Here is a 56209-nt window from a genome sequence, read left to right on the forward strand (position 1 = left end):
TGCACGTCGTGCTCGCGAGCGCGGGCTTCGGCTTGCTCGCGGTCGCGGGCGCTGCGGGTGCGCTCTATCTCGCGCATCACAAGAGCATCAAGGAGCACCGCGCAGCGCCGAACTCGGCGCTGCCGTCGCTCGAGTCGCTCGACCGCGCGAACGGCGCCGCGCTCGCGCTCGGCTTCACGCTGCTCTCGCTCGGCGTGCTCTCGGGCATGCTGTGGGTGCTCGAGAGCGAAGGGCGGCTCTGGCCCGGCGGCTTGCACGCGAACGCGACGCTCGTGGCGTGGGTGATCTATGCGGTGATCACGCAGCTGCGGTTCTTCCGCCGGGAGAGCGCGCGCCGCGCCGCACTGCAGAGCGCGCTCGGCTTCGCGCTGCTCCTCGTCGTAGTGGTCGGCCTGCGGGTGCTGCCGTGAACTTGTTACTGCTCGGCCTCAGTCACCGCACCGCGCCGCTCGAGCTGCGCGAGCGCTACGCGGTCGACGACGCGCAGCCCGCGCTCGCGAAGCTCGTGCGCGCGGCCGAGATCGAGGAAGCGGTCGTGCTGTCGACCTGCAATCGCGTCGAGGTCCTCGTCGCGACGCGCGACCTCGACGCCGCGCGCGTGCGCCTGCGCGCGTTCTTCGAGCGCGAGCTCGCGCCCGACGAGGCGCCGCGCGCGCGTGAGCTCGAAGGCGCGCTCTACGAGCTGCACGACACGGCGGCGGTGAGGCATGCGTTCCGCGTCGCGTGCGCGGTCGACTCGCAGGTGGTCGGCGAGCCGCAGATCCTCGGGCAGGTGAAGGACGCCTACCGCGCGGCGGTCGCGAGCGGCGCGTGCGGGCCGATCCTCTCGCGCCTCTACCAGCGCGCGTTCGCGACCGCGAAGCGCGTGCGCAACGAGACGAAGATCTCGGAGCGCCCGATCTCGGTGGCGCGCGTCGCGGTGCAGCTCGCCGAGCAGATCTTCGAGTCGCTGCAGGACAAGTCCGCGCTGCTGGTCGGCGCCGGCGAGATGATCGAGCTCGCGCTCGAGACGCTCGTGAAGAGCGGCCTCGCGCAGGTGCGCGTCGCGAACCGCACGCCCGCGCGCGCAGCTGCGCTCGCGACGCGCTTCGGCGCGAGCGCGCACGGCCTCGGCGAGCTGCCGCAGCTCCTCGCGGCGAGCGATGTCGTGCTCACCTGCATCGGCGGTCACGAGCCGATTCTCACCGCGTCGCACTTCTCGCTCGCACTGCACGAGCGCCGCGAGCGTCCGATCTTCGCCATCGACATCGGCGTACCGCGCAACATCGCGCCCGCGGCGAACGAGCTCGAAGGCGTTTACCTCTACGACCTCGACGACCTGCAGGGCGTCGCGCGCGCGAACGCCGAAGAGCGCCGCCGTGAAGTCGAGCACGCCGAGGCGATCGTTCTGGAGGAGCAGCAGCGCTTCGACGGCTGGCTCGGCGCGCTCGCGGCGGTGCCGACGATCCGCGCGCTCGTCGACCGCGGCGAGGCCGTGCGCGCGGCCGAGCTGGAGCGCGCGCTCGCGGGCCTGACGCTCGGCGAGCGCGAGCGCGAAGCGGTCGAAGCCGCGACGCGCGCGATCGTGAGCAAGCTGCTGCACGCGCCGCTCGCGAAGCTGCGCGCGGAGCAAGACCGCGAGGCGGGCCTCGCGCAGCTCGAAGCAGCGCGCGGGCTGTTCGGGCTCGATGACGCGAGCGAGGCGGAAGAGGAATGAGCGCGCCGATTCGCATCGCCACGCGCGGCAGCGCGCTCGCGCTCGCGCAGGCGCGCATGGTCGGCGCCGCCGCGGAATCCGTAACAGGTCGCCCATTCGAGCTGCTCGTGCTCACGACCACCGGCGATCGCATCCAAGATCGCGCGCTCGCGGCGATCGGCGGCAAGGGGCTGTTCGTGAAGGAGATCCAGGAGGCGCTGCTCGACGGGCGCGCCGATCTCGCGGTGCACTCGGCGAAGGATCTGCCCTCGAAGACGCCCGACTCGCTCACCTTCGCAGCGTTCCCGCGCCGCGCCGATCCGCGCGACGCGCTCGTGGCGCGTGACTCCGCGCTGCGCGTCGCGACGCTGCCGCGCGGCGCGCGCATCGGAACGGGCAGCGTGCGCCGCACGAGCCAGCTGCGCGCGCGGCGCCCCGATCTCGAGATCGTGCCCATCCGCGGCAACGTCGACACGCGCCTGCGCAAGCTCGACGAGCTGGCGCTGCACGGCGTGATCCTCGCGTGCGCGGGGCTCGAGCGATTGGGGCTCGGCGAGCGAATCCACGAGCGCATCGAGCCGGCCGACGTGTTGCCCGCGGTCGGACAGGGCACGCTCGCCCTCGAAGTGCGCGCGGACGATGCGCTCGTGGGCGATCTCGCCGACCTCGACCACCCGCAGACGCGAGCGTGCCTTCACGCCGAGCGCGCCTTCCAAGCGGGGCTCGAAGGCGACTGCGCGGTGCCGATCGCCGCGTTCGCGGAGCTCGACAGCGTAGGGCGGCTGCGGCTGCGTGGGCTGGTCGCGAAGCCCGACGGCTCGCGCGTCGTGCGCGGCGAGATCGAGGCGAGCGCGAGCGATGCGATCCGCGCCGGCGATCAGCTCGCGCGCGAGCTGCGCGCGCGCGGCGGCGAGGAGATCCTCGCGGCGCTGCGCGGCTCGTCGCAATGAGCGGCAAGGTGACGCTCGTGGGGGCGGGCCCCGGCGCGCCTGACCTCATCACGGTGCGCGGCGAACGCGCGCTGCGCGAAGCCGATGCCGTCGTCTACGACGCGCTCGCCGCGGAGTCGCTGCTCGATCTCGCGCCCGAGCGCGCAGCTCGCATCGACGTCGGCCGCCGCGGCCACAGTGAGCCCGCGCGCACGCAGGAGGAGATCAGCGCGCTGCTCGTGAAGCTCGCGCGCGAGGGAAAGCGCGTCGTGCGCCTCAAGGGCGGCGACCCGTACGTGTTCGGGCGGGGTGGCGAGGAAGCTGCGGCCTGCCGCGCCGCCGGCGTGCCGTTCGAAGTCGTCCCGGGCATCACGTCCGCGATCGGCGCGCTCTCGCACGCGGGCATCCCCGTCACGGACCGCCGTCACTCCGCTTCGTTCGCCGTGGTCACGGGCCACAAGGATCCGGGCGCCGCCCGCGAGCACGTGCGCTTCGGCGAGCTCGCCCGCGCCGTCGACACGCTCGTGATCCTGATGGCGATGAAGAACCTCGAGGCGATCCTCGGCGAGGTGCTCGCGGGCGGGCGGGTGCCGGAGACGCCCGCGGCGTGCGTGATGCAGGGCGCGACCGGCGCGCAGCGCAGCGTGGTCGCGACACTCGCGACGCTCGCGACGCGCGTGCGCGAAGCGGGCCTCGCCGCGCCAGCGGCGGTCGTGATCGGCGACGTCGTACGCCTCGCGCCCGAGCTCGCGTGGTTCGAGCGGCTGCCGCTGTTCGGGAAGCGCGTGCTGATCACACGGCAAGCGAGCCAGTCGGGTGAATGGCGCCGCGCGCTCGAAGCCGCGGGCGCCGTGCCCGTGCTCACTCCGATGATCCGCACCGCGCCGGTACGAGACGACGCGGCGCTAGCGCGTGTGTTCGGTGCGCTCGGGACCTACGACTGGCTCGTCGCCGCGAGCGCGAACGCGCTGCGCGAGCTCGGCGCCGCAGCGCGCGAGCGCGGCGCGGATCTCGCGAAGCTGCGCGCGCGCGTCGCGTGCGTGGGTGAGGCGAGCGCCGCGTCGGCCCGCGAGATCGGCCTGACACCTCTGCCCGCGAGCGGCGGCGACGCGGAGCGCCTACTCGCGTGGCTGCGCGCGAACCACGAATGGCGCGGGCGGCGCGTGCTCTTGCCTCGCGCCGCGCTCGCGAGCGAGGCGCTGCCCGCGGGCTTGCGAGCCGAAGGCGCGCTCGTCGACGAGCTCCCGCTCTACCGCACCGAGGCCGCGCCCTTCGACCGCGACGCGCTCGTCGCGCGGCTCGCAGCGCGCGAGCTCGACGCGCTCGCGTTCGCGAGCCCGTCGGCGGTAAGGCACTTCGCTGCTGGCGTCGGCGCCGATGGAGTCGCAGCCGCCCGCGCCTCCGCGATCGTCGCGATCGGAACGATCACCGCCGACGCGTTGCGCAGTGCGGGCTTCGCGCCGAACGTCGTGGCCGAGACGCCGAGCGCCGCGGGCCTCGTGAGCGCACTCGAAGCGCACTTCACCGTGGAGGGATCGCGATGACGTTTCCGCGAACGCGCATGCGCCGCCTGCGCAGCAGCGAGGTGCTGCGACGCATGGTCCGCGAGACGAAGCTCTCGCGAGACGATCTCGTGCAGCCGCTGTTCGTCGTCGAAGGCAGCGGTGTGCGCGAGCCGATCTCTTCCATGCCCGGCCAGCACCGCTTCTCCGTGGACCAGCTCGTGCTCGAATGCAAGGAGCTCGCGGACCTGGGCGTGCCCGCGGTGATCCTGTTCGGCGTGCCCGACGAGAAGGACGCGCGCGGCTCGCAGGCCGATGCCGCGAGCGGCATCACGCAGCGCGCCGTCGCCGCGATCAAGGCGCAGGTGAGCGGGCTCGCGGTGATGACCGACGTGTGCCTGTGCGAGTACACCGACCACGGCCACTGCGGAATCGTCGATGGCGAACGCGTGCTGAACGATCCCTCGGTCGCCCGCCTCGCCGAGACCGCGCTCTCACACGCGCGCGCCGGCGCCGACATCGTCGCGCCCTCGGACATGATGGACGGCCGCGTCGCCGCGATCCGCACGCGCCTCGACGAGTGCGGCTTCGAGGACGTCGCGATCCTCGCCTACGCCGCGAAGTTCGCGAGCGCTTATTACGGGCCGTTCCGCGAGGCCGCCGAGAGCACGCCCGCGTTCGGCGACCGCCGCGCGTACCAGATGGATCCGCCGAACCGCCGCGAGGCGCTGCGCGAGATGCGCCTCGATCTCGAAGAAGGCGCCGACGCGCTGATGGTGAAACCCGCGACGCCGTACCTCGACGTGCTCGCCGACGCGCGCCGCGCGTTCGACGTGCCGCTCGCCGCGTATCACGTGAGCGGCGAGTACGCGATGGTGAAGGCCGCAGCCGAACGCGGCTGGCTCGACGGCGAGCGCGCGATGCACGAAGCGCTCGTCGGCATCAAACGCGCGGGCGCGGACATGATCCTCACCTACGCCGCGAAGGAGTTCGCGCGCAAGCTGGGGGCGTGACGCGCCGACAAGCCCGCCCATGCCGAGCACGTACAAAGTGGTCGAAACGAGCGACGTCACGGACGCCTCGCTCGAGCAGATCCTGAACGACTGGACCGCGCAGGGCTGGCGCTTCGAGTCGCTCCACTTCGCGATGCGCGAGTCCTCGCGCCGGCCGTCGATGGCGTTCGTGATGTTCGTGCGGGAAGCGCGCGAGTAGGCGCGGACCTCTCCGCTCGTCACGCGATCCCCGGCATCACCTCTTCTGCGAGCCGCTCCAGCGCCGCGTCCCTCTCGGACTCCGTCGCGCCCGGCACTTCGGTGCGCGCGACGACGAGGTCCATGCCGATGCGCTCGCGGTAGCGCACGAGCTCATCGCGCACGAACGCGACGCTGCCCACGATCGCGCGCGCGGAGATCGGCTCACTCGCAGCGCGCGCGAGTGCCGCGGGCGCGCGGCGCGCGGCGGCGAGCGCGTCGCCCGCGAGCGCATCCATCACGCGGCGCGCCTCGGCGTCACTGCCGGCGGCGTACGCGATGCGCATCACGGGCACGCGCGGCGTGCCGGGCGGCGGCTCGCCGCTGCGTTCCTCCTCCCACAGCGCGTAGTTCTCCGCGAGCGACTCGAGGCTCTCGAGCGGCGAAGCGAGATACGGGAGCGCGCGGCGCGCCGCTTGCTGTAGGCCCTTCTTCCCGAACGCAGCGACCACGAGCGGCGGATGCGGGCGCTGCACGGGCGCGAGCGCGAGCCGTAATGACTCACCGGGCTTTGCGGCGAAGTGCGGGCCCGTGAGCGGCACCGCTTCGCCCGCCCACGCCGCGAGCATCGCGTCGAGTGACTCGTCGAAGCGGTCGCGCTTCACGCTCGTGTCGACGCCGAATGCGGCGAACACGTTGGCGCGGAAGCCGCGGCCGAGGCCGATCAGCGCGCGGCCGGCGGAGATCGCGTCGAGGCTCGCGATCTCGGCGGCGAGGCGCAGCGGGTGATGCAGCGGCAACAACAGCGAGGTCGTCGCGAGGCGAATCTGGCGCGTGCGCGCGGCGATCGCGGCGAGCGTCGCGAGCGGGGCCGAGGTGGCGCCGGGATCGAAGTGGTGCTCGGGCACCCACAGCGAGTGGAGGCCGAGCGCGTCGGCGCGCTCCGCGAGCGCGAACGCGCGCGCCCAGCCCTGCGAAGTGTTGGGCGCCCACAGCGAGAGACCGAGGCGAAGGGGCGCCGCGCGGGTCACTCGCTCTCGGCCTTCTTCTTTTTCCTCTCGTCCTCGACGAAGCGGATCGTCGCGCTGACCTCGATCGTGCGGCCCTCGAGCAGGCGCTTCGCCACTTCGACGGGGTCCATCGCCGACAGCGCTTTGCCGAACTCACGCGAGACGCGGTCGAGGAACTCGGCGCGCGTCTTCTCGCTCTGCGCGACGACGAACTCGATCATCTCGCGCGGCGCGGTCTCGCCGAGTGCGCGGCGTAATGCCTCTTCGGTCATGAAGAAGCCGGTGAGGCCGAGTGTCATGCCGCGCTTCAGCAGGTCCGGCAGAAGGCCTCCGCCCTCGGCAGCGGCTTCCTTGCGGTTGGGGTTCGGGCGCTTGCGGGGCTCGTCGATGGCCATGGGGGCGAACCTACCACGCGTTCGTTCGCACTCGTTGCCTGCCGCCCGCGCAGCGGCTGCGACAACGTGCTCACGTCTGCGAGAAAACGCGAGGGAGTCGAGCGCAGCGCGCGTAGAATCGGCCCATGGCCGACCGGGTCCGCGACATCATGGAGACGAAGCTCGTCACGATCTCGGCGAGCGAGCGGCTCTCCACCGTCGACGACCTCATGACCCTCGGCCGCGTGCGCCACATCCCGGTCGTGCAAGCCGGGCGCCTCGTGGGCGTCGTCTCGCAGCGCGATCTGCTCAAGGCCTCGCTCTCCGCGCTGTCGCAGCGCAGCGAAGACGAGCGACGCGCGTTTCTGTCGGTCGTCGAGATCGCTCGTGTGATGTCGACTCCGCCGATCATCGTGACGCCCGACGCAACGATCGAGCAGGCCGCGGCGATCATGGCGCACAAGAAGATCGGCTGTCTGCCCGTGCTCGACGACGACGAGCTGGTCGGCATGCTCACCGAGACGGACATCCTGCGCTGGGTCGCGCGCGACGCACGCTTACGGAAGTTGTTACGGGCGATCGGCGCGTGGCGCGCGGCCTGCCTCAGCGCGGAGCCTCGTGTCAAGCGCGAAGTTCATGCCGCGCAGGCGCTCGCCACAGCGCGCCACCCGCGTTTTCGTTGACTTGACCCGCGGGGCGTGCGTACCCTCGATCGCTGCTCGGTCGCTGCGCGATGCAGCGTCGGGAGAGTGAATGCTCCAGTCGATCCTGATCGCGACCGACGGCTCCGACGCCGCACTGGCGGCGGAGCGTTATGGCGTCGCGCTCGCGACTCGACTGAAGGCGCGCGTCGCCGCGCTCTCGGTGATCGAGGAGCGCGTGTCATTGGGGCTGCGCGCGGATGGGCTCGGCGTCGCGCCCGGGCCAGTCGCGGCGGTGGAGGCGTTCCTCAAGTCGCGCGCTGAAGCCGCGGTGAAGCGCGTCGCCGACGCGGCGCGCGCGAAGGACTGCGAATGCTCGGTCGATGCCTCGCGCGGCATCGCCGACGACCGCATCGTCGAGCGCGCTCAGAGCGTGCAGCTAATCGTGCTCGGGCGCGACGGCGATCACGCGCAGGGGCGCACCCAGCTGATCGGCTCGGTCGTGGACGGGGTGATTCGCAAGACCGGGAAGAGCACGCTGATCGTGCCGGCAGTCTCGGAGCTCGGTGGGCCGGTCGTGCTGGCGTTCGACGGCTCCCCCGGCTCGCGCGTCGCGGCGCGCCTCGCGGTCGAGCTCGCGCAGCGCCTTGGTCAAGCGATTCACGTGTTCGTCGACTCGAAGGACAAGGGCCGCGCGACCGCGCGCTTCGACGAGGTGCGCCGCTTGTTAGGGGGCGCGCAGGTGCCGGTGCGCGAGGCGAGCTCGACGCTCGGGCGCCCCGACGTGAAGGTGGTCGACACCGCGCGCTCGGCGCGAGCGGGCTTGATCGTGATGGGCGCCTACGGGCGCAATCGCATGAGCGACTACTTCATCGGCAGCAACGCGGCGGCCGTGGTGCGCACGTCGCCGGTCGCGGTGCTGCTCGCGCGCTGACGCGAGCGAGGCGCGTCGCCCGCGCCTCGGCGCTCGGGCGTCTTGGGGAGATCGGCCAGTGGAACTCACGCTCGCGGAGCTGGCGGCTCGGCTCGGCGGGCGCGCGATCGACGGCGACGCGACCACGCGAGTCAGCGGCGTCGCCGCGCTCGAAGCGGCTGGCGCGCGCGACCTCGGCTTCGTGCGCAGCGCTTCATTCGCCGCACAGCTCGTGGAGTCGCGCGTCGCGGCGGTGATCGCTCCACCTGGCGTAGCCACGCACGGCAAGCCCACGCTGCGTTCGCCCGCGCCGAGCCTCGACTTCGCGCGCGCTGCTGCGCTGCTCGTACCGCGTGCACGGCCCGCGGCGGGCGTTCATGCCCGCGCGTTCGTCGACTCGAGCGCGAGTGTCGACGCGAGCGCAGCGATCGGCCCGCTCGCGAGCGTGGGCGCCGGCGCGCGCATCGGCGCTCGCACGATCGTGCACGCAAACGTCGCGATCGGAGACGGCGCCGTGATCGGCGCCGACTGCGAGCTGCACGCGGGCGCGAGCGTGGGCGCGGGCTGCCAGTTGGGGGATCGCGTGATCCTCCAGCCCGGCTGCGCGATCGGCGGCGACGGCTTCGGCTACGAGCAGGGCGAGAGCGGCGCGCTCGAGAAAGTCCCGCAGCTCGGGAACGTCGTGCTCGAGGACGACGTCGAGGTCGGCGCGAACTCGACGATCGACCGCGCGCGCCTCGGAACGACGCGTGTCGGGCGCGGCTCGAAGATCGACAACCTCGTGCAGATCGCGCACAACGTGGAGATCGGCGCGCACTCCGTCGTCGTCGCGCAGAGCGGCATCGCCGGCAGCACGAAGACGGGCGAGCGTGTGTTCTTCATGGCGCAGTCGGGAGCCTTGGGTCACCTGGAGATCGGCGCGGGCAGCTTCATCGCGGCGCGCGGTGTTGCCGACTCCAACTTGCCGCCGGGCAGCCGCATCTTCGGCTTCCCGCCGCTCGCGGGCCGCGCGTGGCATCGTGCCAACGCGTGGTTCGCGCGCTTGCCGGAGCTCGCGCGCCGCCTGCGCGCGCTCGAGCGCAGGCTCGGCGTGAGCGCGGGCGAGGAGCGCGAGAAGTGACGCGCGTGGAGGACGAGCCGCTCGCGGCGCTCCGCTTGCGCGCCGCGGCGCTCGACTCTGTCGCGGACCTGCGGCGCTTCGCGGCGCGTCTCGCTCGCGACGAGCGCGCCGGCGCGCAGCAGCTGCGCGCTCTCGCCGCCGCGCGAGCGGACGCACTCGCAGCGGAGCGGCGCCGCATCGCGGGCCTGTTCTCGCGCCGCGCGCGGCTCGAGCGCGCGGGGGCACGGGCGATCGCGGGCGTCGACGAAGTGGGCGTCGGTCCGCTCGCGGGCCCCGTCGTCGCCTGCGCGGTGGTCTTCGCCGAGCGGCCGTGGCTGCCGGGTCTCGGCGACTCGAAGCAGCTCACGCGCGCGCAGCGCGAGCGCCTCGACGGCGAGATCCGCAAGCAAGCGCACGCGATCGGCGTCGCGGAGGTGTGGCCCGCGGAGATCGATCGCCTGAACGTGTATCGCGCCGCGCTCGAGGCGATGCGCCGCGCCGTGCTCGCGCTCGGCGTCGCGCCGGATCACTTGTTAGTGGACGCGCGCGTGGTGCCCGGCCTCGCGATTCCTCAGACGCCGCTCATCGGCGGCGACGCGCGCGACGGCTCGATCGCTGCGGCGTCGATCGTGGCGAAGGTGCACCGCGACGCGCTGATGCAGCGCCTCGACGCCGGGCATCCGGGCTACGGCTTCGCGCAGAACAAGGGCTACGGCACCGCAGATCATCTCGCCGCGTTGCGCCGCCTCGGTCCGACGCCGCTGCATCGCCGCAGCTTCGCGCCGGTATCGCAGCTGAGCTTGTTCAAGTGAAGCTCGGCGCCTCTCCCGAAGACTTCGTCGTCGACGAGATTCCGCTCTACGCGCCGAGCGGCGAGGGCGCGCACACGTTCGTGCGTATCGAGAAACGGCTGCGCACGACGGAGGAGGTGGCGCGCCTGCTCGCGCGACACGCAAACGTCTCGCCCGCGGACGTTGGCTACGCGGGGCGCAAGGACAAGGTCGCGGTCACGCGGCAGTGGTTCTCGGCGCCCGATCTCGATCCGGCTGCCGCGCTCGCGCTCGAAGCCGACGGCGTGCGGGTGCTCGAGGTGGCGCGGCATGCACACCGCCTGCGCGTGGGGCAGCTGCGCGGCAATCGCTTCGAGCTCGTCGTGCGCGAGCTCGCGCCCGAACAGGTCGCCGGCGCGGCGAGCGCTGCGGAGCGCATCCGCACGCGCGGGCTCCCCAACAAGTTCGGTGCGCAGCGCTTCGGGCGCGACGGCGACAACGCGGAGCGCGCCCGCGCGCTGCTGGCGGGCGCGAACCCGGGGCGCGATCGGCGCGCGGCGCGTTTTCTTCTGTCCGCGCTGCAGTCCGAGGTTTTTAACGCGTTCCTCACCGCGCGACCGCTCGCCCTCGACGCGATCGAGGAGGGGGAGGTCGCCTACCTGCATGCCTCGGGCGGCGCGTTCGTGGTGGAGGACCTCGCGCGCGAGGCGCCTCGCGTCGCGAGCTTCGAGATCAGCGCGAGCGGCCCCATCTTCGGGACGAAGTTGCTCGCGCCGCGCGGCGCCGCGGCCGAGCGAGAGGCCGCCGCGTTGCGCGCGGCGGGCGTGCCGGAACGGATCGTGCCGCCGCGGGGCATCAAGCTGCGAGGGGCCCGGCGGCCCATCCGGGTGCCGGTGCCGGACCTCAGGGCCGAGGCGCTCGCTACCGACGCGGTGCGCCTCGCTTTCACGTTGCCTGCGGGTAGCTATGCCACGGTGCTCGCAGATGCCCTCTTTACTGAGTCCGCGGCGCGGGCGTAACGTTCCGCCTTCCGCGGCGCTGCCCGTCGCGCTGCGCGCCCGTCATCAGGAGTCCAGTCGATGCGCATTGCCGCCAACGTCACCGAGTTGATCGGCCGCACGCCGCTCGTACGCCTCAACAAGGTCACCGCGGGCGCGCCCGCGCAGATCGTCGCGAAGCTCGAGAGCCAGAATCCCGCCGACAGCGTGAAAGACCGCATCGGCCTCGCGATGATCGAGGCCGCTGAGCGCGATGGTCTGATCACGCCGGGGAAGACCACGATCGTCGAGCCCACCAGCGGCAACACCGGCATCGCGCTCGCGTTCGTCGCGGCGGTGAAGGGTTATCAATGCGTGCTCACGATGCCGGAGAGCATGAGCCTCGAGCGCCGCATCACGCTGCGCGCGTTCGGCGCGAAGCTGGTGCTGACGGATCCCGCCAAGGGCATGCGCGGCGCGATCGAGAAGGCGAACGAGATCGCCGCACGAATCCCTAACAGCTTCATCCCGCAGCAGTTCATGAATCCCGCCAACCCCGAGGTTCACCGCAAGACGACCGCGGAAGAGATCTGGGCAGACACGGATGGCCAGGTCGACGCACTCATCGCAGGCGTCGGCACGGGCGGCACGATCACGGGCGTGACGCAAGTCGTGAAGGCGCGGCGCCCGAGCTTCCAGGCCATTGCGGTCGAGCCCACCGACAGCCCCGTGCTCTCGGGCGGCGCGCCCGGCAAGCACAAGATTCAGGGCATCGGCGCTGGCTTCAAACCCGACGTGCTCGACATGAAGCTCGTCGACCAAGTGATCCAGGTGACGAACGACGAGGCCTTCGAGATGGCGCGCCGGCTCGCGCGCGAGGAAGGCATCTTCTGCGGCATCTCGTCGGGCGCGAACGTCGCCGCCGCGATCAAGTACGCGAAGCAGCCCGGTAACCAGAACAAGCTCGTGGTCGTGATCATCCCGAGCTTCGGCGAGCGATATCTCAACACCGACTTGATGGCGCCGTACCGGTATGAAGGCAGCGACGAAGTCTGACGCCGCGATGCGGTCGACGTGACCGCGACCGAGAGGAAGGCGCAGCAGCGCGCCAAGATCCTCGACGCGGCGCGGCAGGTGTTCTTCCGCGACGGCTTCGTCGCCGCGAACCTCGACGAAGTCGCGGCGATCGCGGGCGTCGCGAAGGGCACCCTCTACCGCTACTTCGCGAACAAGGCGGACCTCTACGTCGCGCTGCTCTCCGACAACGGCGACAAGTTCGTGGCGAAGATGCGCGGCGCCGCCGCGACCAAGGGCAGCGCCAGCGACAAGATCCGCGCGCTCGGCAAGTTCTACTACGGCCACTGGGCCGACAACCGGGACTACTTCCAGATCTTCTGGGCGCTCGATAATCAGGGCCTGATCGGCGTGCTGCCGCCGTCGCTCGTCGGCCAGGTGAAGGATCTCTGGGAGACCTGCCTGCACGTCCTCTCGGACGTGATCGAGGGTGGCGTGAAGTCCGGCGAGTTCGGCCCCTGCGATCCGTGGGAAGTCGCGAACTTGTTATGGACCGTCTCGAACGGCTTGATCCAGACCGAGCACGTGATGACGCGCAAGGAGCTTCGCCACAAGCCGCTCGACGTGATGTTCGACGACGGCTTGGAGTTGTTTCTTAGGGGGTTGGCGCGCGCGAGCTGAGGGGCTTCGGCGTGGGGCCGAGGTCCACCGTCGTCGAATCTTCCTTGTTGACTTCGCAAAGCGCGTCGAAGACTCCGCGCTTTGCTGCGCGCTTCGCTTGCGGTCTCGGCCGACGTGCTTGGGAGAAGCGTTCGACTTCGAGGATGGGAGGGCGCGCGGGAGAGCGCGTGGCGGTTGAAGCGCGGCGTTTGAAGCGTGGCGGTTGAAGATGGGGCGGCGCCACTGCGTTGCGTGCGCGCGCGATCTAGTGTGCGCCGATGCCTCGGCTGGTCGTCATCGATGCGGCGAACGCGCTGTACCGCGCGTTCTTTGCGCTGCCGCCGCTGCGGAGTCCGAGTGGGGTGGCGACGGGGGCGGTGTTCGGGTTCGCGAACATGCTGCGCAAGCTCGTGCGCGAGGAGAAGCCGGACGCGATTGCGGTGGCGATGGATCCGCGCGGCGGGAGCTTTCGGCGCGAGCTGTATCCCGAGTACAAGGCGACGCGCGATGCGCAGCCGGAGGATCTGAGCGCGCAGCTGCCGCTCGCGCGCGAGCTGATCGACGCGTGGAAGCTGCCCGTGCTCGAGGTGAAGGGCTTCGAGGCGGACGACGTGATCGCGACGCTCGCGACGACGGCGCCCGCGGGCTGGGAAGTCGTGATCGTGTCGAGCGACAAGGACTTGATGCAGCTCGTGGGCGGTCGCGTCGTGCTCTACGACGGCATGAAGGACAAGCGCATCGGCCCGGCCGAGGTGACGGAGCGCTTCGGCGTTGGCCCCGAGAAGCTGCTCGACGTGCGCGCGCTGGTGGGCGACTCGTCGGACAACATCCCCGGCGTGAAGGGCATCGGCGAGAAGGGCGCCGCAGCCCTCATCACCGAGTACGGAACGCTCGAGAACCTGCTCGCGCACGCGAGCGACGTGAAGGCGAAGAAGGCGCGCGAAGCGCTGCTCGCGCAGGCCGACGCTGCGCGGCTCTCGAAGCAGCTCGCGACGCTGCGCACCGACGTGCCGCTGCCGCTCGGCGTCGACGCGCTCGCGCCGCACGCGCCCGACCGCGCTGCGCTGCGCGAGCTCTACAAGCGGCTCGGCTTCGCGCGGCTGGTGGAGGAGATCGACGCGGAGCTGGCGGGAGCTGCGCAGAACGGCGCGCGCGCGGACGCGAGCAAGGCTGTGCCTGCGGTCGCGGCGGGCCACGCGCCCGTGTCGTGCGACGTGCTTCGCGACTTCGCGGCGCTGCGTGCTGCGATCACGTCGCTCGCGAGCGCGGAGCGCGTCGCCATCGTGCTCGTGGGCGACACGGAGCCCGGCGGGATGCCGGCCGTGCCCGCAGGCATCGCACTGTGCGGTGATCCCTCACGCACGTTCTATCTCCCGCTCGCGCACGATCTCCTCGGCGGCGCGCAGCTCGCGTGGAGCGAGGCGAGCGCGGAGCTGTTCGCGCTCTTCGCAGGGCCCGCGCCGCGGCCGTGGGTCGCGAGCGACACGAAGCGCGTGCAGTCGCTGCTCGCCGAAGCGGGCGGCGAGGCGAAGCTGCCCGCGCTCGACGTGCAGCTCGCCGCGTTCCTGCTCGACCCGGCCGGTGCGAGCACGACGCAGGCGCTCGCGCAGCAGCTGTCGGGGCGCGAGCTGCGAACGTTCGAGGATCTCGCGGGCCGCGGCGCGAAGGCGCGCCCCGCGAGCACGCTCAGCGCCGAGGAAGCCGGCGGTTGGGCAGCGGAGGAGGCGAGCGCGCTGCTCGCGCTCGCGCCCGTGATCGAGCAGCGCATCCGCGCGGACGAGCTCGAGCCGCTGCTGCGCGACATCGAGCTGCCCCTGACGGCCGTGCTGTCCGCGATGGAGCGCGCCGGCGTGCGCATCGACGAGGCGAAGCTCGCGGCGCTCTCGAAGCAGTACGAGGCCGACCTCGCGCGCATCGAGGGCGAGATCTACGCGCTCGCCGGCGAGCGCTTCCAGATCAACTCGCCGAAGCAGCTCGCGACGGTGCTGTTCGAGAAGCTGAAGCTGCCCGCGGTGAAGAAGACGAAGACGGGCTTCTCGACCGACGAGAGCGTCCTGGAGCAGCTCGCACCCCAGCACGCATTGCCCGCCGCGATCCTCGCGTGGCGCAAGCTCGCGAAGCTGAGGAGCACCTACGTCGATGCGCTCCCACCGCTCGTGAACGCGCGCACCGGCCGCATCCATCCCACGTTCAATCAGATCGGCGCCGCGACGGGCCGGCTCTCCTCGACGCACCCGAACGTGCAGAACATCCCGATCCGCAGCGAAGAGGGCATCCGCATCCGCGAGGCGTTCATTCCCGCGGAGGGGATGAAGCTGCTCTCGGCGGACTACTCACAGGTGGAGCTGCGCATCGTCGCGCACTACTCGGGCGACGAGAGCCTGATCGACGCATTCGCGAAGGGCGAAGACATCCATCGCCGCACGGCGGCCGAAGTCGCGGGCATCGACCCGAGCGAAGTCAGCGCGGACCAGCGCGCGCACGCGAAGGCGATCAACTTCGGGATCATCTACGGCAGCTCGGCGTTCGGCATCGCAAACCAGTTAGGGATCGCGCAGGCCGAGGCGCAGGACACGATCAACCGTTACTTCGCTCGCTACCGCGGCGTGCGGCGCTTCCTCGACGAGACGATCGCCGCCGCGAGCGAGGCAGGCTACGTGCGCACCTTGTTAGGGCGCCGCCGCTACCTGCCGGATCTGCGCTCGCGCAATCGCGCGCTGCGCCAGGCCGCCGAGCGCATGGCGGTGAACACGGTGATCCAGGGCACTGCCGCCGATCTGATCAAGAAGGCGATGGTCGAGGTGCAGCAGGCGCTGCACGACGCCGGCCTGCGTGCGCGCATGCTGCTGCAGGTGCACGACGAGCTCGTGTTCGAGGCGCCGGAGCGGGAGCTCGGCGAGCTGACCGCGCTCGTGAAGAAGCACATGGGGGGCGTCTACGCGCTGAGCGTGCCCCTCGTCGCCGACGTAGGGGTGGGTAAGAACTGGCGCGAGGCCCACTGACCCATGCATCGCTCCGGCAGCGCGGGCGCAGGTCGCCCCCGTGAATGCGGGAGCGCCGCCGGGCGTCGCAGCGAGAGGAACCCGGGGAGCGAGGCGTGCCGATTCCAATGCGTAGGGGGCGCGCGGTGACGACCGCCGCGAGCCCCAGCGACGACGAGGTGATCGGCGCGATTCGCGCCGGCGACCGCAACGCGTTCCGGATCCTGGTCGAGCGCTACCAGGCGCGCGCCTACCGGCTCGCGCTGCGCATCCTGCGCGACGAGGATGCCGCGCGCGGCGCGGTCCAAGACGCATTCGTGAAGGCCTATAACAACTTGGCGAAGTTCGAGCAGCGCTCGGCGTTCTTCACCTGGCTCTACCGCCTCGTGAAGAACCAGTGCCTCGACATGCTGCGCCGCGACCGCTCGGGCCGCGCCGTGGACTGGGAAGAGGGCGGCATCGCCGAGGCGGAGGCCTCCGACGCCGCGACCCCGGAGGTGGACGGCGTCGACTTCGAGCCGGCAACCGAGATGCAGCGCAAGCAGCTGCGCGAACACATCGACGCCGCGATCGCCAAGCTGCCCGAGGGCGCCCGCGAGACGCTGATCCTGCGCGAGGTGGAGGGCCTCTCGTACCAGGAGATCGCGGACGCGCAGGGCATTCCGAAGGGCACGGTGATGAGCCGGCTTTTTTACGCCCGAAAGCAAATGCGGAAGCTGCTGATTGAATCCGGCGCGGTGGACGCTGCGTCAATGACGGGGACGGAAACGGAACTGGCAGGAGAGAGCGAATGATGAGCGAGCGACTCGTCAAACAGCTCCACGCCTATCACGACGGGGAGCTCGGCGGCCTGCGCCGCTGGTGGATCGAACGGCAGATCGCGCGCAACCCCGCGGCGCAGCGCGAGCTGGCGCGGCTGCGCGGCGTCGCGGAAGCGCTGCGCGCGCAGGCGGAGCAGGTGCCCGCGCCCGATCTGTGGTCGTCGATCGTGCTGCAGCTCCCCGCAGCAGTGCCGTCCGCAGAGCCCGCGCGCGCACACGACGGGTTCGGTTTCGCCTTGCCGAAATGGGCCGGTGCGGTCGTGGCCGCCGGCGCGGTGGCGCTCGCGATCTACCTCGTGCCCGGCAGCACCACGCAGCCGCTGCCGCCGGCCGTGCGCGACTCCGCCGTGCAGCTGCTCGACACCGGTCGCCGCCCGGCGGTGATTCTTCAGGACGACGCGGAGGCGACGATCATTCTGCTGCTCCCGAAGCAGAAGCTCGCCGCGGAGGACACGACGAATGTGGTCGGCTGATTCGAGGCGAAAGACTGCGGCCGCACTGATCGCGCTCGCCGCGCTGCTCGGCGCGCCGAGCGCGCTCGCGGCGCAAGACCTCATGCCCGCCGCGGCGCAGGGCACGGCGCAGAAGCGGCCCGCGCGCTTCGAGGCGACGGTGCTCAGCGCGCGCACCGAGCGCGGCGTGATCGACCCCGCCGCCGAGCGCCTGCACAAGCTGCTCGCGCGCCGCGGCATCTCCTACGGCTCGCTGCGCGTCGTCGCCCAGCAAGAGAGCACACTGATGCTCGGCGACATCGACAGCGTGATGACGCCGAACGGCAAGGCGTTCCGCTTCCGCCCGCTCGACCGCGGCGACACGGGCTTCCTGGTCGCGGTCGACTGGGGCTCGACGCGCGGCGACTTCCGCATGGAGCCGGGCGTGCCGCTCATCCTCGGCGGTCAGCCGAAGGACGGGGCGCTGCTGTGGGTGGTGCTGGAGCTGCGCTGAGCGGCAGCGCGCGCGAGTCGTGCGGCATCGCTCGCATTCGCCTCAGAGCGCGCAATCGCGCTGCCACCGACGGGCGCTCGCGACCACTTCAAGGCAAAACAAATACCCCTTCCCAGGGCGGCCTGGGGCCGAGAGGCTCCGGGCCTTCGTGTTTCAGGTGGCACTGAGCAGCGACGCTCACGGCTGCAGCCGCTGCGCTCTCCATCCGCCAGCCGGCTCGCGCACCCACAGCGCGCGGTCGTGCAGCCGCCCCGGCCGCGAGCGCCACAGCTCGACGCGCTCGGCGCGGATGCGGTAACCGCCCCAGTGCGGCGGGCGCGGCAGCGCGGCGTCCGTGTCGCCCTCGCGCACGCCGAAGTGGCCCGCGACGCGCGCGTACAAGGTCTCGAGCTCGGCGCGCGAAGCGATCGGCTCGCTCTGCGCGCTCGCCCACGCGCCCACGCGCGAGTCGAGGGGACGCGTCGCGAAGTAGGCGTCGCTCTCGGCGTCGCTCACCTCCGCCACGGGGCCCGAGATGCGCACTTGGCGATCCTGCGGGTCGAAGTGGAACACCGCCGCGGCGTGAGCGTGCGTGCGCAGCGCGGCGCCCTTCGGGCTGCGCTTGTTCGTGTAGAAGACGAGCGAGCCCGTCTCCGGCTCGAGCGCCTTGCACAGCACCATGCGCACTTCGGGGCGGCCTGCTTCGTCGACGGTCGCGAGCGCGATCGCGTGCGGGTTCTTCTGCGCGCGCGCGGCGAATCCTTCGTCGAGCCAGCGCTGTGCGATGGGGAAGGGGTCGCTCGGGAGCGGATCTTCAGACAGCCACGCGTCGGGCCAATCGCGCATGCCGCCAACTTATCGCGAGCGGGCTTCGCATTGTCGCCGACTCTGCGGTTTCATCCCGCGCGAGCGCGCCCACGGCCCGCGTGATGTCAAGCGAATCAGCCGCGACGCGCAGCGTCGCCGGCTGCATTTGCAGAGCACGGCGACGCGTGACCACGTGGTTCCTGCTCGTACCACCTGACAAGCCCCGAACTCTTGCTGCGAAGGAGCACCCCGTGCGTTTCGGAATCTTCTACGAGCATCAGCTGCCGCGGCCGTGGACCGAGGGGCTCGAGCACAAGCTGTTCCAGGACGCGCTCGCGCAGGTAGAGCTCGCCGACCAGCTTGGCTTCGACTACGCGTGGGAGGTCGAGCACCACTTCCTCGAGGAGTACTCGCACTCGTCGGCGCCCGAGGTGTTTCTCGCGGCGTGCTCGCAGCGCACGAAGAACATCCGGCTCGGCCACGGCATCGTGCTGATGCCGCCCGGCTACTCGCACCCGGGAAAGATCGCCTCGCGCATCGCGACGCTCGATCTCGTCTCGAACGGGCGCGTCGACTTCGGCACCGGCGAGAGCGCGTCGCGGCTCGAGCTCGAGGGCTTCGGCGTCGACGTCACGCAGAAGAAGGCGATGTGGCGCGAGGCGACCGAGCAGGTGTGCAACCTGCTCGCGATGGATCCGTACCCCGGTTATCAGGGCACGTACTTCTCGATGCCGCCGCGCAACTTGGTGCCCAAGCCGCTGCAGAAGCCGCATCCGCCGCTGTGGGTCGCCTGCTCGAATCGCCAGACGATTCTCGAAGCCGCGCGGCTCGGCATCGGCGCGCTCACCTTCGCGTTCATCAGCGAGGACGAGGCGCGGCAGTGGGTGCACGACTACTACGAGACGTTCAAGCGCGAGTGCGTGCCGATCGGGCACGTGGTGAATCCCAACGTCGCGATGGTCTCCGGCTTCTCGGTGCACGCGGATCACGCCGAGGCGGAGCGGCGAGGGCTCGAGGGATTCCGCTTCTTCGGCTTCGCTCTCGGCCACCACTACGCGTTCGGCGAGCAGCGCGTCGGGCGCACGAACATCTGGGACGCGTTCCAAAAGATGGGCTCGATGTTCCCCGGCCCCGAGGGCCGCTCGATCGGCACGCCCGACGAAGTGCGCGCGCATCTGGGGCGGATGGAGGAGGCGGGCGTCGATCAGACCGTGTTCATCCAGCAAGCCGGCCGTAACGAGCACGAGCACATCTGCGAGAGCATGTCGCTGTTCGCGCGCGAGGTGATGCCGGAGTTCGCGGCACGCCGGGTCATGCGCGAAGAGAAGAAGGCTGCGGAGCTCGCGCCCTACGTCGAAGCCGCGCTGAAGCGCAAGGCGTGGATGAAGCCGCTCGCCGAGAGCGAGATCCCCGTCGTGGTCTCCTACGGGCGCACCGACGTGCACAACGCGCCGTGATCGGCTGGCCGCGCCTGACTCGGAGCCGCGCGACTCGGCTTGATCGCGCGGGCAGGACTGGTAGCACTACCTGAACTCAAAGGAGGCCCCATGCCCATCGCCACACGTCTCGCCGCCAGCGCGCTCGCCGCGCTCGCACTGCTCGGTTCGCCGAGCGCCTCGCTCGCGCAGGAGGAAGCCGAGAGCCGCTTCTCCGGCGTCGCGCAGCTCGATCTCACCAACGCCTACTACTTCCGCGGAATCCTGAACGAGAAGCGCGGCCTGATCGCGCAGCCGTGGGGCGAGGTCTACGCGAACCTCTACTCGTCCGAGACGGGCCTCATCCGCGACGTCACCGTCGGCTTCGGCGTGTGGCTCAGCATTCACAGCGAAGAGACGCTCGCCGCGAACAGCCCGCATTCGCTTTACGAGGCGGACTACTACCCGCTGATCTCGATGGATCTCGCGGGCGGCTTCAACCTGCTCACGACTTATTACTTCTACGACAGCCCGAACGGCGCCTGGGACGAGGCGGTGCAGGAGCTGAACTTCAAGCTCAGCTACGACGACAGCGAGTCGCTCGGCCTCTCGCCTTGGGTGAACCTCGCGATCGAGACGTTCAGCAGCTCGAGCCCTTCCACGTCGGGCAGCGCGATGCAGTTCGGCATCGCGCCGACGCTCTTCGAGAACGACACCTTCTCGCTGACCGGGAGCGCCGAAGTCGGCATCACGTTCGACGACTACTACGACGGCCTCAGCTCCGACACGAACGAGAACACCTTCGGCTACGCGAACCTCGGCGTCGCGGTCGGCGTGCCGATCACGGACACGTGGTCGACGAGCCTCGGCTTCAAGTACTTCCTGTTCGGCGACGACTTGCAGGAAGTGAACGGGGGCCACGGCGGACACGGCGTCGTGACGGCGAGCCTCAGCGCCTCGTTCTGATCCCGCGACGGTTTGGGCTCCGCGCGGCGGCTGCTCACTCGTCCGGGTAGAGCAGCCGCGCGGACGCCGGCTCCCAGTAGAGCCACAGCGCAGCGCCCGGCTTCGCAGCGGCGACCGGCTTGTCGCTCTCGATGTGCGCGACGATCTCGTCGCCCGTCGGCGTGCGCAGGGCGCAGCGTTCGACCGCGCCCTGGAACAGCACGTCGATGCAGGTCACGGGCATGCACGGCACGCCGGCCGCGGGCTCGCCCGCGCACACTTCGAGCCGCTCTGGGCGCACCATCAGCAGCGCCTTCGCGCCCGCGCTGAAGCTGCGGCCACGCGTCGCGATGCCGCAGCGGCGCCCGCCGGGCAGCGCGATCGTCGCTTCGCCGTTCGCCGCGCTCTCGATGCTCACGCCGAGCAAGTTCGCGTGGCCGATGAAGCGCGCGACGAAGGCGGTCTCGGGCTCCTCGTAGATGCCCTCCGGCGTGCCGACTTGCTCGAGCTTGCCCGCGCGCATCACGGCGATGCGGTCCGACATCGTGAGCGCCTCTTCCTGATCGTGCGTCACGAACACGAACGCGATGCCGACGTCGCGCTGAATGCGCTTCAGCTCGATCTGCATCTGGCGGCGCAGCTCGAGATCGAGCGCGGAGAGCGGCTCGTCGAGCAGCAGCGCCTTCGGGCCGTTCACGAGCGCGCGCGCGAGGGCGACACGCTGGCGCTGCCCGCCTGACAACTGCGCAGGCTTTCGCTGCGCGAGGTCGCCGAGCCGCACGATCTCGATCATCTCGCGCACGCGCTTCTCGACCTCGGCCTTGTCGTCGCCGCGCATGCGCGGCCCGAACGCGACGTTGTCGAACACGCTGAGGTGAGGGAACAGCGCGTAGTTCTGGAACACGGTGTTCACCGGCCGGCGATACGGCGGGACGCCGGTCATGTCCTGGCCATCGAGGCGAATCACGCCGCTCGTCGGCTCTTCAAAGCCGGCGATCATGCGCAGCATCGTGGTCTTGCCGCAGCCCGACGGCCCGAGCATCGCGAAGAACTCGCCCTTGCCGATCGCAAAAGTCATCTCGCGCGTGGCGACGAAATCGCCGAAGCGCTTCGTGACGTTCTCGACGCTGACGAGGGGCGCGGCGCTCAAGCGTGGACTCCAGGCACTGGCGTCGCCGGGGGCTCGGCGGGCGCATCGGGATCGAAGCCTTTTTCGCGGCTCGCGTAAACCCAGCGCGGCGTCTTCACCATCTCCGCCGCCGCGGCCGCGAGCTGCGCGTCGATCCAGTGCGGGTCCGCCGCTGCCGCTCGCGCGACCGGGCCGGCGAGATAGCCGTCGGTCGCTGGGCCCGGGCCATAGTGCTTTCGGTAGACGTCGTAGCGGAAGAGATCCTTCAGGCGCTTCAAGTCGGCCGCGCCACTCGGTAGCGGCAGCAGGCGCACGTCGGTCTTGCCGCGCGCCTCGCGATCGTCGAGGCGCCTCATCACCACGTCGAGACTCGTCGCGAGGTTCGCGGGCTCGCAGAACGTCGCGAAGTCGTCGTAGAGCAGGCGCATCACCGCCCGCGCCTCTTGCAGCGGCAGGCGCGCCTCGCGCTCGCGGCCGACGCGCCGTAACAACAGCGCGAACGGGTGCGGGCGATCTCCGGTCGCGGCGATCTCGGCGGCCGGACGAAAGTCCGGCTGGCGGTACGGGAAGTGGCGCGGGTCGACCGCGTCGAAGCCGCCGCGGCCATAGAAGAGCAGGCGCTGCAGCGAGAGCTTCTCGTCCGGGCTGTAGAACTCGACCTCGGCCGCGAGGTCGATGCGCATGCCGAAGTGCTTGTGCGGCGCGTCGGGCGCGGGCAGCACGATCTTCCCGCGCTGATGCAAGAGGTGCAGGTACGAGATCGCGAGATCCATCGGCGCGATGCGCAGCCAGTACGTGAGCACCGTGCCGCGCGCCTCGGGCGCCATGAAGATGTGCGAGAGGTAGATCACGCACTGGTCGTCGTCGTAGTCCTGGTTCACCAGCACGCGCCCGTCGCGCACGCCGCGGATCGCGCCCGTCGCGCGATCGCGCGCCACGAGCAAGAAGAAGCGCGCGTAGCTGCCACCCGGCATCGGCACGGTCGGATCCTCGAGCATCATCTCGCGGATCACTTCCTCGGATTCCATCTCGCCCGCGGGTCCGAACGCGTCCCACAGCATCTGGAACGCGCGCTTGAAGTCCGGGTGATCGGGGTGCTCGATCGACTCGACCTCGTAGCGCCGCGTCTCGCGCTCGATCATCTCCACCACGTCCTGCGCGTAGAGATCCTTGATGCACAGACGGACGTGGGTGCCCTGCGCCATGGTCGATGCAGATTAAGCTGCGCGCGTAATGACTGACCAGTACGAAGACGAGAACCGCTCGGTGTGGGTGGCCGAATGCGAGCCCGCGCAGCCGGCGCCGCCGCTCGTGGCGCGCGTCACCAGCGACGTCGCGATCATCGGCGGCGGCTTCACGGGCGTTTCGACCGCGCTGCACCTGCGCGCGCTGCGGCCCGAGCTCGGCATCGCGCTCGTCGAGGCGGGCGTGCTGGGGCAGGGCGCGAGTGGGCGCAACGGCGGGCAGGCGCTGCACTGGATCAACGGCGTCAGCGCGAAGAACGACGACGAGCTGCGCCGGCTGCACTCGGTCACGGGCATGGGCATCGACATCGCCGAGCAGCTCGCCGCCGCGCACGCGCCGCACGCCTTCCGCCGCGCAGGCGCGCTCGAAGTGTTCACCGATGCGAAGCGCGCCGAGGAAGCGCACGCGCGCGCCGAGCGCTGGAGCGCGGCGTGCGTGCCCGCGGAGTTCATCGCGCGCGAGAAGCTCGGCATCGGCGGCGCGCACGGCGCGGTGCGCAACCCGCTCGCGGGGCGCCTCCACGGCTACGCGCTCTTGCAGGCGCTGCGCCCCGTGCTGCTCGCGCGCGGAATCGCGCTCTACGAGCACACGCGCGTGGCGCGCGTGAGCGGCGGCAGCGAGGTCGTGCTCGAGACGCCGCGCGGCGAAGTGCGCGCGAAAACGCTCGTGCTCGCGACGAACGGCTACACGCCCGCGCTCGGGTTCTTCCGCAACACGGTGCTGCCGCTTCACAGTCACGCGCTCGCGACCGCGCAGCTCGACGACGCGACGTGGCAGCGGCTCGCGTGGGGCAACTGGGACGGCTTCAGCGACGACCTCGACCGCATCGCCTACGCGATGCGCACGCCGGGCGGCCGCTTGTTGTTAGGTGGCGGCGGCAACCCCGCCTACTCGTACCACTACGGCAGCCGCGTCGTGACCACACCCGAAGCGATCGCCCGCTCTCAGCCCTTCATGCAGGGCATCCTGCACCGCTACTTCCCCGCCGCCGCGCACGTGCCGATCGAGCACCGCTGGTCCGGCGTCCTCGGCATCACGCTCGACCGCCAGCCCAGCATCGGCCGCGGCCAAGTCGGCCCGAACGTGCTGCACGCCCTCGGCTACAGCGGCCACGGCGTCTCGCTCGCCCTACTCGCCGGCAAAGTGCTCGCCGACCTCTACGTCGGCAACGATGCACCCTGGCGCGACCTCCCGTTCCACAACAAGCGCCTCCTCCCGATCCCCCCCGAGCCCCTGCGCTGGCTCGGCTATCAGGCCTTCACGCGCCTAACAGGAAAGAGCCCCCGCAAGCAGAGCTGACTCCGACCACGATCTCGGCGTCGAGACCGCAAGCCGTGCGACCGCCAGGGCCATGAAGCGAATGCGCCTCCACGGCGCCCGAGCTTCACCCGAAGCAACGAGCACGAACGAGCACCGCACCCGCCGTCGCACTCAGGCCGAGAACGCGCGCAGCGCGAATCGGAGGCGCCTCAACGGCGCCGAGGATTCGCCCCCAATTCCGTCATGCCCTGCGCGGCATCCCGTCGCGCGCGCCGTGAACCGAGTCGCCACGCAGGCGCGGGCGGCGGGCGGCCGGCTGCGCCGAGGTAAAGCGCAGGCGCGGCCCCTGAGAATGCCCGCCTTCAGGAAACGCGCGCGCCACGACGAGGGCCGCTTCCCTCCCAAGGCCGCGACGAGCCACGAGGAGCAGCCGGCCGCCCGCCGCCCGCGCCCGAGCAACCAGGGCGGCACACGTCTTCACCCCTTCGCCACTTCCCCCGCCCACAACCGATCGAGCGCCCGCGTCGTCCGTGCGAACATCTCGTCGAGCTCCGCGTGCGTCACCACGAACGGCGGCGACATCGCGCCGAGGTCGCGGATGCCGCGCACGATCACGCCCTCTTCGCGGGCGAGTGCGTGCAGCGCGGGGCCGAGCGTGTTCGGCGTCTTGTTCGCGAGGGGGCCGCGCGGCGGCTTCTTCATCTCGAAGGCGCCGATCAGCGCGAAGCCGCGCGTCTCGGCGACCGCGGGATGCGCGCGCAGCTTCGCGAGGTGCGCCTGGAAGCGCGGGCCGATGTCGTCGCGCACACGCTCGACGAGCTTCTCGCGCGTGAGAATCTCGAGGTTCGCGAGCGCCGCCGCGCAGGCGGTCGGGTGGCCCGTGTAGGTGAAGCCGTGCGCGAGGTAGCCGCCCGTCGAGAGCGTGTGCGCGATCTCGTCGCGCGCGAAGGTGCCGCCGAGCGGGATGTATCCACTCGTGATGCCCTTCGCGACGGTCATTAGGTCGGGGTCGAGCTTCCAGAGCTCGGAGGCGAACCACGCGCCGAGTCGGCCGAAGCCAGTAATCACTTCGTCCGCGACGAACAGGATCTCGTTGCGGCGACAGATCTCGCGCAGCTGCGCGAGGTAGCCCTCGGGCGGAACGATCACGCCGCCCGCGCCTTGGATCGGCTCCGCGAACATCACGCCGATCGTGCTCGCGCCCTCGCGCGCGATCAGCTTCTCCGTCTCCTGCAGGCACCACTTCCCATGATCGCTCGGGCTGAGCTCGGTGCCGTATGAGAGCGGTCCCGGCGCGTGGAAGAAGCCGGGCAGCGGCAGGTCGAACGGATCGAGGCAGCTCGGCAGGCCGGTGAGCGACGTCGTGGCGAGGCCGACCCCGTGATACGCGAACGTGCGCGACAGCACCTTCTTCTTCTCGGGCTTGCCGCGCAGCTTCCAGTACGCGCGCGCGAGCTTGATCGCGGTCTCGTTCGCCTCGCTGCCCGAGTTCGAGAAGATCACGTGGCCGAGCCCGCGCGGGACGAGCTCGGCGAGACGCGCGGCGAGGCGAATGGTCGGCTCGGTCGAGGTGTTGAAGAACGAGGGGTAGAAGGCGACCTGTCGCATCTGCTCCGCGACGGCGCGCGCGATCTCTTCGCGCCCATAGCCGACGTTCGTACACCAGAGGCCCGCGAGGCCGTCGAGCAGCTCGCGGCCCGTCTCGTCGACGAGCGTGCAGCCGCGCGCGGAGCGGATCACGTGCGTGCCCTGGGCGTGCAGCGCGGCGTGATCGGTGAAGGGGTGAAGGTGATGCGCGGCGTCGAGCCGGCGCAGCTGGGCGAGATCGAATGCGGTGCTCATGCCCGGAACATCAGCACGCGCGCGCGGGCGGCGCCAGCGCGCACGCGCCGCGGCGGAGCGTCGGACACCCGGGTTGCGCCGGCGTGTGGGTCTTGCCGCTGCACGGGGCGCCCGGTACTTCGCCGCGCACCGTGGACGCCGCGCTGTGCGCCGATGATCTCGCTCCCGGCGATCGGGAGATCGCGCGGCGCCACTGGGACGCGCTGCGTGTGCATCGCGTCGCCGGCGCGAGCGACGCCGAGTTCGCGCGCGGGTACGAGCGCCTCTGGGCGGAGTTTGGGAACGACGGCGCGATGGAGCGGCGCGAGGTGATCGCGGAGCGGCTCGCTTGGGATCCCGCCCGCGCGGTCGGCTCGGCGCGGCTCGCGTACGAGATGCTCGTGCTGCGCGTCGCGGGCGAGATCGCGGCGGTCCGCGATCACAGCGCGGTGGTGCGCCTCGCCGCGGACGGCGCGGCCGCGCCCGGCCCTGTCGTGGTGCATCTCTCGCACGTGCTCGTCGACCCCGCCCAGCGCGGCAGCGGGCTCGCGGGCTGGCTGCGCGCACTGCCGCTGGCGCTCGCGCGCCGAAGCGCGCAGGCCGCGGGTCTCGGCGCGAGTGCGCGCTTCGTGCTCGTGGCGGAGATGGAGCCGGGCGGTGCGGCGCAGCGCTCGTACGAGCGCGCGGGCTTCCTGAAGATCGACCCCACGGTGGCGCCGTATCACCAGCCGGACTTTCGGGACCCCACGCTGCCGCCGCTTCCGTTCGAGCTCGTGATCCGCCGCGTCGGGAGCGAGGCCGAGCGCGAGCTTCCCGCGGCCGAGGCGGCAGCGATCGTCGACTCGATCTACGCGGTCTACGGCGCGCACACACCAGAGGCCGCGCTCGCTCCGCTGCGTCGCGACGCCGCGGGCTGGCTCGCCGCACGCGAGCGCTTCGCATTGCTCCCGCCGACGGCCTGACGCGCGCTTCGCTCTTTACTCCGCACACGCGTCTCTGCCACGCTGCGCGCGTGATCGTCGCCTACCACCACCCGGGCTTCGCCGCCGACATCGGCGAGCACGTGATGCCCATGCGCAAGTTCCAGCTCGTCGCCGACGCCGTCGCGAGTTGGCCCGGAGTGCGCGTCGAGGCGCCAGCAGCGCTCGATCCTGCGCTGCTCCGGCGCGTGCACACCGATGCGTACATCGAGGCCGTGCGCACCGGCGCCCCGCGCGATCTCGCCGAGTCGCAGAAGTTCCCGTGGTCCGCGGCGCTGTGGCCTTCGGTGTTGCTGACGAATGGCGGCGCGCTCGCGGCGGCCGAGCGCGCGCTCGCGGACGGCGTCGCCGCGGCGGTGGCGAGTGGCTTCCATCACTCGCACGCCGATCACGGCGAGGGCTTCTGCACGTTCAACGGCCTGGTCGTCGCGGCGGAGGCGCTGCGCGCCGCAGGTCGCGTGAAGAAAGTCGCCGTGCTCGATCTCGATCTTCACTACGGCAACGGCACGGCCTCGATGTGCGTCGGCCGCCCCTGGCTCTTCAACTGCTCGATCTACGGAAACGACTACTGGCACAACAAGGCCTATCTCGACGTCGAGCACCGCCGGCACGCCGACGGCCCGAACCACGTCTCGTTCGCGCTCGCGAACGGCAGCGGCCGCGCCGAGATGCTCGAAGCGCTGGGGCGCGGCATGCAAGCGATCCTCGCCTGGGATCGCCCCGATCTGCTGCTCTACCAAGCCGGCGCCGATCCGTTCCGCGAAGACCCGTACTCCCCGCTGAACCTCGATCACGCCGATCTGCGCGAGCGCGACCGCACCGTCTTCGCCTGGGCGAAGCGCGAACGCCTGCCCACCGCGTGGGTGCTCGCCGGCGGCTACACGCCCGACGTGAAGAAAGTCGTCGACGTGCACGTAGGCACGTTCGACGCCGCTGCGAGCGTGTATGTCTGACGCAAACCGCGATGCCCCGACTTCTCTGCGGCAGCCGCACACCTCGCCGCATTGGCGCGCTGAGGAAACAGTCGCTGCTGCCTCGATGACGAACTCACCGCGCTGCGGGTCGGCCGAGGCCGCAAGCGAAGCGCGCAGCGAGCCGGAGTCCGCGGAGGCGAGCGAAGTAAACAAGGAGAGAGCGCAAACCTCGACGGATCGACAAGCCCACACGAGCGCACGCCCGTGAGCTGGCTCCTCCGCGCCTTCACCGGCTGGACCGTCCTCGTCCTGATCTTCTTCTACGTGCCCATCGCCATCCTGATCGCGTTCTCGTTCAACGAGTCTCGGCTCAACATCGAGTGGACCGGATTCACCACCGAGTGGTACGCGAAGATGTGGAACGACCGCGTGCTGATGCGCGCGGCGCAGAACAGCGTGATCGTGGCGGCGGCGTCGACGACGCTGTCGGTGTTGTTAGGGACGGCGGGCGCGTGGCTCTTGTATCGCTACCGCTACAAGGCGGCTGGCTTGATCGAGACGCTCGTGTTCCTGCCGATGATCGTGCCCGAAGTGATCCTCGGCGTGAGCCTCCTGATCCTGTTCGTCACGCTCGAGATGCAGCTCGGCTACACGACGATCGTGATCTCGCACGTCACGTTCTGCTTCCCGTTCGTGATGGCCGCGGTGCAGGCGCGCCTCGCGGGCCTCGATCCTTCGCTCGAGGAGGCCGCGCTCGACCTCGGCGCGACGCCGCTGCAGGCCTTCTTCAAGGTGCTCGTGCCGTTCCTGATGCCCGCGATCCTGTCGGGCGCGCTGATGGCGTTCACGCTCTCGCTCGACGACCTGATCGTCACCTACTTCACGGCGAGCGCGCGCACCCAGACCCTGCCGATCGTGATCTTCGGCAAAGTGAAGAAGGGGCTCGACCCGTCCCTGAACGCGATCTCGACGGTGCTGATCCTGATCACGGTGATGGCGCTGTTCCTCACGGAAGCGCTGCGCAGACGGAATCCATGAGTACCCCGCGAGGGGAGGAGGGACGCATGCGAGCTCGGAGTAACGACTGGAAGCGAGTTGTTGGGGCGCTCGCGCTCGCCACGGCGCTGGCGTGCGGTGGCGGCGAGGAGGAAGCCGCGGCGCCGGCGGCGGCTCCCGCTGCGGACGAGGCGCGCGAGCTGAATCTGTTCGCGTGGTCGGAGTATCTGCCGCAAGGCGTGATCGACGAGTTCACGGCCGAGACCGGCATCCAGGTGAACTACGAGAGATACGGCTCGAACGAAGAGATGCTCGCGAAGCTCACGGCCGGCGGAACGCCCTACGACCTCGTGCAGCCGTCCGAGTACACGGTCGAGGCGATGGTCAAGGAGGGTTTGTTAGTGCCCCTCGACAAGTCCCTGATTCCGAACTTGAAGAACATCGGGCCGGAATACATGGGGCTGCAGCACGACCCCGAGCTCGCCTACAGCGTGCCGTACATGCAGGGCACCGTCGGCATCGCGGTGAACACGGAGAAGATCACGGAGCCGGTCGACAGCTACGCCGCAGTGTTCCAGGAGAAGTACAAGGGCCGCATCGTCGTGCTCGACGACTCGCGCGAGGTCGTGTCGTGGGCACTCGAGTCGCTCGGCCTCTCGGCGAACGACGTCACGCCCGAGACCCTCGAGAAGGTGAAGCCCGTGCTCGCGAAGTGGCTGCCGCTCGTGAAGATCTACGACTCGGACAGCCCGAAGACGTCGCTGCTGAGCGGCGACGTCGATCTCGGCATCGTGTGGTCGGGCGAGGGCGCCATCCTGATCAACGAGGGCGGCGGGCAATTCGCGTACGTGCTGCCGAAGGAAGGCGCGCACATGTTCATCGACAGCTTCGCGATCCCGAAGGGCGCGCAGAACTTCGCCGGTGCGCACAAGTTCATCGACTACATCCTGCGGCCCGAAGTCAGCGTGAAGATCTCGGCGGACTTCCCGTACACGAACCCGAACGTCGAAGCGCGCAAGCTGCTTTCGGAGAAGGAGCTTGCGAATGGCGCGAGCTACCCGCCCGGCAGCCCGAAGCTCGAGACCTTCGTCGACATCGGCGCAGCCGCCGCGACGGTGGACGCGCTGTTCACCAACGCGAAGGCGCAGGCGGGCTCGTGAGGCCGGCGCGCAGGTGATTCAGGAGGCCTGCGTCTCATGAGGCAGGGCGCAGCGCGATTCGCCGCGGCGACGGGAGCACAGCGCGAGCCGACTCGGATCGGCTCGCTGCTGCTCCTGCCGATCGTGCTCTGGGCGGCGGCGTTCGTGGTCGCGCCCGCGGCGATCATGCTCACGTACAGCTTCCTCGAGCGCGGCACGCTCGGCGGAGTTCAGTGGGGAACCTTCACGTTCGACAACTACGCGAACGTGGGGAACCCGATCTACCTGCGCATCGTCGTGCGCTCGATTCTCTACGCGGGCCTCACGACGCTGATTTGCCTCGCGGCCGGCTACCCCGTCGCGTACCTGATCGGCCGCTTCGACGCGCGCTGGCGCAACTTGTTACTGATGGCCGTGATGGTGCCGTTCTGGACGAGCTTCCTGATCCGCACGTACGCGTGGGTCACGATCCTGAAGACGCAGGGCATCCTCAACTCGCTGCTGCTCGGCATCGGCGTCATCAGCGAGCCGCTCGACATGCTCTACACGCCGGGCGCCGTCGTCGTCGGCCTCGTCTACACGTTCCTGCCGTTCATGATTCTCCCGATCTTCACGAGCGTGGAGAAGCTCGACGGTGCGCTGATCGAGGCCGCGCTCGATCTCGGCGCAGGCCCGGTGCGCGCGTTCTCGCGCGTGATCGTGCCGCTCACCGCGCCGGGCATCAGCGCGGGCGTGCTGCTGGTGTTCGTGCCGGCGCTCGGCATCTACGCCGTGAACGACATCCTCGGCGGCGGTCGCGTGGACATGATCGGGAACATCATCGAGAACCAGATCAAGGGAAACGCGCGCAATCAGCCTTTCGGCGCAGCGCTCGGGACGGCGCTCCTGTTCACGTTCGGTGTCGCGTACTACTTCGTGAATCAGCGGCAGCGGACCGCGGAGGGGCGGGGGTAGGGGGACGCCGCGCGCGGTCCGGGCCGCGGTTGTTAAGGCACGTTCGGCTCGCCCGGCGCTGCCCTCCCCGCAGCGCCCTGCTCGGTTCACCCGAGTGCGGGACAACCTCTCGGGACCGGCGATGCAGCGGAGGCCGACGCCTCGGCGACTTCGAGCCGCCTCGGCGCTGCTGCGCGCCCTCCGTTCTCGCGCGGGTTTCAAGGGGCGGTCGCGGCGCTGGTTCGGTCAGAAGCGGGCGAGGAGTGCGCTGAGGATGCGCTCGTAGCCGTTTGCCGCGAAGGCGATGTTGGCGTCGGGGTCGAGGATGTGGACGAGCGCGGGGTGGTCGACTTGGCCGGTGGATTCGTTGCGATTGCGGGGGCGTTCCAGCGGTCGAGGGCGGCGTTGACTTCGGCAGGGGCGCCGGAGAGAACGATGGCGTCGTCGGGGAGCTGCCAGCTCCTGGCGAGCGCGGGGAGGCGCGATGGCGTGTCGCGCCAAGGATCGAGCGTGATGATCGCGACGCGCGGATGGGAATCGGGTGCCGCGTTGCGCTGCGCGGCAAGCGCCTGCGAGACGAGGGCCGGACAGACGGTCTCGCAATGAGCGAAGGCAAAAGTGATTAGGGTGGGGTGCCCGCGGAGCGCTGCGACGTCGACGCGGGCGCCGTGTTGGTCGACGAGGCCGAGCGGCGGCGCGGGGCGATCGAGGCGCGGGTATGTGTCGGGCACGGGCGCGGCGCTCTCGATGCTCGCGGGTGTGGTGCCTGCGGTGAGGCGGACGATGCGTGCGGCGGCGTGGGTGGCGCGAGCATCAGGAGCGCGGCGACGGTGGCGATGAGGAATTGGCCGCCCTCGCTCGAGCGCAGCGTGCGCAGGCCGCTGCGCAGCGAGGTCTTGAACGTGATGACGAGCGCGGCGCCCAGGCCGAGGGGCTCGCCGATCAGTAGCAACCAGCCTGCTGCGCTCGGGAGGCCGCTGTCGCCGACGTTGAAGCACACCCAGCGCGCGCGGGAGAGCCAGTCCGGCGGATCGCCGGGTGCCGGCCAGAGCGCGAGCGCCCACCATGCGGCGGTCGCGGCGAGCAGGAACGCGAGCGCCGAGAGCGCGGCGAGCTCGCGCGTCTCGAGGCGCGCTCGGCGCACGTCTCCCGGAACGATTACGGCCGCCATCAGCCCACCTTCCACACGACCGAGAGCAGCTTCCAATTCACGAAGTAGTACGTGATGAACGCGGCGAGGAAGACGCCGACCAGCACCATCGTGCCCGGCGCGACGCCGAGCGCGTGCGGCGCGAGCGCCGCCTCGTCGCCGGCAACCAGCGCGCGCGGCGGCGAGATCAGACCGAGCGGGAGGCCTCAGCGCTCGCGCAGCGTTCGGGCCGAGGAAGCGGCCCACGATGAACAGATTGTCGAGGCGCCGCGAACGGATGCGCCAGCCTCGTGCGGCTCGCGTCCACTCGTCGACGTACACGCCGTGCTGTCAGCACGCTCATCGCGCCGTCGAGCTTCTCCTGCGCGTGGGCGAGGATTCCGTACGTCGTCGATCGCGCCGCATCACCGGCGAGATCGACGCGCGGCGTGGACATGTTGTGCTGCGTCACGCGATGAATGCGCAGCGACGCCTCGAGCCACGGCTTCGTGTCAGCGTACGCACGCGGCTTCAGCCCGAAGAAGTTGTAGTGGATCGTGGCATCCGCCAGAAAAATCGAGTCGAGCAAGTCGAGCTCGCGCTGATCGATGGCCGACGCGTAGCGGTAGATCGCCTGCGTGATCTCGGCGATGTCGGCAGCTTCGGCAGGCGTCACGCCAGAGTTCCTCCGTCCATGCGGATCGACTCGCCGTTGATGTGGATGCCGTCGTCCGAGCACAGCATCGCGACCACGCTCGCGACCACCTCGGGGCCGCGTGCGCTGTCGAGCGGAATCGCGCGCGCGACGAGCTTCCAATCCGCGTCCTTCGGGAGCAGGCCGCCGCCGCTCATCGCCGTGGTGATCGAGCCCGGGCAGATCGCGTTGCAGCGCACGCCTTTCTTGCCGAACTCGACCGCGAGCGTGCGCGTGAGTGCGAGCACGCCGCCTTTGCTCGTGCCGTAGGCGGCGCCATACGGCATGCCGGCGAGCGCCGACGTCGAGCTCGTGTTCACGATCGCGCCCTTCGTCAGTAACAAGTGCGGCATCGCCGCCTTGCACATCAGGAACGAGCCCGTGAGGTTGATGCGGATCACCCGCTCGAACTCGGCGAGCGAGATGTCGGCGAGATGCTTCAGCAGGAGCACGCCGGCGACGTTCACGAGCGCGTCGAGCTTGCCGAAGCGGTCGACGCAGGCCTGCACCGTCGTCTGCACCTGCGCCTCGTCGCCCACGTCGCAGGTCCGCGTAGCCACCGCCGCGCCGAGCGCGCTGCAGCGCTGTGCCGTCTCCTCCAGCCCCTCGCGCGCGACGTCGCACAGGAACAAGCTCGCGCCCTCGCTCGCGAGCCGCTCCGCGCACGCGCGCCCGATCCCGGCCGAGGCGCCCGTGATCAGCGCGACCTTGCCGTCGAATCGCCGCACCTCTTCTCCTCTAGCAGAAAAGGCGGGCAGCATGGCACACTGCTTCGTGATGGAGATGCCGCTCGCGAAGCTGCGCGTGCTCGATCTCACGACGGAGATCGCGGGCGCGTATGCGACCAAGCTACTGCGCGACGCCGGTGCGCACGTGATCAAGCTCGAAGACGGGGCTGCGCCCGATCCGCTGCGCGCATGGAGCGCGTCGCACGCGCCGCTCGCGCGAGGTGAAGACGGCGCGCTGTTTCGCTTCCTCGCGGGCGGGAAGCAGAGCGTCGCGGTGGAGCTCGCGAGCGGCGCGGGGCGCGCGCGGATCCTCGGGCTCGCGCGCGCTGCCGACGTGCTCGTCGAGTCGCGCGGACCGGGCGGCCTCGACGCGCTCGGCGGAGTCGCTGCGCTGCGCGAGGCGAACCCGCGCCTCAGCGTCGTCTCGCTCTCGCCGTACGGCCTAACAGGTCCGTGGGCGCGCGCGCCGCGGCCCACGACCGAGATGACGATGCAGGCGCAGTGCGGCGCCACGGGCTATCGCGGTCTCCCCGAGCGCGGGCCCGTGAGCGCGGGCGGGCGCATCGGCGAGTGGATGGCGGGGCCGTACGTCGCCCTCGCTGCGCTCTTCACGTGGCAAGCTGCGCGCATCACGGGCCGCGGCCAGCACGCGGACGTGAGCCAGTTCGAGAGCCTGCTGGCGACGCTCACCACGCTGCACGACTTGCAGGGTCAGTTCCTGCAGATGCCCGCGGCGATCTCGATCGATACGCCCTCGATCGAGCCCACTCGCGACGGTTGGGTCGGCCTCACGGCGTACACGGGCCAGCAGTGGAAGGATTTCTGCCTGCTGATCGAGCGCCCCGAACTCGGTGAGGACGAGCGCCTCTACGAAGCGCGCGTGCGCATGCAGCACCTCCGCGAGGTGCAGGACGCGATGCACGCGTGGACGAAGCGGCACACCGTGGCGGAAATCATCGAGCGCGCGAACGAGCTGCGCATTCCCGCGGCACCGATCGGCGACGGCAAGCGGGTGCTTGAGCTCGACCACCTGCGCGAGCGCGGCGTGTTCGTGCGCTCGCCGCACGGCGACTTCATGCAGCCGCGCGTGCCGTATCGCCTCTCCGCGTGCGCGCCGCGCCCTTTCGAGCGCGCGCCGAAGCTCGGCGAGCACAGCGTGAGCGCGCGCTTCGAGGCGCACGCGCCCGAGGCGGCGCCAGAGTGGTCGCGGCGCGCCACGAGCAATCTCCCGCTCTCGGGCCTGCGCGTCGTCGACCTCACCGCGTTCTGGGCGGGCCCGATCGTCACGAGCGTGTTCGCCGATCTCGGCGCGGACGTGATCAAGGTCGAGTCGATCCAGCGCCCCGACGGCATGCGCTTCGCCGGCGCGATCCGCAAAGACCCGCTCTGGGAGCGCGGCGCCGTCTTCCACGGCGTGAACTGCAACAAGCGCGGCATCACGCTGAACCTCGACGCGCCCGAGGGCCGAGAGTTGTTGTTGCGCCTGGTCGATCGCGCCGACGTGCTGATCGAGAACTTCTCGGTGCGCGTGATGGAGCACTTCGGGCTCAGCTGGGACGCGCTGCACGCGCGCAATCCGCGCCTCGTGCTGACGCGCATGCCGGCGTGGGGGCTCGATGGGCCGTGGCGCGATCGCGTCGGCTTCGCGCCGAACGTCGAGCAGGTGAGCGGGCTCGCGTGGCTCACGGGCTACGAGGACATGCCGCTCGTCGTGCGCGGCGCGTGCGATCCGTTCGGCGGCATGCACGCCGCGTTCGCGACGCTGCTCGCGCTCGAGCAGAGGAGTCACACGGGCGAAGGCCAGCTCGTCGAGCTGCCACTCGTCGAGCCCGCGCTGAACGCCGCGGCGGAGCAGGTGATCGAGTGGACGAAGCACGGCGTGCTGCTCGAGCGGCAGGGCAACCGCGGCCCGTATGCGGTGCCGCAGGGCGTGTATCGCTGCGCGGAGGAGACGGGGCGCGCGCCGCAAGAGCAGTTCATCGCGATCGCGGTGGCGAGCGATGCGCAGTGGCAGGCGCTGCGCCACGTGCTCGGCGATCCGCGCGCGCTGCGCGACGCCGCGCTCGCGAGCGCGGCCGGCCGCCGCGCCGCGCACGATGTGATCGACGCAGCGATTGGGGCGTGGTGCGCCGCGCGCACGAGTCGCGACGCCGAGGCCGCGCTGCTCCCCGCCGGTGTGCCCGCGTCCGTGTGCATCGACGCGCACGCGCTGCTGCCGAACGCGCAGCTCGACGCGCGCGCGGCGTACACGACGCTCGCGCATCCCGTCACCGGCGCGACGCGTTACCCCGAGTTGCCGATGCGCTTCGAGTCGTGGCCGCGCCCGCTGCGCGTCGCGCCGCCGCCGACGCTCGGGCAGCACAACGAGGAGTTGTTACGGGAGCTCGGGCTGCGCGAGGAAGAGATCGCGGAGCTGCGCGCGAAGAGAGTGATTGGGGAGCGGCCCGCGTGGCTGTGAGCGCTCAGCGCGGCCGGCTCTCCGTCCCCGGACACGGCGTGATGTAGATCGCGCGCATCGACTTGCGCACGTTCGCGGCGTGCCACACGCCGGCTGGGTTGATGAACGTGCTGCCCGGGCCGAACGGGGAGACGCGCGCGCCTCCAGCCAGCTCTTGCACGAGCTCTCCCTCGCCTTCGAGCACGATCACGATCTCGTCGCCCTCGGTGTGGCGCTCCCACGCCGGGCCAGTCCTTCGGCGTCGTCTCGATCATCATCAGCCGCCCCGGCGCGCCCGGCGTGCAGTGCTTCGCCATGTACGCCTCGAACGCGGGGCCGTCGAAGCCGAAGCCGTGCTGCGGTGCCGCGGGCGCGCGCTCGCTCAGGTGGATCGGCGATTTGTTGAGGTCGAAGGGTCCCCGTGTCGCAGTCGTTCATGTGATCTCTCCTTTGCTCATCGCCGCGTGGAAGCGCCGGACGATCTCGTCGGGCGCAAGCTCTTCTCGCCGCGTGGCGAGGAGCCAAACGTGGCCGAACAGATCGACGATCGAGCTGCGCCGCTCGCCGTCGACCTGATTCTCGGGCGCGCTCTTCTCCGTTGCGCCGGCAGCGCACGCGCGCGCGTGGGTCGCATCCACGTCGGGCACGAGCAGGTGCAGCTCCACCGGCGATCCGCCGAGCCGCTTTGGGCTCGCGAAGCCTTGCTCGGGGAACTCGTAGGCGAGCATCAGCGTGCCATCCCGGATGGAGAGATCGGCGTGGCCGATCCTGCCGTCGGGCATCGCGAGGCGAATGTGCTCCCGCGCGCCGAACACGCGCGCGTAGAAGTCGATCGCTTCGCTCGCGGGGCTCGCAATCAAGTACGGCGTCGGCATGCGTCTCCTCGTTTGCGCGTGAACCTCGCCCGCCGCTTCCCGCGAGTCTTGAAGGAATCCGACACGTGCGCCGCGTTCAGGCCACGGCCGTGCGCCCCACACCGAGCGTCTGCGCCTCGGCGAGCGTTGGCGGCACGCCCGCGAACTGACGCACGTCGCGCACGAGGTGCGACTGGTCGGCGTAGCCGAGCGCGAGCGCCGCATCTGCCCAGTTCGCGCTCGCACCGCTGTGCACGTGCGCCATCAGCGCTTCGAAGCGCGCGAGGCGTGCGAACAGCTTCGGCGAGACGCCCACGTTCTCCGCGAAGGCGCGCTCGAGGCGGCGCTCGCTCCAGCCGAGCTCGCGCGCGAGCGCCGCGATGCGCACGCGGCCGGCATGGCGCTCGATCTCAGCGACGGCCCACGCGAGCTCGCGCAGAGCCGCGGGTGGCTTCGCTCTCCGCGCGTTCGCGACGAAGCGCTCGACCGCGTCGAGGCGATCGTCCCAGCTGGCGAGCTCGCCGAGCCGCACCGGCAGATCGCGCTGCTCGCGCGGGAGCAGGTCGCTTGCCGAAACGACCCGCTGCGCGAGATCCGCCGGCGGCACGCCGAATACGAAGTGCGCGGCGAGCGGGCTGAGCAGCAGCTCGACGCCGAGCTGATGTCCCGAGAACGCCGTGCGCGTGGGGCGTTCGTGGATGCGCGCGACGAATCCGCCCACTCGGCGCGCCGCCTGCGCGCCCTCGCCGACTTCGATCGGCGTCCCGATCTCGAAAATCACGACGACGCTGGTGTTCGCGAACTCGTGCTTGACGAGCGGGGCCGCCGCGCGCTCCTCGTATCCGAAACAAGCGCGCACCCAAGGCGCGCAGCTCGGATCCGGCGCGCGCTCGACCACGCACAGCACCGACCTCGGGAGGCGATGCTCGACGACGCGCGCCGCACGCTCCATCTCAGCGCGCTGGATCCAGCACTTCCTTGAACCCGTACTTCACGTGCGGGCCGATCGCGATTTGCTCCAGCACACCGATGCCGGTCTGGCTCCCCATGCGCACCTTCATCACCTGTTGGATGTGCTGGTTCTCCATCGCCATCTCGTTCACGCCCGCGAGCTTCCAGCTCTCGCCTCCGATCGCGAGCTCGCCCTTCCAGCGGCCGTGGCCCCACTCGGGGTGCGAGTAGCCGATGCCCTTCATGCGGAAGCACAGGGTCGGCTCCATCGCGATCTCGAGGCGCTCGCCCGTCTTCTTGAAGAGTCTCAGCTCGGCGCGCGCGGCGCGGCGCGTGCCGGGCACGTAGACGAGGCGGTGCTCAGCGGCGGCGAGCAGCTCGGTGCCGGGGTCTTCGACGCCGGGGATTTTCTTCGGGTCGTCATAGACGGGGCACACCATGCCGTCGAAGTGCCAAGGCTGGCCGTACGAGTCTTCGAACAGGCACATGTGGGTGCACTTATCAGGCCAGTGCAGCGGCGCCCACAGGAAGAAGAACTGCGGCGCGGTCTGCGGCGGCGCGCCGGCGGGGTCGCCCTCTCCCACCGGGCGGATGCCCCACGAGCGATCCTTCGTTCCGTAGTTCCTGCGCGGGTCGAGACGCAGCGTCTTGCCCGCGTAGCGCAGCTCGCCCTGCCAGTGGCCGAACTGGTTGAAGCGCGTGGCGTCCATGATGCCCTTGCCGCGCCCGTGCGTCTGCCGGCCTTCCTCGATGTTCGCGGTGCGCGGAATCCAGAGCAGCTCGCCGCTGATGCCAGTCGTGTTGTCGTCGACCGTCACGCGCAGCGACATCATCGGCTCGAGGATCTCGATGCGGAAAGGCCCGATCGTCAGGTCGCTCGGCTCGCGCGGCGCGCGGCGCGACGCGTGGAAGGCGTGCTGCTTGCCGTCGATCACGAGCGAGAGGCCGCAGTCCATGATGCCGAGGTTCGGATACAACGCGGCGCCGATGCCGAGGTACCAGCTGCCGTCGTCGGCGTAGCCGTTGAACCAGTAGCGGTCGTAGGCGTTCCGGCTGGCGGTGGCGACGTGAAGGACGGGCTCGGGTGTTTGATGGATGGGGTAGTCGTCGAACTTGCTGAGCATGCGGAGCGCTCCTTGTTTGCGCGAGTCCGAGGCTTGCGGTCGGCGAGCTTATGACAGGCCGAGAGGTGGCGTCAGCGCGCAGCTCGCAGGGCGAATGCAGCAGGCGGCGCTTCGCGCCGCGGCGGGTCCTCCCTGCATGGGAACGGCGACATCTCGGTGCGCTTGCGTGCGATGCTGCTCCCCTTCGCTCCAGAGGAGAGGCCGCGCATGCTCACGGCCACGCGACGCGAGTTGTTGCGGACGAGCCTCGGCGCGAGCGCTGCCTTCGCCTTCGCGTGCGGAGGTGGCGCGGAGTCGCAGGCGCCGCAGATCGAGCCGCTGCGCCTGTCGTACGGCGGCTTCGCGATGGGGATCCAGAGCTTCTCGCTGCGCCACTACACGCTCGAGGCGGCGCTCGACATCACGCGTGCGCTCGGGCTCGCGCGCATCGAGCTGATTCCCACGACCGCGCTCGGGCCAATTTGTTCGGCGAGCACTTCGCCGTGACGAGCGATGGTGCCGCGATTGACACCGTACTCGCGACGTGCTCCCAACGCGGCGTCGCGATCGCGGCGCATGGCGTGAATGCCGTCGCCAGCGAAGCGGAGGCGCGCTCGCTGTTCGCGTTCGCGAAGCGAGCGCGAGTTCCAGTGCTTTCGATCGCGCCCGACGCGGAGGTGTTGGGAGCGCTCGATGCGCTGTGCGCGGAGCACGCGGAGGTGCGGCTCGCGATTCACAATCACGGGCCGGGCATGGCATGGGAGACGATCGAGGAGATCGAGGCGGCGCTCTCGGAGAGGCATCCGAGCTTCGGCGCTTGCGTCGACACGGGGCACTTCATTCGCAGCGGCATCGATCCCACCCTGGCGCTGCGGCGTTTCGGTGCGCGCGTGCACGGCGTGCACCTCAAGGACTTCGTCAGCGAAGGTGCGTTCGCGGAGGGCTGCATCCTCGGCGCGGGCAAGCTCGATCTCGACGCGGTGTTTCGCGCGCTGCGCGAGATCGAGTTCCGCGGCGCGCTCTCGCTCGAGTACGAGCGCAGTCCCGAGAACGTCGTGCCAGGTCTCGTCGCGTGTCTGCGCGCCGCGTCGGAGGCGGCGGAGCGCGTTTCGCGCAGCTGAGCTCGGGCCTCAGGCCGCCCGCTGCGTGCGCCAACGCGCGAGGGCGGCGCGCGTCGCCGCGAGCCTCAGCGCCGAGTCGGCGTCGAGCGCTTCTCTCGGCAGCGCGGCGATGCCGAAGGTCAGCGCGAGGGCGATCGGCTCGCGCTGGCCATCCTTCACCAGCGCGATCGTGGAGAGTTCGTCACGCAGCTGCTCGAAGCGGCGCGCGAGGTCGGGATGATCGGCATCGACGAGGCCCATCGCGAAGGCGTCGGCGTGCACGCGACCCAACAAGTCGGTCGTGCGGAAGCGGTCCTCGATCATGCGCGCGAGCCAGCGTGTGAGCGCGCTCGCGAACGCCTCGCCGTGTGTTTGCCGGATCTCGTGCAGCGATGTGAGCTCGATGCGCACGACGCTGAGCGGCCGCTGTGCCGCGCGCGCTCGCTCGCAGGACGCGGCGAGGCAGCGCGCGAATGCGGCTTCATGCAGCGCGCCGCTCGCGGGGGTCGCGAATCGCGAGGCGCGCGAGGCTGCGCCGGCGGCGCGCGGCGAGCGTGCTCGCGACGCCTGCAGAGCTCACGATCGCGAGGTCGGGTGTGAGTGCCAGCAGCGAGAGTTCGCCGCGATGGCTCGCGAATCCGCCGAGCGCCGCGGCGAAGGCGCAGGCGCGCGGGTCGCCGCGCACGGACAGCGCCGCGAGCGCCAGCACCACGAGCGCGAGTGCGTGTCGCGCGTCGACAAGCGAGAGCGCAGCTCGCACGGCGAGCAGGAGCACGCCGACGAGCGCGAGCGCGAGCAGCAGCGCTCCCAGGAACTCGACGATCGGCCGCGGGCGCTCGTGAACGCCCTCGAGTCGCGCCGCGAGCGCGACGCCGCCGACGACCGGGAGCAGCAAAGCGAGGCGCGCGAGCGCGGTTCCCGCGTTGCTCGCGGGCATCCGCGAGCACGAGCGGAAGCGTGAGCAGCGCGACGATCGTGAGGTGCGCCATGCCCCGGCGCGGCGCCGCCATCGCGACCAGCTCGTCTTCCGGCGCGCCGAGCACGAAACGCTTCAGCGCGAGCCGCGCGCGCGCCGGCCAGGCGCGCACGCGCAGCGGCGCACCGAGTGCGAACTCGTAGGGCGCGATCGCAGCGAACGCGGGCGGCACCATCCGCGATTTCTCGGCGCTGCGGCCCGCGGGCTTGATCGCGTTGCGTGTAGGCTGCGCGCGCTCGGGAGGGGTGCGCGTGAAGAGAATCCTCGGCGTGTTCGGGCTCCTGCTGCTCGCGGCGGCAGGCCTCGTGTTCGCGGGCGGCGAAGGCTGGCTCGGCGACACCGAGACGCCCGGCACGATTCGCGGGCCGGCACGAAGTGCGACTCGCGTCGCGAACGAAGCGAGCACGCAGCTTCTCGCCGCACGCGCGCTCGCCGTGGACGCGCCGAAGCAGGTTCTGTTCGGCGACCTGCACGTGCACACCTCGTTCTCGTTCGACGCATTCATGCTCAGCCTGCCCGCCGCGGTCGGGGAGGGCGCGCATCCGCCCGCCGATGCTTGCGACTTCGCGCGCCACTGCTCGGCGCTCGACTTCTGGTCGATCAACGACCACGCCGAGGGCCTGACGAGCGCGAACTGGCTCGACACGGTCGAGTCCGTGCGCCAGTGCAACGCCGTCGCGGGCGACGCGACGAATCCCGACACCGTCGCGTTCCTCGGCTGGGAGTGGACGCAGATCGGCGCCACGCCCGCCGACCACTTCGGGCACAAGAACATCGTGCTGCGGGGCCTCGACGACGCCGACGTGCCCGCGCGCCCGATCGCGGCCGGCGGCGCGGCTCTCCGGATCCGCGAGAGCGGCGGCCCCAACTTCTTCGTGCGGGCTTACGCCTCGCTGCTGGGCGGCCACGAGCGCTACCGCGATCTGGCCCGCTACTTCGCGGAGCGCGATCCCACGCAGCGCTGCGCCGAGGGCGTGCCGGTGCGCGAGCTGCCCGCCGACTGCCTCGAAGTGGCGGAAACACCAGCGGTGCTGTTCGACAAGCTCGACGACTGGGGCGTCGACTCGTTCGTGATCCCGCACGGGACGACGTGGGGCATGTACACGCCGCCGGGCTCGACGTGGGACAAGCAGCTCGCGGGGCGCATGCAAGACGACGATCGCCAGACTCTGCTCGAGGTGTTCTCGGGCCACGGCGACTCCGAGCAGTACCGCGACTTCCGCGACGTCGAATTCGACGCCGAGGGGAAGCCGTCGTGTCCGCCGCCGCAGCCCGACTACTTGCCCTCGTGCTGGCGCGCGGGCGAGATCATTCGCGAGCGCTGCCTCGCAGAGAACACGAGCGCCGAGGAGTGCGACGAGCGCGCCGCGCGCACGCGGCAGCTGGCGGCGGACGCAGGCGTGCCTGGGCATCTCGTCGTCGACGGCGAGAGCGCCGCGGATTGGCTCGATGCCGGGCAGTGCCGCGACTGCGATCAACCCGCGTTCAACTACCGGCCCGGCGGCAGCGCGCAGTACATCGCGGCGCTCGGCAGCTGGGACGACGAGGCGAAGCCGCCGCGCCGCTTCCGCTTCGGCTTCGTCGCCGCGAGCGACAACCACTTCGCGCGCCCCGGCACGGGCTTCAAGCAGAAGAACCGGCGAGGCAACACCGAGTCGAACGGCGAGCCGGCGACCGGCCTGCTCGCACGCTGGCAGAGTGCGCAGCAGATGCCGCCGTCGTCGCAGCCGCGCCCCTTCGATCCCGCGCAGTTCTCAGGCTTTCAGCTGACCGAGACCGAGCGGCAGGGCTCGTTCTTCATGATGGGCGGGCTCACCGCGGTACACGCGAGCGGGCGCGATCGCGACTCGATCTGGAGCGCGTTCGAGCGACGCGAGGTGTACGGCACCACCGGTCAGCGCACGCTGCTCTGGTTCGATCTCGTGAACGCGCCCGGCGGCCCGGCGCCGATGGGCGCGCAGCTCGCACTGTCGGAGGCGCCGGTGTTTCGCGTGCGCGCGCAGGGTGCGTTCGAGCAGCAGCCGGGCTGCCCCGACGAGTCGTCTCGTGCGCTCGGCCCCGACGGAATCGAGCGGCTGTGCAAAGGCGAGTGCCACAACCCGAGCGACGTGCGCCGCCCGATCACACGCATCGAGATCGTGCGCATTCGCCCGCAGCAAGCGCCCGGCGAAGCCATCGCGGAGCTGATCGACGATCCGTTCCTCGTGCACGCCTGCGCGCCCGACAGCGCGGGCTGCACCTTCGAGTTCACCGACGCGGAGTTCCCGACGCTCGGCCGCGAGGCGCTCTACTACGCGCGCGTTTACGAAGCGCCGGATCGAGCGATCAACGCCGGCGGGATTCAGTGCGAGCGCGATGAAGCGGGCAACTGCGTGAAGGCGCAGCTGTGCCCCGGTGCAGGCGGAGTCGCCGACGACTGCCTCGCCGAGCGTGAGCCGCGCGCGTGGTCGTCACCGATCTACTTGAATTGGCGCGCGCCGGCGGGCCAGCCCGCTGCAACGGCGGTGGCTTCGCGTGAGTGACGCCTAGTCAGCGCCTGAACTGAGCGTTTTCCCCCTTCCGCGGCGCGAGAGCAGCGTTCAGAATGCGCACCCTTTGGGGCGCGCGTCGCGTGCGCGCCCGAGTTGGTGCCAGCTCACACAGGAGACTCTGCATGTTCGCGCCCATCACCCCCGTGCGCGCGCTCGCCGCGCTCGCGCTGACCCTCTCGCTCGCGATTCCGCTCGCCGCGCAAGAAGAGGCCGCGCCCGCCGAGGCGCCCGCCGCGGAAGAGGCCGCGCCCGACTACGGCGTGGAAGAGATCACGATCACGGCGACGCGCCGCACGCAGAGCGTGCAGGAAGTGCCGATCGCGGTCACCGCGATCACGGCCGAAGGCCTTGAGGCGCGCGGCATCGCCGACGTGAAGGACCTCCAGCAAGTCGCGCCGAGTCTCGTGATCACCTCGTCGAACAGCAGCACGAACGGCGGCGTGATCCGCATCCGCGGCGTCGGCACCTCGGGCAACAATCCCGGCCTCGAGTCCGCGGTGGGCTAGTTCATCGACGGCGTCTACCGCAGCCGCGCCGGTCTCGCGCTGCAGGACCTGATCGATGTCGAGCGCGTCGAGATTCTGCGCGGCCCGCAGGGCACGCTGTTCGGCAAGAACACCTCCGCGGGCCTCGTGCACGTCATCACGAAGCGCCCCGAGTTCGATTGGGACGGCCACGTGCAGGCGACCGTCGGCAACTACGACATGCGCAAGGTTCAGGGCAGCGTGACGGGTCCGGTCTTCGAGGAGAAGCTCGCCTTCCGCCTCGCCGGGATTTACCACCTGCGCGACGGCTTCTACGACGACATCGACACGAGCGACACCTTCGAGGACCGCGATCGCTGGTCGCTCAAGGGCCAGCTGCTGTTCGCGCCGACCGAGAGCTTCGACGTTCGCTTCATCGCGGACTACACGAAGATGCGCGAGCACTGCTGCCCCGCGGTGCAGACGCTCGTGGGAGCGAACGGCGTCCTGCTGCAGAGCGACCCGAGCGCGGGCCTCGACGCGAGCTTCCCGGGTGCGGTCGTCACGACCACGGATCGAGATCTCCGGCCGGAGTCCGGGGGGAACCTCAAGGTGGGGACCAACTCGGATCCCTTCGAGTTCGTCGACGATTGGGGCCTGTCGGCGGAAGCGAACTGGGATCTCGACGTGGTGAAAGTGAAATCGATCCTCGCGCACCGTCAGTCCGACATCTCGCGCGGGCAGGACATCGACTTCACCAACGTCGACGTGCTCGCACCCGGCGACACCAACGAGAAGTGGAAGAACTGGAGCCTCGAGTTTCAGGTGGGCGGGACTGTCGAAGCGCTGCTCAACGTCGATTGGTTGGTCGGTTGGTACGGGTACTCCGAGGATCTGCGGAACTCGGGCGAGGTGAAGGTCGCGAGCGCCGCTGGCCGGTACATCGAGCTCCAGGTTTATCGCGCCGGGGTCCCACAGATCTTCGACTTCGAGAGTCGTTTCAACGCTGGCGAAGGGCGCGAGTCGGTCTTCAGCCAAGACACCAAGGGCTGGTCGCTCTTCACTCACAACATCTTTCACCCGGCCGATCGACTCACCTTCACGATCGGCGCGCGCTACGGCTGGGAGCGCAAGGAGGGCTCGGCCATCCACGGGAGCGCCGCGCCCGGGCAGCTCGCGAGCGCTCCGTTCTGCGACCGCGTGACCACGTTCGGACCCACGCCGGCGGGCGGCGCATTCGCCCTCGCGCTGGCGACGTCGTTGCGGCAGAACCTCACGAACACGTGTGACAACTTCAGCTGGGAAGATTCGTTCGTGAGACGCAACTGGAGCGGCACCGTGCAGCTCGGTTACGCGTTCACGGACGACATCAACTCGTACGTGAGCGTCTCGCGCGGCTACAAGGCGGGCGGCTTCAACCTCGATGGTGACGCGTTCAACTGCGCGGTCGTCGACATCGCGCGCAACGCGCAACCGACTGCCACCGCGGTCCTCTCGGGGTCGGCGCAGCACGGCGTATGGTGCGAGCCGGAGAACAACACGAAGTTCGGCCCCGAGGAATCGCTGAACTACGAGCTCGGCCTGAAGTCGCAGCTGTTCGACGGACGGATCACAGCGAACCTCGCGCTCTTCTGGACCGACTTCGAAGACTTCCAGCTCAACACCTTCACGGGGCTCGGCTTCATCATCAGCAACATCAACAAGGTCCGTTCCCGCGGCGTCGAGCTCGAGGTCAGCGCGTATCCGATCGAGGGCATGATCGCGACGGCGTCTGTGACCTTCGCGGACACCCGCTACGGCAACCTCGGTCCGGAGGGGTGCTTCGAGACGCAGTACCCCGATCTGTCGGTCAATCGCTGCCCGAACAACGTCGGCACGGGCGGCCTCGATACGCTGCCGTTCCCGCCGGGGGGCACGGGAAACTTCTTCCCGAGCGACAACCTCGCCGACGGCAGCCGCATCCCGCAGGCGTCCGACTGGACCGCGAGCTTCAGCCTCGCGTACCAGCACCCGCTCTTCGACACCGGCTGGTCGTGGTATGGCGGCGGCAACCTCTACTACCGCGGCGACTACTCCTCGAGCTCGGACCTCGACCCGCGCAAGGCGGTCGACGCCTACGTGAAGCTGAACCTCCAGGCTGGTTTCCGCTCGCCGGGCGAGCGCTTCGACATCCAGCTGTGGGCGAACAACGTGACGGACGAGATCACCACGATCGGCTACTTCGACTCCGTGTTCCAAGGCGGCAGCATCAGCGCGTTCCGCCAGGCGCCGCGCATGTACGGCGTGACGGCGACGTACAACTTCGGCGCGGAGTAAACCCGCACGCTTCAACGCGGAGGCCGGCGATCGCGCACGCGGTCGCCGGCCTCTCGCATTTCGGCACGCGCGCGTGGCACGCTCCGCGCGCTCGGAGGAGCCATGAAGAAGCTGGGCACTGCGCTCGCAGCGTTGTTGTTACTGGCGGGCGCCGCTTACCTCGTCACGAGCGAGGCCGGCCGTGGGCGCTTCGGCGCGCACGAGGAGCCGGGCACACCCCGCACGACTGCGCGCAGCTTTGCGCCCGCAGCTGCCGGCGCGAAGCAGATCCTGTACGGCGACCTGCACGTGCACACCACGTTCTCCGACGACGCATTCAGCTTCAGCTTGCCGGCGCTCGGCGGCGAAGGCGCGCATCCCCCGGCGGACGCGTGCGACTTCGCGCGCTTCTGCTCGGCGCTCGACTTCTGGTCGATCAACGACCACGCGGAGCGCCTCACGCCGCGGCATTGGAGCGAGATCGTCGAGTCCGTGCGGCAGTGCAACGCGGTGACCGACGAGGCGAATCCGGACACGGTCGCGTTTCTCGGCTGGGAGTGGACGCAGATCGGCGACACGCCCGAGAACCACTACGGCCACAAGAACGTCGTGCTCGCGCACACGGACGACGCGCGCATTCCCGCGCGTCCGATCGGCGCCGAGCGCCCTGCGACGCGCAACTTGGTGGCCGTGCCGGTGCTCGGACGCGGCTTCATCGCGTTGACCGAAGGCGGTCGGTACCACGACTTCGCGCGGTTCCAGGCCGACAGCGACGCGGCGCCGATCTGCGCGAAGGGGGTGCCCGCGCGCGATCTCTCGAAGGACTGCATCGAGCTCGCGGCCACGCCCGCAGAGCTGTTCGCGAAGCTCGACGACTGGGGCCACGACTCGATCGTGATCCCGCACGGCACCACGTGGGGCATGTACACGCCGATGGGATCGGCGTGGGACAAGCAGCTGGTGGGCGACATGCACGACGAGGATCGCCAGACGCTGATCGAGGTGATGTCGGGCCACGGCGACAGCGAGGTCTATCGCGACTGGGAAGACATCGCGTGGGACGCGGACGGCAAGCCCGTGTGCCCCGCGCCGAAGCCTGATTACTTGCCGTCGTGCTGGCGCGCGGGTGAGATCATTCGTGAGCGCTGCGCCGTAGTGGGCGAAAGTGCCGAGGAGTGCGAGGCGCGCGCAGTCCAAGCGCGCGCGAACTACGTCGCGATCGGGCTGCCCGGGCACCTCAGCGTGCCCGGCGCGCGCGCCGAGGACTGGCTCGACTCGGGGCAGTGCCGCGACTGCAAGACGCCCGCGTTCAACTACCGCCCGCGCGGCGCGATGCAGTACATCTTCGCGCTCGGCAACTTCGACGGCGGCGGCGCGCCACGCCGCTTCCGCTTCGGCGTGATGGCCGCGAGCGACAACCACTTCGCGCGGCCGGGCACGGGCTACAAGCCGCTGCGCGAAGGCCACAGCGAATCGATGAATCGCGCGGCGCTGCCGGCCGCGGACAGCCCGATCGCGCGCACCATGGCGCCGCCCCCGGTTGAGCCGCAGCCGCGCTCGGTGAAGGAGCTGCCGCCGGGACTCTCGGGCTTCCAGCTGTTCGAGACCGAGCGCCAGCAGTCGTACCTGACAACCGGCGGCCTCACCGCGGTGCACGCCGACGGCCGCGACCGCGGCGCGATCTGGCGCGCGCTCCAGCGCCGCGAGGTCTACGGCACGAGCGGCCACCGCATGCAGCTCTGGTTCGACCTCGTGAATCCGCCCGGCGCAGAACCGGGCGAGACGCTGCCGATGGGCAGCGAGGTCGCGATGAGCGAAGCGCCCACGTTCCAAGTGCGCGCGCTCGGCTCCTTCGAGCAGAAGCCCGGCTGCCCCGACGAGAGCGTGGATGCGCTCGGTCCGGGCGACGTGCAGCGCATTTGCCGCGGCGAGTGCCACAACCCGAGCGACGTGCGGCGCCCGATCACGCGCATCGAGATCGTGCGCATTCGGCCCCAACGAGTCGCTGGGGAGAACATCGCGCAGCTGATCGAGGACGCGTGGATGACGGTCCCGTGTTCTCCAAGCTCGGAAGGTTGCACTGTGACACTGAGCGATCCCGAGTTCGCGAGCGCGGGCCGCGAGACGCTCTACTACGCGCGCGCCTTCGAGGCGCCCATCGACACCGTGAACGCTGGCGGCGTGCGCTGCGAGCGCGACGCGAACGGCAACTGCACGAGCGTGAACCTGTGTGCGCGCAACGACCCGAGCGAGCACTGCCTCACGCCCGAGGAGCCGCGCGCGTGGTCGTCTCCGATCTGGGTCATGCCCGCAGCGCCGCCCGCGACCGCGGAGGCGGTCGCAGCGCGCTGAGTCCGTAACGACTCGAACGAGGAGCCCCGATGAGCGCGATTCTCTACGACGTGACTGATGGCATCGCGACGATCACGATCAACCGCCCCGAGAAGCGCAACGCGATGTCGTTCGTGGTGCTGGGCGAGTTCATCGAGGCGACGAAGCGCGCGGGCACGGACGACGCCGCGCGCGTCGTGATCGTGACCGGCGCGGGCGGCGCGTTCTGCGCGGGCACCGATCTCTCGGATCTGGCGAGCCGCCCTCCCGAGAACCGTGGCCTGCGCGGCCGCGCGGACGAGACCGATCGCTGGTGGCCGCTCGTGACATGCCCGAAGCCCGTGATCGCGGCAGTCGACGGCGCGGCGGTCGGCATGGGCGCGGAGTTCACGAGCCAGTGCGACGTGCGCATCGCTTCGACTCGCGCGCGCTTCGCCTGGAACTTCGCGCATCGCGGCCTCGTGCCCGACACGGGCGCCGGGACGTGGATCCTGCCGCGCTTGTTAGGGCACTCGCGCGCGCTCGAGCTGCTCTACTCGGGCCGCTTCGTGGACGCGCAGGAGGCGCTCGCGATCGGCTACGTGCTGAAGGTCGTGGAGCCCGAGAAGCTGCTGGACGAGGCGCGCTCGCTGGCGGTGAGCTTTCTCGCGGGCTCGCCGCTCTCGCACCGGCTACTGAAGGACCTCGTCTATCAGGGCGAGTCGCGCGACTTCGGCGCGCACATGGATGCGCACACCGGCGCGATGAAGACGTGCTTTTCGTCCGATGACCACCGCGAGGGCGTCGCGTCGTTCCTCGAGCGCCGGCCCGCGAAGTTCACGGGGCGCTAGGTCTGCATCGGTCGGGGATGTCCCGGGGCGCTTCGTAGTGCGCAGTTCGAGGTGCTGCGTGGCAGCGCCCCGGTTTCCTTGTGCTTCGCTCGCCTCCGCAGACTCCGGCTCGCTGCGCGCCGCGCCACGCATCGAGCACGAACCTGCAGGGCGCTCGCGGCTTGCGGTTCACATCGAGCCCGCGTTTCGTCGTCATTGGCGCAGCGGCGGCGCGGGTCGCCGCTTCGCTTCTTCCTTCGCTCGGGATCACGCGCTGCGGTAGAAAGCGCGCTTCGCACTCGGAGACCCCATGGACCTCGCCTCGCTGCTCACCGGCCCGCTGTTCGCGGGCGCGCTCGACCTTGCGCTGCTCGTCGGGCGCGTCGCGATCGGCGTGTGCTTCGTGATTCACGCGCTCGGCAAGCTCGGGCTCGTGGGCACGGGCAACATGCAGGGCTTCACGGACTGGCTGCGCAGCCTCGGCGTGCCGATGCCCGAGCTCAACGCGCGCATGGCGATGCTCTCCGAGCTGCTCGGCGGCAGCGCGCTCGCGCTCGGCCTGATGACTCGCCCAGCGTGCGCGGTGCTGATCGGCACGATGGCCGTCGCGGGCGTGCTCGGGCACAAAGGCGCGGGCTACCTGATCACGAACAACCCGCCCGGCGCCGAGTACACGATCAACCTCGCGGTGATCTGCGCGATGTTCTTCCTGCTCGGCCCCGGCGCGTACTCGCTCGACGCGCTGCTGTTCTGAGCCTTCGATGCGACTCGCGAACAAGATCGCCCTGATCACTGGCGCGGCGCGCGGAACGGGTGAGCAGACCGCGCGACTGTTCGCGGCGGAGGGAGCGCGCGTCGTGATCGGCGACGTGCTCGAGGCCGAGGGGCGCGCGGTGGCGCAGTCGCTCGGGGCGGCAGCGCACTTCGTGAAGCTCGACGTCACGAGCGAGGCGAGCTGGGCGGGCGCGGTGGAGGAGACGCGCGCTCGCTTCGGCGGGCTGAACGTGCTCGTGAACAACGCGGGCCTCTTGCACCGCGCGCCGCTGGAGGAGACGAGCGTCGATACGTACGAGCGCTTGTTTCGCGTGAACCAGCTGGGCCCGTTCCTCGGCATCAAGGCCGTTACGCCCGCGCTGAAGGCCGCAGGCGGCGGCTCGATCGTGAACATCTCCTCGATCGACGGCCTCATGGCCCACAACAACCTCGTCGCCTACGCCTCGACCAAGTGGGCGCTGCGCGGCATCACGCGCGTCGCGGCGCTCGAGCTCGGCGTGCACGGCATCCGCGTCAACGCGGTGTGCCCCGAGGTCGGTGGCCCCGCGATGCGCGCGCCCTACGTGCCCGCGGGCATCGACCCCGAGAAGATTCTCGCGATCGCGCACGAAATCATTCCGTACAACCGCAAGCGCGAGCCCGTCGAGCTGATCCGCGATGTCGCGCGCATGGTGCTGTTCCTCGCGTCGGACGAGTCGCTCTCGTGCACCGGGGCGGACTACGCGGTGGATGCGGGCGGCAGCGCCGGCGTGCGCACCAAGTACTGAGCGGGAGGCGACGTTGCTTCGCACAGGAATTCGCGCGCTCTCCGAGATTCCGCGTTTCGACGAGGAGTGCGACGTGCTCGTCGTCGGCCTCGGCTGCGCGGGCGCGAGCGCGGCGATCGAGGGGCGCGAGGGCGGCGCCGACGTGATCGCGCTCGAGCGCTCGAGCGGCGGCGGCGGCACCTCCGCGATGTCGGGCGGCGTGCTCTATCTCGGCGGCGGCACCAAGCTGCAGCGCGCGTGCGGCTTCGAGGATTCGCCCGAGGAGATGTTCAAGTACTTGATGGCTTCGGTCGGCAAGTCGCCCGACGAGGCGAAGATCCGCCCCTACTGCGAAGAGAGCCCTGCGCACTACGACTGGATCTGCGCGCAGGGCGTGCCGTTCAAGGAGACGTTCTATTACGGCTGCTCGGGTGAGCCGCCGACCGACGACGGCCTCGTGTGGTCCGGGTCGGAGAAGACGCACCCGTTCAAGGATCTCGCAAAGCCGGCGCCGCGTGGCCACGTGCCGAAGCATCCGCACCAGACCGGCCACGTGATCATGAAGCACATGATCGCGAGCGCTCGCGCGCGCGGCGCGCGGATCCAGGGCGACTCGCGCGTGACGGCGCTCGTGCTCGCGGCGGATGGCGCGGTCGTGGGCGCGGTCGCCGAGAGCTACGGCAAGGAGCGCACGCTGCGCGCGCGCGGCGGCGTGGTGATCGCGACGGGCGGCTTCGTGCTGAACGACGAGATGCTGCGCACGTGGGTGCCCGACGGCCTGCGCTGCTCGATGCGCGTCGCGGCCGACGGCGACGACGGCAGCGGCATTCGCCTCGGCATGGCGGCGGGCGCCGACGTCGCGCACATGGACAAGGCCTCGGTCTCGCTGCCGGTCACGCAGCCGTGGGGTCTCAAGCGCGGCGTGATCGTCAACGCGCAGGGCCAGCGCTTCATCAACGAGGACACCTATTACGGACGGCTGGGTGAGTGGGCGCTCTTCCACCACGGCGGCCGCGCGTGGATGATCGTCGACGACGAGATCTTCGAGAAGAACGAGTACCCGAACACCGGCAACGTCGCGGCGGCGGGCGAGACGATCGCGGAGCTCGAAGCCGAGCTCGGCTTCGCGAAGGGCACGCTCGAGCGCACCGTCGCGCTCTACAACGAGTACGCCGCGAGAGGCGAGGATCCGCTGTTCGGGAAGCAGGCGGAGTGGCTGAAACCGCTCACGAAGCCGCCCTTCGGCGCGCTGCACTGCTCCACCGAGAACTGTCTCTACGCGGTGTTCACGCTCGGCGGACTCGTCACGGACGCCGAGGGACGCGTGCTCGATCCGGGCCGCCGCGTCATCGCCGGCCTCTACGCCGCCGGCCGCGCGAGCGCGGGCATCGCGGTGGGCAGCTACTCGAGCGGCCTGTCATTAGGGGACGGCACGTTCTTCGGGCGACGCGCGGGCAGGGCGGCGGCGAAGGGGCGGTGAGATCAGCGCATGGGCCGGCGCGCGAATGGGCCAGGCCCGCGGCTCGTGTGCCAGATCGCAAGGACCTCGATTCGCCTCCGTGCCTCGTCGACCCGGTAGTAAACGAAGTACCCCGCGCGAGGCAGAAGCACTCGCCGCACTCCACGCAAGTGGGGTTGAGCGCGCTGGCCGATGCTCGGGTGGTCCGTGATCAGGCGCAGCGCAACCGTCAGCTCGACGCGAAACGCGTGCGGAGCCGCGCGCCGATTGCGTCGCTACCACCCGGAGATTCGGCGGAGCTCGACTCGTGCGCGCGGAGTGAAGGCGAAGCCGAAGGGTCGCTCACTTGATTCGTTCAAGTTCCCGCATCACCGCGGGACCGTCGATCAGCCGCCCCTCGTCCGCCTCACGAACGGACAGAAGCAGCAGCTGTTCTTGCTCTGGGGTGAGCTCAAATGCGCTCTCGTCGGCGAGGCCAACGACTACCTCGGCGCCGTCGCAGAGTTGTTCGCCCTCGACGACGATCTTGCCGGCCTTCACCTTGCCTTTGACGAAGCGCATGCCCGCGAACCTATCCCCGCCCCGCGCCCCCGTCGACGACGAACATCGTCAAAGTGCGTCCGCTCGCGTTCGTTTCGCTCAGAGCAGCGCGTCGAGCGCTGCGAGCGCGTCCGCGAGATCGCTCTTCACGAGCACGCCGCGAATGCCGAGCGCCTCGGCGGCGGCGACGTTGCTCGCCGCGTCGTCGAGGAACAGGCACTCCTCGGGCGCGACCTCACCTAACAACGCGAGCGTGTGCTGGAAGATCGCGGGGTTCGGCTTGCGCATGCGCACCTCGCTCGAGTCGACGATCACCTGAAAAAGCTCGCCTGTGGGGAGCATTTTCCGCCACGACTCGCGGAACTCCACGATGTTGTTCGTGACGAGCGCGGTGCGATAGCCGCGTTCCACCACGGCGCGCGCGCGCGCGACCATCGCGTCGTAGGCGCCGCGCGGGCCGTTCGCCATCGACGCGAAGAGCTTGAACGGATCCGCGTCGACGCCCTCCGCACGCCCGAGCTCGAGGATCGCGTTGCGTGCATCCATCAGCGCGATCTCGCCGCGTTCGAGGCGATGCCACGGGTGGTCCGTGTCTTCGTGATACGGCCCGAACACCAGCTCGAGCACGCGCTCGGGGCTCGCGCCGATCTGCGCGCCGTAGCTCCTCGCACCGTCGAAGGGGCTCGGCGTGAAGACGCCGCCGAAGTCGAAGAGCACTGCGCGCGTGCGGGTGGTCATGAGGCGCGAGGCGCGCCTGCGCAGCGGCTCCGGCGGGCGGAAGCCCGGTCGTCGCGCGCGGGTTGCTCGGCGGATGCTGCGGGCGGCGCTGCGCGCCGCCGCTGATCCGCTCGTCTCGGTGTGGCGTGGGGTGCGCGGGTTCGCTCGTGCGGGCGTGGCTGGCAGCGCGTCACAGCGGCTTCAGCTCCGCCACTTCCGCCATCACCTCGAGCGCGCGCTCCTGCTCCGTGTGCAGCGTGAGCCCCGTCAGGCCCTCGAGGTCGCGCCACGCGCGGAAGCGCTCGCGGATGCGTGCGGGCGGCCCGATCAGCGCGCCCTGATCCACGTACTCGTCGGGCACCGCGGCGAACGCCTCGGCCTTCTTGCCCGCGAGGAAAAGCTCCTGAATCCGCTCCGCCGCCTCGGGAAAGCCGCGCAGCTTCATAATCTCCTTGTGGAAGTTCTTGCTCTTCGCGCCCATGCCGCCGACGTAGAGGCCGATGAACGGCTTCTGCTTGTCGATCGCGCCGCGCACGTCGTCGGTCACGTTGACCTGGCAGCCGCCCTGGATCTCGAAGCCGCGCCCGAGTCCTTTGCCGCCGCCCGCCTTCGCGAAGCCGTTCTCGAGCCACGGCTTGAAGATCTGCTTCGTCTCCGGGTTGTATCCCATCGGCAGCCAGCCATCGGCGAGCTCAGCTGTTAGGGCGACGTTCGCAGGCTGGCCGGTGCCGAGAAAAATCTTCGTCGCCGGGTCGGTGTGCAGCACGCTCTTCAGCGGCTTGCCGAGGCCCGACGAACCGGGGCCGCGATACGGCAGCTGAATCTCGGGGCCGTCGTGCGACACGGGTCCCTCGCGCCGTAACACCTTGCGCACGATCTCCACGTAGTCGCGCAGCCGCGCGTTCGGCTTGCCCCACGGCGTGCCGTACCAGCCCTCGACGATCTGCGGACCCGAGAGACCGAGGCCGATGATCACGCGGCCTCCTCCCGCGAGCTGATCGACCGTCGCCATCGCGAGCGCCGTCGCGGCCGGCGTGCGCGCCGCGGTCTGGATCACCGCCGTGCCGAGGCGGATGCGCTTCGTGTGTGCGGCGATGTAGGCGAGCGGCGTGATCGCGTCCTGCCCGTAGATCTCCGCCGTCCACACCGAGTCGAAGCCGAGCTGCTCGGCCTTCACGACGCGCTCGATGGGCACCTTCACCTGCGGGTTCGCCCACTGCAGTGCGAGTCCGAGCTTCACGTGCGCCTCCTTCGCGAGAGCGAGTGGGTAGCGCGCCGCGCAGTCGAAGCGATGCACGCGAGTTGACTCGCGCGCCGCCCCGGCGCGAGCATCGCGCCGATGTCCGCGCAGCCCACTGCGATGCTCGCGAACGAAGTGCCCGAGACGCGCTTCGGCACGTGGTTCCAGGGCACCGAGATCTGGCGGCGCTACGTCGTCGCGGAGACGCTCGCAGTGCTGGCCGAGCTCGCGCCGCAGCGCGAGCGCTTCGCGCGCGTGCTCGACGCCGGCTGCGGCCACGGCTTCGCGCTCGCGAGCCTCGACGAGCGTTTTGCGCCCGAGGAGATCGTGGCGCTCGATGCGGATGCGAGCGTGCTGGCGCGCGCCGCGACCGAAGCGGCGCGCTGCCGTGCGAAGGTGGACGTGCGCACGGGCGATGTCGCGGCGCTCGCGTTCGTGGATGGGAGCATCGATCTCGTGCTCTGCCACCAGACCCTCCACCACACGCAGCGCCAGCAAGAAGCGCTCGCCGAGCTGCACCGCGTGCTGCGCCCCGGTGGAGTGCTGCTGCTAGCCGAGTCGTGCCGCGCGTTCGTGCGGCGCCTCTGGGTGCGCGCGTTGTTCCGCCACGCGATGCACGCGCAGCACGGCGCGGACGAATACGTCGCGCTCGTACGCGACGCGGGCTTCGAGCTGCTCGCGCACGCGACGCCGGATCCCTGGTGGTCGCTGCGCGATCTCGGCGCGCGCGACTGGTTGTTGGGACGCACAGCGCGGACGTCCGCCGAGCACACGCTTGTGTGCATCGCCGCGCGCAGGCCGGCTTGATGCTGCGCTTCCTGCGCTTCTTGCTGCGGGGCGCCCTCGCGCTCGTCGTCGTGCTCGGGCTCGGCGCGCTCGGCTTCGCCGCGTGGTTCGCGCTGCGCAGCGCTGGCTACGAGCAGCGCGACGACGAGGTTGCGCTCGCGAGCAAGCAGCGCGAGCTCGCGTGGATGCAGGAGCACGCCGGCGGGAGTGCCGCGCGGCCGAACATCGTGCTGATCCTGTTCGACGATCTCGGCTACGCCGACCTCGGCGCCTACGGCAGCCGTGCGCTCGCAACGCCGCGCATCGACGCGCTCGCCGCCGAGAGTGCGGTGTTCGAGTCCTTCTACGCGCCCGCGCCCTACTGCACGCCCTCGCGCGCCGGCTTCCTCACCGGCCGCTGGCCGATTCGCACGACGCTCACGCACATCCTGTTTCCCGAGGACCACGCGATTCAGCACCTGCACCGCGTCAACGGGCGCTC

58 protein-coding genes (2 of these 58 only partly in view) are annotated in these 56209 nt (G+C 70.5%); 38 read left to right on the top strand and 20 right to left on the bottom strand.

Annotated features, from left to right (window positions below):
- The 6 genes in view from ccsA to FJ091_06210 are tightly spaced (at most 19 nt apart) and all read left to right on the top strand, a layout consistent with a single transcriptional unit that may run on beyond the window.
- Nucleotides 1–410, top strand: partial view of a cytochrome c biogenesis protein CcsA gene (gene ccsA, locus FJ091_06185; protein MBM4382942.1) — the 3' portion only. It extends 382 nt beyond the left edge of the window; 410 of the gene's 792 nt are visible here — the last part of the coding sequence; its start codon lies off the left edge, out of view; it ends in the stop codon at nucleotides 408–410.
- The gene (locus FJ091_06190) at nucleotides 407–1696 is read left to right on the top strand and encodes a glutamyl-tRNA reductase (GenBank protein MBM4382943.1); all 1290 of its coding nucleotides are present in this window, start codon (nucleotides 407–409) and stop codon (nucleotides 1694–1696) included. The genes ccsA and FJ091_06190 overlap by 4 nt, the downstream gene beginning before the upstream one ends.
- Complete coding sequence (gene hemC / locus FJ091_06195; protein ID MBM4382944.1) at nucleotides 1693–2625, top strand: hydroxymethylbilane synthase; 933 nt, start codon at nucleotides 1693–1695, stop codon at nucleotides 2623–2625. The genes FJ091_06190 and hemC overlap by 4 nt, the downstream gene beginning before the upstream one ends.
- On the top strand, nucleotides 2622–4148 hold the full coding sequence (gene cobA, locus FJ091_06200; GenBank protein MBM4382945.1) for a uroporphyrinogen-III C-methyltransferase: 1527 nt from the start codon (nucleotides 2622–2624) through the stop codon (nucleotides 4146–4148). Before hemC ends, cobA begins: the two co-directional genes overlap by 4 nt.
- Nucleotides 4145–5119 carry a porphobilinogen synthase gene (gene hemB / locus FJ091_06205; GenBank protein ID MBM4382946.1) on the top strand — a complete coding sequence of 325 codons (975 nt, stop codon included), beginning with the start codon at nucleotides 4145–4147 and terminating at the stop codon, nucleotides 5117–5119. The genes cobA and hemB overlap by 4 nt, the downstream gene beginning before the upstream one ends.
- Before the next feature lie 19 nt (nucleotides 5120–5138).
- Nucleotides 5139–5318, top strand: coding sequence for a DUF4177 domain-containing protein (locus tag FJ091_06210; protein MBM4382947.1), 180 nt, complete (start codon nucleotides 5139–5141; stop codon nucleotides 5316–5318).
- Between the two features lie 19 nt (nucleotides 5319–5337).
- On the opposite strand, the gene FJ091_06215 is transcribed toward FJ091_06210, so the two are convergent.
- On the bottom strand, nucleotides 5338–6327 hold the full coding sequence (locus FJ091_06215; GenBank protein ID MBM4382948.1) for an LLM class flavin-dependent oxidoreductase: 990 nt from the start codon (nucleotides 6325–6327) through the stop codon (nucleotides 5338–5340).
- Nucleotides 6324–6701: a hypothetical protein gene (locus tag FJ091_06220; GenBank protein MBM4382949.1), complete on the bottom strand. Its 378-nt coding sequence runs from the start codon at nucleotides 6699–6701 to the stop codon at nucleotides 6324–6326. The genes FJ091_06215 and FJ091_06220 overlap by 4 nt, the downstream gene beginning before the upstream one ends.
- A gap of 125 nt (nucleotides 6702–6826) precedes the next feature.
- On the opposite strand from FJ091_06220, the gene FJ091_06225 reads away from it, so the two are divergent.
- From FJ091_06225 to FJ091_06275, 11 genes are all read left to right on the top strand, one after another.
- A complete protein-coding gene (locus FJ091_06225) occupies nucleotides 6827–7363 on the top strand; it encodes a CBS domain-containing protein (GenBank protein MBM4382950.1) in 537 nt (178 codons plus the stop codon).
- A 70-nt stretch (nucleotides 7364–7433) separates the two neighbouring features.
- Nucleotides 7434–8255, top strand: coding sequence for a universal stress protein (locus tag FJ091_06230; GenBank protein MBM4382951.1), 822 nt, complete (start codon nucleotides 7434–7436; stop codon nucleotides 8253–8255).
- 58 nt (nucleotides 8256–8313) lie between these two features.
- Nucleotides 8314–9354, top strand: coding sequence for a UDP-3-O-(3-hydroxymyristoyl)glucosamine N-acyltransferase (gene lpxD, locus FJ091_06235; GenBank protein MBM4382952.1), 1041 nt, complete (start codon nucleotides 8314–8316; stop codon nucleotides 9352–9354).
- Nucleotides 9355–9389: 35 nt separating this feature from the next.
- The gene (locus FJ091_06240; protein ID MBM4382953.1) at nucleotides 9390–10145 is read left to right on the top strand and encodes a ribonuclease HII; all 756 of its coding nucleotides are present in this window, start codon (nucleotides 9390–9392) and stop codon (nucleotides 10143–10145) included.
- A complete protein-coding gene (locus FJ091_06245) occupies nucleotides 10142–11122 on the top strand; it encodes a tRNA pseudouridine(13) synthase TruD (protein ID MBM4382954.1) in 981 nt (326 codons plus the stop codon). The genes FJ091_06240 and FJ091_06245 overlap by 4 nt, the downstream gene beginning before the upstream one ends.
- Nucleotides 11123–11182: 60 nt before the next feature.
- A complete protein-coding gene (cysK, locus tag FJ091_06250) occupies nucleotides 11183–12136 on the top strand; it encodes a cysteine synthase A (protein MBM4382955.1) in 954 nt (317 codons plus the stop codon).
- A gap of 18 nt (nucleotides 12137–12154) precedes the next feature.
- Nucleotides 12155–12775 (top strand): TetR/AcrR family transcriptional regulator, encoded by a 621-nt coding sequence (locus FJ091_06255; GenBank protein ID MBM4382956.1) that lies wholly within the window; start codon nucleotides 12155–12157, stop codon nucleotides 12773–12775.
- Between the two features lie 257 nt (nucleotides 12776–13032).
- Nucleotides 13033–15756: a DNA polymerase I gene (gene polA, locus FJ091_06260; GenBank protein ID MBM4382957.1), complete on the top strand. Its 2724-nt coding sequence runs from the start codon at nucleotides 13033–13035 to the stop codon at nucleotides 15754–15756.
- Between the two features lie 125 nt (nucleotides 15757–15881).
- Nucleotides 15882–16529 carry a sigma-70 family RNA polymerase sigma factor gene (locus tag FJ091_06265; GenBank protein MBM4382958.1) on the top strand — a complete coding sequence of 216 codons (648 nt, stop codon included), beginning with the start codon at nucleotides 15882–15884 and terminating at the stop codon, nucleotides 16527–16529.
- Entirely contained in the window at nucleotides 16529–17029 is a 501-nt protein-coding gene (locus FJ091_06270) for a hypothetical protein (GenBank protein ID MBM4382959.1), read from the top strand. Before FJ091_06265 ends, FJ091_06270 begins: the two co-directional genes overlap by 1 nt.
- Complete coding sequence (locus FJ091_06275) at nucleotides 17016–17501, top strand: hypothetical protein (protein ID MBM4382960.1); 486 nt, start codon at nucleotides 17016–17018, stop codon at nucleotides 17499–17501. The genes FJ091_06270 and FJ091_06275 overlap by 14 nt, the downstream gene beginning before the upstream one ends.
- Before the next feature lie 177 nt (nucleotides 17502–17678).
- On the opposite strand, the gene pdxH is transcribed toward FJ091_06275, so the two are convergent.
- On the bottom strand, nucleotides 17679–18326 hold the full coding sequence (pdxH, locus tag FJ091_06280; protein MBM4382961.1) for a pyridoxamine 5'-phosphate oxidase: 648 nt from the start codon (nucleotides 18324–18326) through the stop codon (nucleotides 17679–17681).
- Nucleotides 18327–18538: 212 nt separating this feature from the next.
- Between pdxH and FJ091_06285 the strand changes: the two genes are divergently transcribed.
- Complete coding sequence (locus tag FJ091_06285; GenBank protein ID MBM4382962.1) at nucleotides 18539–19744, top strand: LLM class flavin-dependent oxidoreductase; 1206 nt, start codon at nucleotides 18539–18541, stop codon at nucleotides 19742–19744.
- Nucleotides 19745–19834: 90 nt separating this feature from the next.
- The gene (locus tag FJ091_06290; GenBank protein ID MBM4382963.1) at nucleotides 19835–20668 is read left to right on the top strand and encodes a hypothetical protein; all 834 of its coding nucleotides are present in this window, start codon (nucleotides 19835–19837) and stop codon (nucleotides 20666–20668) included.
- Nucleotides 20669–20702: 34 nt separating this feature from the next.
- On the opposite strand, the gene FJ091_06295 is transcribed toward FJ091_06290, so the two are convergent.
- On the bottom strand, nucleotides 20703–21725 hold the full coding sequence (locus FJ091_06295; GenBank protein MBM4382964.1) for an ABC transporter ATP-binding protein: 1023 nt from the start codon (nucleotides 21723–21725) through the stop codon (nucleotides 20703–20705).
- Nucleotides 21726–21793: 68 nt separating this feature from the next.
- On the bottom strand, nucleotides 21794–22981 hold the full coding sequence (locus tag FJ091_06300; GenBank protein MBM4382965.1) for a hypothetical protein: 1188 nt from the start codon (nucleotides 22979–22981) through the stop codon (nucleotides 21794–21796).
- A 28-nt stretch (nucleotides 22982–23009) separates the two neighbouring features.
- Between FJ091_06300 and FJ091_06305 the strand changes: the two genes are divergently transcribed.
- Entirely contained in the window at nucleotides 23010–24320 is a 1311-nt protein-coding gene (locus FJ091_06305; GenBank protein MBM4382966.1) for an FAD-dependent oxidoreductase, read from the top strand.
- Between the two features lie 438 nt (nucleotides 24321–24758).
- Here the strand turns inward: FJ091_06305 and FJ091_06310 are convergent, their stop codons facing one another.
- Complete coding sequence (locus tag FJ091_06310) at nucleotides 24759–26123, bottom strand: aminotransferase class III-fold pyridoxal phosphate-dependent enzyme (protein ID MBM4382967.1); 1365 nt, start codon at nucleotides 26121–26123, stop codon at nucleotides 24759–24761.
- Between the two features lie 131 nt (nucleotides 26124–26254).
- Between FJ091_06310 and FJ091_06315 the strand changes: the two genes are divergently transcribed.
- The 5 genes from FJ091_06315 (at nucleotide 26255) to FJ091_06335 (ending at nucleotide 31085) form a co-directional block, all read left to right on the top strand.
- Nucleotides 26255–27064, top strand: a complete 810-nt coding sequence (locus tag FJ091_06315) for a hypothetical protein (protein MBM4382968.1) — start codon at nucleotides 26255–26257, stop codon at nucleotides 27062–27064.
- Nucleotides 27065–27168: 104 nt separating this feature from the next.
- Nucleotides 27169–28035: a histone deacetylase gene (locus FJ091_06320; protein MBM4382969.1), complete on the top strand. Its 867-nt coding sequence runs from the start codon at nucleotides 27169–27171 to the stop codon at nucleotides 28033–28035.
- A 225-nt stretch (nucleotides 28036–28260) separates the two neighbouring features.
- The gene (locus tag FJ091_06325; protein MBM4382970.1) at nucleotides 28261–29034 is read left to right on the top strand and encodes an ABC transporter permease; all 774 of its coding nucleotides are present in this window, start codon (nucleotides 28261–28263) and stop codon (nucleotides 29032–29034) included.
- A 26-nt stretch (nucleotides 29035–29060) separates the two neighbouring features.
- Complete coding sequence (locus FJ091_06330; protein MBM4382971.1) at nucleotides 29061–30152, top strand: spermidine/putrescine ABC transporter substrate-binding protein; 1092 nt, start codon at nucleotides 29061–29063, stop codon at nucleotides 30150–30152.
- Between the two features lie 36 nt (nucleotides 30153–30188).
- On the top strand, nucleotides 30189–31085 hold the full coding sequence (locus tag FJ091_06335; GenBank protein ID MBM4382972.1) for an ABC transporter permease: 897 nt from the start codon (nucleotides 30189–30191) through the stop codon (nucleotides 31083–31085).
- 197 nt (nucleotides 31086–31282) lie between these two features.
- On the opposite strand, the gene FJ091_06340 is transcribed toward FJ091_06335, so the two are convergent.
- The 4 genes from FJ091_06340 to FJ091_06355 all read right to left on the bottom strand — a co-directional run bounded on the left by FJ091_06340 (nucleotide 31283) and on the right by FJ091_06355 (nucleotide 33615).
- The gene (locus FJ091_06340) at nucleotides 31283–31795 is read right to left on the bottom strand and encodes an SCO family protein (GenBank protein MBM4382973.1); all 513 of its coding nucleotides are present in this window, start codon (nucleotides 31793–31795) and stop codon (nucleotides 31283–31285) included.
- Complete coding sequence (locus FJ091_06345) at nucleotides 31687–32235, bottom strand: hypothetical protein (GenBank protein ID MBM4382974.1); 549 nt, start codon at nucleotides 32233–32235, stop codon at nucleotides 31687–31689. The genes FJ091_06340 and FJ091_06345 overlap by 109 nt, the downstream gene beginning before the upstream one ends.
- A 166-nt stretch (nucleotides 32236–32401) precedes the next feature.
- Nucleotides 32402–32869: a nuclear transport factor 2 family protein gene (locus FJ091_06350; protein MBM4382975.1), complete on the bottom strand. Its 468-nt coding sequence runs from the start codon at nucleotides 32867–32869 to the stop codon at nucleotides 32402–32404.
- A complete protein-coding gene (locus FJ091_06355; GenBank protein ID MBM4382976.1) occupies nucleotides 32866–33615 on the bottom strand; it encodes an SDR family oxidoreductase in 750 nt (249 codons plus the stop codon). Before FJ091_06355 ends, FJ091_06350 begins: the two co-directional genes overlap by 4 nt.
- A 31-nt stretch (nucleotides 33616–33646) precedes the next feature.
- Here FJ091_06355 and FJ091_06360 point away from each other — a divergent pair, with 31 nt between their 5' ends.
- Nucleotides 33647–36073, top strand: coding sequence for a CoA transferase (locus FJ091_06360; GenBank protein MBM4382977.1), 2427 nt, complete (start codon nucleotides 33647–33649; stop codon nucleotides 36071–36073).
- 4 nt (nucleotides 36074–36077) lie between these two features.
- On the opposite strand, the gene FJ091_06365 is transcribed toward FJ091_06360, so the two are convergent.
- The 4 genes from FJ091_06365 to FJ091_06380 form a co-directional block, all read right to left on the bottom strand.
- Nucleotides 36078–36263, bottom strand: coding sequence for a hypothetical protein (locus FJ091_06365; GenBank protein ID MBM4382978.1), 186 nt, complete (start codon nucleotides 36261–36263; stop codon nucleotides 36078–36080).
- 223 nt (nucleotides 36264–36486) lie between these two features.
- Nucleotides 36487–36927: a VOC family protein gene (locus FJ091_06370; protein MBM4382979.1), complete on the bottom strand. Its 441-nt coding sequence runs from the start codon at nucleotides 36925–36927 to the stop codon at nucleotides 36487–36489.
- A gap of 76 nt (nucleotides 36928–37003) precedes the next feature.
- Nucleotides 37004–37858 carry an AraC family transcriptional regulator gene (locus tag FJ091_06375; GenBank protein MBM4382980.1) on the bottom strand — a complete coding sequence of 285 codons (855 nt, stop codon included), beginning with the start codon at nucleotides 37856–37858 and terminating at the stop codon, nucleotides 37004–37006.
- A gap of 1 nt (nucleotide 37859) precedes the next feature.
- Nucleotides 37860–38981 carry a hypothetical protein gene (locus FJ091_06380; GenBank protein ID MBM4382981.1) on the bottom strand — a complete coding sequence of 374 codons (1122 nt, stop codon included), beginning with the start codon at nucleotides 38979–38981 and terminating at the stop codon, nucleotides 37860–37862.
- Between the two features lie 207 nt (nucleotides 38982–39188).
- Here FJ091_06380 and FJ091_06385 point away from each other — a divergent pair, with 207 nt between their 5' ends.
- Nucleotides 39189–39467 (top strand): hypothetical protein, encoded by a 279-nt coding sequence (locus FJ091_06385; protein ID MBM4382982.1) that lies wholly within the window; start codon nucleotides 39189–39191, stop codon nucleotides 39465–39467.
- A 74-nt stretch (nucleotides 39468–39541) separates the two neighbouring features.
- The gene (locus FJ091_06390; protein MBM4382983.1) at nucleotides 39542–40081 is read left to right on the top strand and encodes a TIM barrel protein; all 540 of its coding nucleotides are present in this window, start codon (nucleotides 39542–39544) and stop codon (nucleotides 40079–40081) included.
- Nucleotides 40082–40090: 9 nt separating this feature from the next.
- Here FJ091_06390 and FJ091_06395 read toward each other — a convergent pair whose 3' ends face one another.
- The gene (locus FJ091_06395; GenBank protein MBM4382984.1) at nucleotides 40091–40633 is read right to left on the bottom strand and encodes a diguanylate cyclase; all 543 of its coding nucleotides are present in this window, start codon (nucleotides 40631–40633) and stop codon (nucleotides 40091–40093) included.
- On the bottom strand, nucleotides 40542–40997 hold the full coding sequence (locus FJ091_06400) for a hypothetical protein (protein ID MBM4382985.1): 456 nt from the start codon (nucleotides 40995–40997) through the stop codon (nucleotides 40542–40544). Before FJ091_06400 ends, FJ091_06395 begins: the two co-directional genes overlap by 92 nt.
- A 290-nt stretch (nucleotides 40998–41287) precedes the next feature.
- Here FJ091_06400 and FJ091_06405 point away from each other — a divergent pair, with 290 nt between their 5' ends.
- From FJ091_06405 to FJ091_06440, 8 genes are all read left to right on the top strand, one after another.
- Entirely contained in the window at nucleotides 41288–43558 is a 2271-nt protein-coding gene (locus FJ091_06405) for a DUF3604 domain-containing protein (protein ID MBM4382986.1), read from the top strand.
- Nucleotides 43559–43689: 131 nt separating this feature from the next.
- Nucleotides 43690–44073 carry a TonB-dependent receptor plug domain-containing protein gene (locus FJ091_06410; protein ID MBM4382987.1) on the top strand — a complete coding sequence of 128 codons (384 nt, stop codon included), beginning with the start codon at nucleotides 43690–43692 and terminating at the stop codon, nucleotides 44071–44073.
- 126 nt (nucleotides 44074–44199) lie between these two features.
- Nucleotides 44200–46347 (top strand): TonB-dependent receptor, encoded by a 2148-nt coding sequence (locus FJ091_06415; GenBank protein MBM4382988.1) that lies wholly within the window; start codon nucleotides 44200–44202, stop codon nucleotides 46345–46347.
- A gap of 102 nt (nucleotides 46348–46449) precedes the next feature.
- Nucleotides 46450–48678, top strand: a complete 2229-nt coding sequence (locus FJ091_06420; GenBank protein ID MBM4382989.1) for a DUF3604 domain-containing protein — start codon at nucleotides 46450–46452, stop codon at nucleotides 48676–48678.
- Between the two features lie 29 nt (nucleotides 48679–48707).
- On the top strand, nucleotides 48708–49487 hold the full coding sequence (locus FJ091_06425; protein MBM4382990.1) for an enoyl-CoA hydratase/isomerase family protein: 780 nt from the start codon (nucleotides 48708–48710) through the stop codon (nucleotides 49485–49487).
- A gap of 289 nt (nucleotides 49488–49776) precedes the next feature.
- Nucleotides 49777–50220 (top strand): DoxX family protein, encoded by a 444-nt coding sequence (locus FJ091_06430; GenBank protein MBM4382991.1) that lies wholly within the window; start codon nucleotides 49777–49779, stop codon nucleotides 50218–50220.
- A gap of 7 nt (nucleotides 50221–50227) precedes the next feature.
- Nucleotides 50228–51007 carry an SDR family oxidoreductase gene (locus FJ091_06435; protein ID MBM4382992.1) on the top strand — a complete coding sequence of 260 codons (780 nt, stop codon included), beginning with the start codon at nucleotides 50228–50230 and terminating at the stop codon, nucleotides 51005–51007.
- A gap of 13 nt (nucleotides 51008–51020) precedes the next feature.
- Nucleotides 51021–52466, top strand: a complete 1446-nt coding sequence (locus tag FJ091_06440) for an FAD-dependent oxidoreductase (GenBank protein ID MBM4382993.1) — start codon at nucleotides 51021–51023, stop codon at nucleotides 52464–52466.
- Nucleotides 52467–52468: 2 nt separating this feature from the next.
- Here the strand turns inward: FJ091_06440 and FJ091_06445 are convergent, their stop codons facing one another.
- From FJ091_06445 to FJ091_06460, 4 genes are all read right to left on the bottom strand, one after another.
- A complete protein-coding gene (locus FJ091_06445; protein MBM4382994.1) occupies nucleotides 52469–52678 on the bottom strand; it encodes a type II toxin-antitoxin system RelE/ParE family toxin in 210 nt (69 codons plus the stop codon).
- Nucleotides 52679–52787: 109 nt separating this feature from the next.
- A complete protein-coding gene (locus FJ091_06450) occupies nucleotides 52788–53006 on the bottom strand; it encodes a hypothetical protein (GenBank protein MBM4382995.1) in 219 nt (72 codons plus the stop codon).
- Nucleotides 53007–53084: 78 nt separating this feature from the next.
- A complete protein-coding gene (locus FJ091_06455; protein ID MBM4382996.1) occupies nucleotides 53085–53723 on the bottom strand; it encodes an HAD family phosphatase in 639 nt (212 codons plus the stop codon).
- A gap of 169 nt (nucleotides 53724–53892) precedes the next feature.
- Entirely contained in the window at nucleotides 53893–54942 is a 1050-nt protein-coding gene (locus FJ091_06460) for an LLM class F420-dependent oxidoreductase (GenBank protein ID MBM4382997.1), read from the bottom strand.
- Between the two features lie 99 nt (nucleotides 54943–55041).
- Between FJ091_06460 and FJ091_06465 the strand changes: the two genes are divergently transcribed.
- Nucleotides 55042–55749 carry a class I SAM-dependent methyltransferase gene (locus tag FJ091_06465; protein ID MBM4382998.1) on the top strand — a complete coding sequence of 236 codons (708 nt, stop codon included), beginning with the start codon at nucleotides 55042–55044 and terminating at the stop codon, nucleotides 55747–55749.
- Nucleotides 55722–56209 carry the 5' end (the start) of a sulfatase gene (locus FJ091_06470; GenBank protein MBM4382999.1) on the top strand. Its footprint extends 1006 nt past the window's final position, so only the first 488 of its 1494 coding nucleotides appear in the window; the start codon lies at nucleotides 55722–55724; the stop codon falls past the right edge of the window. Before FJ091_06465 ends, FJ091_06470 begins: the two co-directional genes overlap by 28 nt.

Source organism: Deltaproteobacteria bacterium, from assembly GCA_016875395.1.
Lineage (GTDB): Bacteria > Myxococcota_A > UBA9160 > UBA9160 > UBA6930 > VGRF01.

Coding starts and splice junctions, on each gene's coding strand:
- FJ091_06465 (MBM4382998.1), top strand. CDS start 55,042: ATGTCCGCGCAGCCCACTGCGATGCTCGCGAACGAAGTGCCCGAGACG.
- FJ091_06290 (MBM4382963.1), top strand. CDS start 19,835: ATGCCCATCGCCACACGTCTCGCCGCCAGCGCGCTCGCCGCGCTCGCA.
- FJ091_06225 (MBM4382950.1), top strand. CDS start 6,827: ATGGCCGACCGGGTCCGCGACATCATGGAGACGAAGCTCGTCACGATC.
- FJ091_06420 (MBM4382989.1), top strand. CDS start 46,450: ATGAAGAAGCTGGGCACTGCGCTCGCAGCGTTGTTGTTACTGGCGGGC.
- polA (MBM4382957.1), top strand. CDS start 13,033: ATGCCTCGGCTGGTCGTCATCGATGCGGCGAACGCGCTGTACCGCGCG.
- FJ091_06220 (MBM4382949.1), bottom strand. CDS start 6,701: ATGGCCATCGACGAGCCCCGCAAGCGCCCGAACCCCAACCGCAAGGAA.
- FJ091_06360 (MBM4382977.1), top strand. CDS start 33,647: ATGGCACACTGCTTCGTGATGGAGATGCCGCTCGCGAAGCTGCGCGTG.
- FJ091_06455 (MBM4382996.1), bottom strand. CDS start 53,723: ATGACCACCCGCACGCGCGCAGTGCTCTTCGACTTCGGCGGCGTCTTC.
- FJ091_06330 (MBM4382971.1), top strand. CDS start 29,061: ATGCGAGCTCGGAGTAACGACTGGAAGCGAGTTGTTGGGGCGCTCGCG.
- cysK (MBM4382955.1), top strand. CDS start 11,183: ATGCGCATTGCCGCCAACGTCACCGAGTTGATCGGCCGCACGCCGCTC.
- hemC (MBM4382944.1), top strand. CDS start 1,693: ATGAGCGCGCCGATTCGCATCGCCACGCGCGGCAGCGCGCTCGCGCTC.
- FJ091_06425 (MBM4382990.1), top strand. CDS start 48,708: ATGAGCGCGATTCTCTACGACGTGACTGATGGCATCGCGACGATCACG.
- FJ091_06375 (MBM4382980.1), bottom strand. CDS start 37,858: ATGGAGCGTGCGGCGCGCGTCGTCGAGCATCGCCTCCCGAGGTCGGTG.
- FJ091_06270 (MBM4382959.1), top strand. CDS start 16,529: ATGAGCGAGCGACTCGTCAAACAGCTCCACGCCTATCACGACGGGGAG.
- FJ091_06305 (MBM4382966.1), top strand. CDS start 23,010: ATGACTGACCAGTACGAAGACGAGAACCGCTCGGTGTGGGTGGCCGAA.
- FJ091_06380 (MBM4382981.1), bottom strand. CDS start 38,981: ATGCTCAGCAAGTTCGACGACTACCCCATCCATCAAACACCCGAGCCC.
- cobA (MBM4382945.1), top strand. CDS start 2,622: ATGAGCGGCAAGGTGACGCTCGTGGGGGCGGGCCCCGGCGCGCCTGAC.
- FJ091_06300 (MBM4382965.1), bottom strand. CDS start 22,981: ATGGCGCAGGGCACCCACGTCCGTCTGTGCATCAAGGATCTCTACGCG.
- FJ091_06335 (MBM4382972.1), top strand. CDS start 30,189: ATGAGGCAGGGCGCAGCGCGATTCGCCGCGGCGACGGGAGCACAGCGC.
- FJ091_06450 (MBM4382995.1), bottom strand. CDS start 53,006: ATGCGCTTCGTCAAAGGCAAGGTGAAGGCCGGCAAGATCGTCGTCGAG.
- FJ091_06345 (MBM4382974.1), bottom strand. CDS start 32,235: ATGGCGGCCGTAATCGTTCCGGGAGACGTGCGCCGAGCGCGCCTCGAG.
- FJ091_06320 (MBM4382969.1), top strand. CDS start 27,169: ATGCCCATGCGCAAGTTCCAGCTCGTCGCCGACGCCGTCGCGAGTTGG.
- pdxH (MBM4382961.1), bottom strand. CDS start 18,326: ATGCGCGATTGGCCCGACGCGTGGCTGTCTGAAGATCCGCTCCCGAGC.
- FJ091_06370 (MBM4382979.1), bottom strand. CDS start 36,927: ATGCCGACGCCGTACTTGATTGCGAGCCCCGCGAGCGAAGCGATCGAC.
- FJ091_06230 (MBM4382951.1), top strand. CDS start 7,434: ATGCTCCAGTCGATCCTGATCGCGACCGACGGCTCCGACGCCGCACTG.
- hemB (MBM4382946.1), top strand. CDS start 4,145: ATGACGTTTCCGCGAACGCGCATGCGCCGCCTGCGCAGCAGCGAGGTG.
- FJ091_06310 (MBM4382967.1), bottom strand. CDS start 26,123: ATGAGCACCGCATTCGATCTCGCCCAGCTGCGCCGGCTCGACGCCGCG.
- FJ091_06430 (MBM4382991.1), top strand. CDS start 49,777: ATGGACCTCGCCTCGCTGCTCACCGGCCCGCTGTTCGCGGGCGCGCTC.
- FJ091_06210 (MBM4382947.1), top strand. CDS start 5,139: ATGCCGAGCACGTACAAAGTGGTCGAAACGAGCGACGTCACGGACGCC.
- FJ091_06410 (MBM4382987.1), top strand. CDS start 43,690: ATGTTCGCGCCCATCACCCCCGTGCGCGCGCTCGCCGCGCTCGCGCTG.
- FJ091_06275 (MBM4382960.1), top strand. CDS start 17,016: ATGTGGTCGGCTGATTCGAGGCGAAAGACTGCGGCCGCACTGATCGCG.
- FJ091_06435 (MBM4382992.1), top strand. CDS start 50,228: ATGCGACTCGCGAACAAGATCGCCCTGATCACTGGCGCGGCGCGCGGA.
- FJ091_06400 (MBM4382985.1), bottom strand. CDS start 40,997: ATGCCCGCGAGCAACGCGGGAACCGCGCTCGCGCGCCTCGCTTTGCTG.
- FJ091_06295 (MBM4382964.1), bottom strand. CDS start 21,725: ATGACTTTTGCGATCGGCAAGGGCGAGTTCTTCGCGATGCTCGGGCCG.
- FJ091_06385 (MBM4382982.1), top strand. CDS start 39,189: ATGCTCACGGCCACGCGACGCGAGTTGTTGCGGACGAGCCTCGGCGCG.